We start from the raw sequence: 56,378 nt of genomic DNA on the forward strand, positions 1-56,378 counted from the left end.
CGTTCCGAAGGCGGACCCGAAGAAGCAGCTGCTCACCTTCCTGCGCGAGGAGCACCCGGGCGACGCGGGCATCGTGTACTGCCTCTCGCGCAACTCCGTCGAGAAGACGGCCGAGTTCCTCACCCGCAACGGCATCGAGGCGGTGCCGTACCACGCGGGCCTGGACGCGGGCACCCGCGCGGCGCACCAGTCGCGTTTCCTCCGGGAGGACGGCCTGGTGGTCGTCGCGACGATCGCCTTCGGCATGGGCATCGACAAGCCGGACGTCAGGTTCGTCGCCCATCTCGACCTGCCGAAGTCGGTCGAGGGCTACTACCAGGAGACGGGACGGGCGGGCCGGGACGGACTGCCGTCGACGGCATGGATGGCGTACGGGCTCAACGACGTCATACAGCAGCGCAAGCTGATCCAGTCCGGCGAGGGGGACGAGGCCTTCCGGCGGCGCGCCCAGGCACACCTGGACGCGATGCTCGCCCTGTGCGAGACGGCCCAGTGCCGCCGAGGCCAGCTCCTCGCCTACTTCGGCCAGGACCCCGACGCGGCGGGCTGCGGCAACTGCGACACCTGCCTGACCCCGCCGGAGACCTGGGACGGCACGATCGCGGCGCAGAAGGTGCTGTCGACGGTGGTGCGGCTGCAGCGGGAGCGGGGCCAGAAGTTCGGCGCGGTGCAGATCGTGGACATCCTGCTGGGCAGGCGCACGGCCAAGGTGATCCAGTTCGACCACGACCAGCTGTCCGTGTTCGGCATCGGCGAGGAGCTGACCGAGGGCGAATGGCGGGGCGTCATCCGGCAGTTGCTCGCCCAGGGACTCCTCGCGGTCGAGGGGGAGTACGGCACGCTGGTGCTGACGCAGGCCAGCGGAGCGGTGCTGCGGCGGGAGCGGGAGGTGCCGCTGCGCAAGGAGCCGAAGAAGCCGGTGACCTCGCGGTCGGCGTCCTCGGGCTCCGGTTCGGCGGGCTCCGGGCGGGGCGAGCGCAAGCCGAAGTCCGCCGCCGCCGAGCTGCCCGACGAGCTGCTCCCCGCGTTCGAGGCGCTGCGGGCCTGGCGCGCGGAGCAGGCCCGCGAGCAGGGCGTCCCGGCGTACGTCATCTTCCACGACGCCACGCTCCGGGAGATCGTCGCGGTGTGGCCCACGTCGGTGGCGCAGCTCGGCGGTGTCAGCGGCGTGGGCGAGAAGAAGCTGGCGACGTACGGGGAAGGGGTGCTCGGGGTGCTGGCGTCCCTGGGCGCATCGCCCGGCGAAGGCGCACCGCCGTCGAGCGCTGTGGCCCCGTCGAGCGCTGTGACCGCGTCGAGTGACGTGGCGCCGGAGGAGGACTGGGGCGAACCCGAGCCGGACGACTGGACGTAGGCCCGGAGGGAGGGCCTGACGGTCAGGGCCCGGCTCTGTCGGCCGTGGGCAGGGCGCCCTGGCGGACAGGCACGGGTGTCCAACTCCGGCGGCCGGTCAGGATGCGCTGACGGTCGGGGACGGGTGCCCGGCTCCGGCGGCCGGGCAGGACGGCTGGCCGGGGCACGAGACCCGGCTAGGACAGGGCCCTCAGCCCCGGTGCGAACGCGATCAGCAGCGGGACCAGGGGGACCAGCGCGGCCACCGTCGTCGTCAGGGCGCGGTGTCTGCGGCCCAGTCGTGGCGGGGGTTCCAGGAGCCGGTCGACCCGCTCGCCCAGCAGGCGGTGGCTGGAGGCGCAGGACAGGACGCCGCGGTGCTGGTTGAGCTCGATCAGGGCCAGCGCCGTGGTGAGGTGGCCGCAGCGGCGGGAGGCCGTGTCGTCGGCGGCCAGTTCGACCAGCCGGTGGGTCTGGTCGCAGAAGTGGGCGAACAGAGGGATGCGGGGGAAGCCGGTGGCCAGTGCGGTGGACAGGTGCAGCAGCCAGTCGTGTCGGGCGCGGGCGTGACCGCGCTCGTGGGTGAGGACGGCGTCGATCTGGTGGTCGGTGAGGCGCTGCAGGGCGCCGGTGGTGACGATCAGCTGGGGCGGGTTGCCCGGCATCCACCAGGCGTCCGGGTACTCGTCCTCCAGGACCAGGAGAGGGCCGCGGGCGGCGGGCAGGCCGACGGGGAGGTCGGGCGCGCGTTCCCTCAGGTGGGCGCGGGCCTGGGCGCGGCGTCGGCGGGCCTCGACCAGCTCACGGGCGAGCATCGCCGTCGTCCAGGCGGCACCGCAGGCCAGCAGGACGGTGAGCGCGGTCGCCCAGACCGGGGCCGACGAGAGGTCGTACGCCTCCGTCACCGCCGGCGGAGCCGGGGCGAACAGCTGGGCGCGGACGGTGCCGAAGACGGCGGCGGCGCCGAGGGCGAGGGCCGTCAGGCAGCACAGCAGGACGGTGGCGACCAGGCACTGCCACACCCAGAGTGCGACCACCGGTTCCCGTTCGGGCCACGCGGCCCGCGTCAGCGCACGCGGAATGGGGACGGCGGCCGTCACGGCGACAACGCTCAGCAGGAGCAGGCAGACGATCATCCACGGGCTCCGGATCCTGGTCGGAAGAAGGGCGGCTTCGGGTCGTGCGGTGCTGGGCGGCGGCCGTGCGCATCGGGCGACCGCGACGAGCGCGATCGGTGTGCCGGGCGCGAAGGTGCGCACCTCGCGGGAGTGCGTGACGCGCGCATGCACACCGCCCGACGCCAAGTATGACGGCGACGGGCGGTGCGAGTCAGGAGTCGGCGCACATCTCATGGACGCGGGAGCGGCTTTCGGCCCGACTCCGGCTGGATGCTCCGCCCGCCGGCCGCTCCCTCTGCGTGGCGTCCTTCACCCGGGCCGGCATCCGCCTCCGTCTCCTGGCGTCCTTCACCCGCCAGCTGCCGGACAGGCTCGGCCCGTCCCCCAGGAGACCTCCGCCCGTCAGCCGCCTCCTCCGCCGACGCCCGCCATCACCGCCCGGCTTCAGGCCCCGGCCTCACCCCGCCGGTACCACCCGTCCCGTCACCTGGCCCAGGCCCACCCGGAGGCCCGACGGGCCGGGGGCCCAGGCCGACAGGGTGACCACGTCGCCGTCCTCCAGGAACGTCCGCTTGCCGTCGGGCAGTTCGAGCGGGTCGCGGCCGTTCCAGGTCAGTTCCAGCAGGGAGCCGCGCTGGGACGGCTCGGGGCCGCTCACCGTGCCGGAGCCGTACAGGTCGCCGGTGCGCAGGGAGGCGCCGTTGACGGTCATGTGGGCAAGTTGCTGGGCGGCCGTCCAGTACATGGTGGAGAAGGGCGGCTCGGAGACCAGATGGCCGTTGATCTCCACGGAGATCCGCAGGTCGTAGCCGCCCCGCTCCTCCTCCGCGTCGTCCAGATACGGAAGTAGCGGGTGGGTCCGCTCCGGCGGTGCGACCCGGGCCTCCTCCAGGGCGTCCAGCGGGGTGATCCACGCAGACACCGACGTGGCGAAGGACTTGCCGAGGAACGGGCCGAGCGGGACGTACTCCCAGGCCTGGATGTCGCGCGCGGACCAGTCGTTGAGGAGGCAGAGGCCGAAGACGTGCTCCCGGAAGTCGCCCAGCGGCACCGGTGTGCCGAGCGGCGACGGCACTCCGACCACGAAACCGACCTCGGCCTCGATGTCCAGCCGGACGGACGGCCCGAAGACGGGCGCGGCGTCGGCGGGAGCCTTGCGCTGCCCTGCCGGGCGAACGACGTCCGTGCCGGAGACCACGACTGTGCCCGAGCGGCCGTGGTAGCCGATCGGCAGGTGCTTCCAGTTGGGGGTCAGTGAGTCGGCCGCGTCGGGGCGGAAGATCTGGCCGACGTTCCGGGCGTGGTTCTCGGAGGCGTAGAAGTCGACGTAGTCCGCCACCTCGAAGGGGAGGTGCAGGGTGACCGAGGACAGGGGGTGGAACAGCGGCCCGACGGTCTCCCGGTGCGACGGCACGGTCACCCACGCCGTCAGTGCCCGTCGGACGTCCGACCAGGCCGTGCGGCCGGCGGCCAGGAGCGGGTTCAGGGTGGGCCGCGCGAGGAGGGAGGCGTACGGGGAGCCGAGCGCGTGGGCCGCCGCGCCGGCGTCGAGGACGTGGTCGCCCAGCCGGACGCCCACCCTCCGCTCCGGTGAGCCGGGGAGGGAGAACACGCCGTACGGCAGGTTGTGCGGGCCGAAGGGGTCGCCCTCGGGGACATCGAAGGGGGGCATCGGGTGCTGCCTCGCTTTCGTGTGCGCCATGTGCTCCACGGGTCCGTGGGTGGGCCACACGTTACGTGGGCCACGCCCGTCCTGGGCAGAGCCGGAGGGGTCGGCGGGGCAGGGCGGGAGGGTTGGCGGGGCGGAGCGGGAGGAGTCGGCTGGGCCGAACCGAGGACGTGGCGGTGCGGGCAGTCGGCACGCGGGGCACCGCTTGCGCTCACGCACCGGAAGTTATCCACAGAACGGCACGCAATCTTGACGGAGCGGTGCGAACGGGGCGACTCTGGGCGGGTGCCGGAAGGCCTCGGGGAGGGGGCCCTTCCATGGCACACCAGGGGGACGGATGGCCAGTGGAGGGGCCGGCCGTGGCTCGGCGCGCCCGGGCTCGCAGCCGAAACGGCTGGAAGAGACCATGCGCGGCCGACTCAGCGGCCGGGAATGCCTGTATGTACCGTCGTGCCGGTTCGGGTTGTTCGTGGCGTTGCGCCACTGGTGCCCGCCCGGTGGCCGGGTGCTCATGTCGCCGGTCAACGACGACGTCATCTTCTTCGTCGTGCTCGCGGCCGGACTGAGGCCCGTGCAGGCGCCGTTGCATCCGCTCGACGCGTCCATCGACATCGATGCCGTGCCGGGCGAGGTGTGGAGCTCGCTGTCGGCCGTCCTGACCACGAACTTGTACGGGAACCCCGACCCGGCTCCCGAACTGCGGAAGAAATGCGACGAATTGGGGATTCCGCTGTTCGAGGACGGGGCGCACGCCGTCGGCAGCGAGGTGGGCGGCCGGCCGGTCGGGGCGTGGGGTGACGCCGCCGTCTTCAGCCTCTCCAAGCACGTCGGCGCCAAGGCCGGGGGCTTTCTCGCCCTCGCCGACCCGGGCCTGCGGGAGGCGGTGGGCCGGACCTGCGCGGAGCTGCTCCTTCCGCGCCGGGCATCGGCCGAACTCGCCTACGTGGTACGGCCGTACGCGGAGGGCGCCGTGCGGGGCCTCGGTCTGAGGGGTGCCGCCTGGGCCGCGATGCGGCGGCTGGGTCTGACGGAGCGCGAGGAGATCCGGATGCCGTTGCGCCCGCAGGAACTGGCCCGCGCGGGTCGGTCGGCACCGGGGCTCGACGCGCACGACCCGTGGGTCCGGGTCGACATGCACGACTACCGCCTGGCGCCCGGCCGGACGCGGCTGCGGCGCATCGGGCGCAAGCTGGAGCGGCTGGACGACGTGCTGGACGCCTGCCGGGCGGGGACGGACCTGCTGCTGTCCACGAAGTGGGCGAAACCGACCGGGGGTGCGCAGCCGCTGTTCCGGGTGCCGCTGTTCGTGGCGGACCGGGATGCGGCGATCGCGGCACTCGCACGGCGGGGCATCGTCGTCGGATACCTCTACGACCCGCCCCTGGACGACTACGCGGGCACGGACTTCACCGACCCGTCGCCCGCGCCCGAGGCGGCCCGCTGGTTCGCTCGGCACGCGCTGCCCGTCGATCCGCTGCGGGCCCGGGACGTCGTCGAGGTCCTGGAGCGGTCCGGGGCACAGCCGGTCGAGGCGCCGGGGGGACGGGCCCCGCGGGATCCGACCACGGGAGGGCTGGGGCCGACCCGTGGCTGAGGTCCAGGTGCACGAGCACGCCGAGGAGCGCGCCGCCGGCGGGCCGACGCCCGCCGACGGCGCGCCCGGCTCCGACTCCCTGTTCAAGAACGCCTATTTCCTGATGCTCAGCACCGGCGTCTCCGCCGTGCTCGGCCTCGGGTTCTGGTTGGTGGCCGCGCGCTACTACTCGGAGGACGCCGTCGGGCAGGGCTCCGCCGCGATCGCCGCGATGCGGCTGCTCGCCAGCATCACGGCCACGACGATGATCGGGGCCGTGGTCCGCTTCGTCCCCCGCGCGGGCCGGCAGACGGCGCGGCTGGTGTGGGGCACGTACGCGGCCAGTTCGCTGGTCGTCGCCCTGGCCGCCTTCGTCTTCCTGCTCACGCTCGACCAGTGGGGAGCGTCGTACGCGCCGCTCGGCACACCCGCCGCGGGCGCGGTGTTCGTCGCCGCGTGCGTGGCCTGGGCGCTGCTCACCCTCCAGGACGGGGTGCTCACCGGGCTGCGCAAGGCCGAGTGGGTGCCGGCCGGGAACGCGGTGTTCTCCGTCGGGAAGCTCGTCCTGCTCGTCGTCCTGGCCGGCGCGCTGCCCGTGCTCGGCATCTTCGTGTCCTGGGCCGTGGCGATCGCCTTCTCCACCCTGCCGCTGGGCTGGCTGATCTTCCGCAGGCTCATCCCGCGGCAGGCCGCCGCCGACCGTCATGTGCAGCCGCCCAAGGTCCGGGACATGGGCCGCTTCCTGGCCGGGGACTCGCTCGGCGCGCTGTTCAGCCTGGCGATGATCAACCTGCTGCCGGTGATGGTCGCGGTCCGCTTCAGCGCCGCCGAGAACGGCTACTTCTACGTGGCGTACACCGTCGGCGGCACGATGGAGTTCATGGCCATCAACATGGCCTCCTCCCTCACCGCGCACGCCTCGCACGATCCGCGGCAGCTCGCCGAGGGCGTCCGCGGGGCGCTGCGCCGCATGACGCTGCTGCTGGTGCCGGTCGTGCTGGTCCTGGTGCTGTTCGCGCCGCAGATCCTCGCCCCGTTCAGCCCGGACTACGCCGAGCACGGCTCCACGGTGCTGCGACTGCTCGCCCTCGGCGCCCTGCCGAGGGTCGTCGTGGAGCTCTACATCGGGGTGCTCCGCGTCCAGGGCCGCACCGGGGTGCTCGCCGCGCTCCAGGGCGCGATGTGCACGCTGGTGCTGGGCAGCGCGGCCGTGCTGTTCACCCCGGCTGGGATCGCGGGCGCGGGGTGGGCGGTGCTGCTCAGCATGTCGCTGGTCGCCGCCGTCTCCGTCGTCGGGCTGCGCTCGGCGCTGCGCCGCAGCGACCTGCCCGCGGACCGGCCCCCGGCCACGGCCTCCTACGGCACCCGCTGGGCCCGGCTGAACGCCACCGCCGGGTACGGCACGAGTGGGGCCCGTCGGGCGGCGTACGAGGAGAAGGACGCCGACGAGGACACGGTCACCCTGTTCATCGGCCGTCCCGGATACGAACGCGAGGCGCTGCAGGCGGACACGCTGGCACTGATCGTCCGGCCGCACCAGCCGGAGGCGCCGCTTCGGGACGGCGTGCCTGAGTCGGACGCGCCGTTGCGGGACGGCGTGCCTGAGTCGGACGCGCCGTTGCGGGACGGCGTGCCTGAGTCGGACGCGCCGTTGCGGGACGGCGTGCCTGAGTCGGACGCGCCGCTTCGGGAGGCCGTGCCTGAGTCGGAGGCGCCGTACCCGGATGCCGAGCAGGACCGGCGGGACGCCGAGCAGGACCGGGACGACGAGTCGGAGCCGGGCGCAGCACGCCCTTCGGGTGCGGTTCGACAGCAGGGCGGGTATCGGGAAGCCGACCGGCAGACGGGGACGTCCACCGTCCCGGACACCGTGGCGCCGTCACCGCCGTCCGGCACCCGCGCGGCCGCCCTGTCGTCCCTACCCAACGACGACACCGGCGAGCGGCGTCTCAGAGGTGCCCTATGGGCCCTGCTGGGACTGGCCACCGTGCTCTTCTGGGTGCCACTGCGCGACCTGCCCTGGCTCGGCGGCGCACCCGAAGCCGTGCTGACAGGTCGGCAGCTCCTGGAAGGGCTACCGATCACCACCCTCGCCGCAGGCGGGCTGCTGCTCGTCGTGTTCGTGGCCTCGGTGACGCTGTGCGCCCGGCAGGAGCCGTGGCTGCCCGGGGCCGCGCTGGCCGCCGCGCTGCTCGCCCTGTACGCCGCTCCCGTGGCGGTCGGCTGGGAACCACGGCCGGTCGACGGGGCGTTGTACGCCGAGACGGCCGCCTTCCTCGCCGACGTCATGGGACTCGACGGACCCGGACCGATGCTGGGATGGGTGCCGCTGGTCTGCCTGCCGCTGTGCCTCATACCTCTGGGTTCGCTGCTCGCGACGGTGCTCGCGACCACGGGCGGACGGCAGGTCTGGCCGGTGCGCTGGGGCGTTCTGTATCTCACCGCGGTGGGCTGCTGGGTGTGGCGGGAGGAGCTCGCGCCCCTCGCGCCGCCCCTGCTCGTCGTCCTGGTCATGCTCGCCCTGGTCCTGCCGTTGCGCCGCACCGGGGACGGGGCGCCGGCACGGTAGGCGACCGTCAGCGGGGCGGTACGGGCTGGTGGAAGTAACTGTTCTTCCCGGCCTCGCGGTAGCCCTCGAGCCCCGGGCCGTCGTTGACGGTCAGATCGCACACGGCCTGGTCGGAGGTCGGCCGGTTCCAGTGCACCAGCGCCTTCACCTCCGGGAGCTTCTTCACGGCGGCCGGGATCTCGGTGTACCAGTCACGCTGGCGCCGCGGATCATCGGGGTCGGGCGCGGTGGCGAACTCGGCGAGCATCACCGGCTTGTCGTCGGAGATGTTCGCGCGCAGCCACTCGTAGCTGGGTTGCTGGCTGCGCAGGAAGTCCTTCCAGTCGGTGGTGTCGTGGCACCGGTAGTAGTTGTACTGGTCCATGGCGATCCAGTCGACGTACGCGTCCCCGGGGTAGAGCGCCTTCATGTCCTCGGCGCTGCCGAGATAGCCGGAGACGGTCCACACCCACACCACGTTGTCGGCACCCAGTTCACGGAACCGGTCATGGAGATGGCGGTAGGCCGCCACGAACTCCTCGGGGGTGCCGGCGCCCTCCTTGATCCGGGCGTCGGTCTCCTGGTCGAAGGAGAGGAAGACCCGCTTCCCGTAGGCCTTGATGCGCCGGATCTGCGGGTCGAGGATCTCCTCGTCGTACCGGCCGGAGGCGATGTTCTTCCAGCCGAGCTGGGTCTCCGTCCAGCCCGCGTGGTGCGGCTCGGTCCAGACGGTGGACTCCCAGGCCAGCATGAGCAGCCGGTCCTCGCCGAGGTCCCGTTCGTCGGGCGTGAGCAGTTGCCCGTCGAGTTCGGAGCCCGACATGTCGTGGTAGTTGTACACGAGGTCGAGCCTGCGGCCGATCCGCTTCTCGAAGCCGAGCACGGCGTCCTTGAGGGAGCCGTTCGCGGCGTACGGCACATAGGCGCCCCACCAGGCGCCGCACGGTGGCACCAGGGTGTCGGTGGGGGCGCAGGGGCCTGTGGGCATCGCGCCGGAGGCCGCGTTGCCGGGTGTGGCGTCCCCGGACGAGTCCTGGTCCCGCGAGTTGCCGGCCCAGATGCCGAGCCCGGCGATCAGCGCGGCCACTGCCACCAGGACGACGGCCGTGTACGTGCGCCTCACGCGTCCCGTCTCCCTCATCCCGCGCCATCCGGACGACCTGCGCAGCCGGTGCGACCTCGTCACGTGCCACTACCTCCGGAAGGCCTGCGTTTGGCGCGTTCGGCCGCGCCGCGCCGCGCGGCGGGCAGCGGCAGTCCCGGCAGGGCCGCGGTGACCGTGGTGAAGACGGCGAGCGAGACGAGGAAGGCGGTCGTCGAGAAGCCCTCGACCAGGAAGAGCGAGGTGGCGGTGAGCACGCCGAGCGAGAGGCTGACGGGCGCGGCGAGCGCGACGGCCTCCAGCCGGGCACCGGGCGCCAGCCCGCCCGGCTGCGGATACAGCGCCGCGCAGCCCGGCCCGAACAGGACGAAGAGCAGCACCGGGATCCAGCGCAGCGGGGACGGTCCCGGCACGGCGGTGGCGGCCAGCGCGAGCCAGCCGGAAGCGGCGACGAGGATCCTCAGCTGCGTCGGGGTGACCCGGAAGCCCTTGGCCTCCTCGCTCTTCTCGATGTCCTCGGTACCCGCGGTGCTCATGGACCGACCCGACTCGCCGCCCTGACCAGCCTGGCCGGACTGGCCGGACCGACCCGACTCGCCGGCCTGACCGGACGCGCCGGCCTGACGTGACTGACCGGACAGACCTGACGGAACCGACTGATCTGGCTGGTCCGGCTGACCTGACTGCTCTGACTGACCTGCAACGTCACTTAGATCACCTTGTGGTCGTTCGTCGGGTGGCCGGGCGGTACTCCAGAACGACGCCGTACGGATGGCTTTCGACGGTCCGGAACAGCGGCGAGGCGGACAGCTTCGAACGCAGGGTCTCGAAGCCGCCGGCCGGCAGCAGGCCCTCTCCGGCGGTGTAGACGTCCTGGGTGCGGGTGAGGACGACGTACGCCCTGGTTCCCGGCGGGATCCCGTCGGCGAGGTAACCGGCCGGGTCCTTCAGCATCTTCTCGTTCTCGGGCAGCTCCTGTTCGGCGAAGAACCAGTGCTCGAGACGGTCGTAGCGGTGCAGCGCCTGCGGGAAGGAACCGCTGGTGGCGAGGATCAGCGAGCCGTCGGGGGCGTTGTCGAGGGCCCGGGTGACCAGCGCCGTCTCCTCGGGCGGCGTGTAGTACATCTTCTCCTTGCCGTAGTACGACGGCATGAAGCCGGCCAGCAGCACCAGCAGGACGGCCGGCAGGGCGACGGCGGCGGCCTTGCGCCGCAGGGCCTTGGCCCGGCTGCGGTGGGTGCCCTCGACGGCCGGCACCAGCGCGGCGGCGGCGAAGAAGGCCGCACCGGGCAGTCCGAAGAGGTAGACGCGGAAGAGCATTTCCCCGCCGTAGTCGTTGACGGCGAACAGCGGCACCGGAGCCGCCGAGACCAGCAGCAGCGGCAGCGCGCTGCGGGTGAGCCGGCGCCGCAGTACGACGGCGGCCCCGGCGAGTGCGGCGACGGCGAGCACCATCAGCACGTTGGCGGTGCCCGCGAGTTCGGGGCCGGGTCCGGTGAGCTGACCCGCGTACCCGGCGCGGGAGTTCTGCGTCAACTCGCCGAGGGAGTCCCTGAGGGTGGACAGCGTCTCGACGAACAGCGGCCGCCCCATCGTCAGGTCCCAGGTGAGCATCAGCAGCCCGGCGACGACCAGCAGCCCGTAGTTGCGGTAGCGGCGGGTGAGGTTGAGCGCGAGCAGGCAGATGCAGAGCATCACCGGGGTGAGCTGGTGCGTGGCGTTGACGGCCGCGATCAGCGGGGCGAGCATCACCACGCACACCGCGCGCTGCCTGTTTCCCGTGGGCGGCGGCACGGGAGCGGCGGCGGGGTCGCGGAAGGTACGGTCGCGCAGCCGTCCGGCGGAGCCGGGGCGTACGAAGTGCCGCAGCACCACCGCGATGACCGTCAGGTGCAGCAGGTACGCCAGCCCCTGCGGGGCGAAGTAGTCCTGGCCCACCCAGTTGGCGAGCTGGAAGATCCAGACGGCGGTCCACACCAGCCGCCAGTCGTGGCAGAAGGTGCGGTAGATCAGGACGAGCACCGGCATCATGAGCAGGCCGAGGACGATCGGCGCCCAGTTGGCGTACGCGGCGGCGCTCTCCACGCCGAAGGCGCGCACCAGGCCGGCGTTGAGCGTGAAGAAGCCGGGCCACTGGTCGTACGCGGACATGTTGCCCGACAGCGCCGCGTGCGGCCGCAGTTCGCCGTTGGCGAGCATCGTGTCGACGACGGCGTCGTGCTTGGAGGCCCACGGGTAGCGCACCGCGTCGTACAGCACCGCCGGTGGTGCCTTGAGCGCGAACAGCAGCGCGGCGCAGTGCGCGGCCGGCCACCACGGGGCGGTGCCCGCGCGCCGCAGACTGAGGACGAAGCCCGCGGTGAGGACCAGCAACGCGAGGTAGTAGGTGGCGGGGAGGCGGTCCAGCAGGCCGTAGTCGCCCATCTCCCGGAAACCGATGCGGGGCAGCGCGTACACCCACAGCCCGGCGGCGAGCAGCAGCGTCAGCAGGCCGGCGTCGGGCGGACGCAGCGGGATCCGCCAGGGGCTGCGGTCACCGCGGGTGGGCGGGCGCCCCGGTCCGGTCGCGAGCTCGGGGGTGGGCAGCACGCTGCTCTCAGCGGTCGGTACAGGCACATGTTGCTGCACGCTGAGACTCCCCTCCCCCGGGCCAAGTATAGGAATTACCTCTGCTTTTCACATCAAAATCGACAGAGTCGACGGAGCCGACGGAGCCGACGGAGCCGCATCTCCGGCTCACCCGGCGAAGACGGGGCCGTGGACGACGGCGCGGGCCCGGCGGTACCACCGCCAGCCGACCGTCTTCGGTCCGTCGCGGTACGGCGCGACCCGGGCGCCCTCGCCCGCCAGCCAGCCCTCGACGTCGGCGAGCGTGTGGCCGCGCCGCACGATGAGCCGGGCGATGCGGTAGCGCTCGTCCCGGTCGGAGCTGAGCGCGTGCCGTACGGCGGTCGCCGTCTCGTAGCCGGCCCGGGCCGCCATCGCCCTCACCCGCGGGCTGTTGTAGCCGTGCGGATAGGCGAGGTGGCGGACCGGGTGGCCGAGCGCGTCCTCCAACTCGGCTTTTGAGGCACGCAGTTCGTACGACAGGGCCTTGGCGGACAGGGTGTCCAGCTGGGCGTGGGTGACGGTGTGGCTGCCGATCTCCATGCCGTAACGTTCCAGCTCCGCCGCGCGGGCCAGCGTCATCATCGGGGCGGGCGGCAGCAGGCTGCGTCCGCCCGGGGCGATGGCTCCGGTGGTGAGGTAGGCGGTGGCGGGCAGCGCACGCTCGGCCAGGGCCTCGGCGGTGGGGCCGGGCAGATCCGCGAAGCCGTCGTCGAAGGTGAGCAGCACGGGCCGGGGCGGCAGGGGCGCACGGCCGGCGAGATGATCGGCTATGGCACTGATCGTGACCGGTGTGCGTCCGCTGCCGACGACGGCGTCGAGGTGCGCGGCGAACTGGATCGGCGTCACCGTGAACTCCGCGATCCAGGGCGGCGGATCGTCCATCACGGCGTGGTACAGGAACACGGGGATGGCGGGGGCGACGGCGGACGGTGAGGGCACGCTGGCGGGGGCCTGCCGGTCCTCCGGGCTGCGGCCGTCGGCCGCATTCTCCCGGCCTTCCCGGCCCTCCCGGCCTCTGCCGGTCTCCGGTCCTTCCGGGTGCCCTCGCGTCGACGTCTTCATCTCGACCCCCGGGAAGCGGCACCGCGCAGGGCGCGTCGGGCCCGGAGATAGCCCACCGGTCCGTACACCATTCCCCTGCGCTGGAGCCGCGACAGTCGGCGCGGCCACGGGTGGGTCCGGGTGTCGTGCCCGCCCGGCGCGCCGCCACCGTCCGTCTCCCGTACGGCGGTCAGCGCGCGGGCGTGAGCGAGGCCGCGCGGCAGCCTGGCGAGGAACGCGGGCAGCAGGGCGGGGCGGTTGACCAGGATTGCGGTGAGGTAGGCGGTCAGGCCGGCGCCGTAGCCGTACGCCTGGGCCTCCAGGTCCCGCCAGGTCTCCCGGTGGTGGTGCCACACCAGCGCCGACGGCGTGTAGCGCAGCCGGTGGCCGTCGGACAGGACGCGGACGAAGCCGTAGAGGTCGTCGCCGCCCCGGGCGGGCGTTCCCGCGCCGGTGGCCGGGTCGAAACCGCCGACGGAACGCAGCACGTCCGTACGGAAGGCCATGTTCGCGCCGGAGCCGAACCGGCCCGCCGTGAAGGGGAACAGCGGCTCGTCGGGCGGCGGGTCCTTGGGGTCGTACGTCCGTGGGGTGAAGCCCTTCGCGAAACCGCCGTGGCTCTCCAGCAGCACCTGGGCCGGGGTGCGCAGCCGTGCGGGCAGGATCAGCCCGGTTGTGCAGCCGAGACCGGGGTCGGTCGCGAACGGCGCGGTGAGTTCGGTGAGCCAGCGCGGGTCGGCGACGACGTCGTCGTCGGTGAAGGCGACGACCTCGCCCCGGGCGGTCGCCAGCCCCGTGTTGTGCGCGACGGCGAGTCCGGGTACCGGTTCGCACACGTACCGCACGCGCTCGCCGTACTTCCGCTCGACCAGCTCCCGCGTCTCGCCCGTCACGGGCGCGTTGTCGACGACCACGGTCTCGAAGCGCGGGTGGTCCTGCGCGAGAAGCGAGTCCAGCGCACGGGCGAGCCGGTCGGCACGCTCACGGGTGGCGACCACGACGGTGGTGTACGGGGGCTTGTGGGCAGGTGCGGCAGAGGGTTCTCCGGGATTCCCCCCGCCCCCTCCCGCCGGCCGCTCGCCGCCGGCCCCTCCCGAGGCCACGCCCACAGCCCTCGCCGCTCCGGGCGTTCCCGCCACTCCGAACGTCCCCGCAGCTCCCGCGGCCTCCGCCCCTCCCGTCGCTCCCCGCATCCCCGCGGCCCCCGCAACCGCCGCTCCCGCCCCGCCCCCGGGCAGCTCGTGCGCGAGTGCTGTCAGCGCGGTCTTCGGGTCCGTGCCTTCCGGTATGTGCCCCAGCAGGGTGCCGATCGGGCGCCCGCTTTTCCTCACCAGCACGAACGCCTCGCCGTGCGTCAAGGGCGGGCTGCCTGGGCCGGGGCCGACGGTGCCGGTGCCGATGTCCAGCTCGGCGACCTGCACCGGTCTGATGCCGAGGAACCGCCGTATCTCCTCCTGCGCCCGCGTGATGCGAGACATGTCCCCTCCCCCTTGTTCACGACGTTCAGACGCTCAGACGTTCACAAGTTCACGATGTTCACGACCTGCGCAGCCGTGCCGCGCCCCTCAAAGTCCGCGCGGCCAGCGACGCGAGGTGCGGCCGGCCGCGGACGAAGCTGTGCGCGCGGCGCGCGGGCTCGCGGCTCAGCCAGTGCAGCGCGGCGCCCACCCCCGGACGCGTCGCCGCCCCCTCGTACACCGGAAGTTCGCCCGTCCTCAGCGCGTCCTTGTACTCGGCCGCGCCCCGGCCCATGTCGAGCGTGCCGATGCCCTCGGCCGCCGCCGCCTCGGCCATCCGCAGGTGCAGCACCAGCCCCGGCGAGTACTTCGCGAACTCCGGGTCGTAGGCCGGGAACCAGCAGGCCAGCACCGAGGCCGAACGCAGCCCGAAGTGCGCGGCGACGGGACGGTCGGCGGCGTACAGCACGGAGAGCGTGCCGGTGCACTCCGGTGTCCGCGTCCCGGCGAGCCGGGCCACGAGCCGGGTGATCCACTCCTGCGCGAACCGGTCCCGGCGGCCGGTCCGGCGGTACTGCGCCGACTTCCACTCCATGAGCGTGCGCAGCGCGGCCGGGTCGCGTTCGTCGAACACGAACCGCGGCTCGCCGACCTGGCGGCCCATCCGCCGCTCCTTGGCGAGCGTGGTCTTCAGGAACTTCGGCGACTGGGCGCGCAGCACGGACTCGTAGGTCTCGTAGCCCTTCTCCACGTCGATGACGTAGGTGGCGTGCTCCTCGGCCGCGTACGGCACGAACAGCAGCTGCTCGGCCTCCAGGTTGTCGAAGGCGTAGCTCGACACCGAGCAGGCCCGCAGGAGCGCCCCGGTGTCCGGGCGCAGGCCCGGGCGCAGCACCGCGCCCTGGCAGTCCGACACCCCGAGCCCGATCGCCCGGCCCTGCCCCAACGGGCCCCGCTCGTACGGCAGGAAGCCGACCGGCTCCAGTCCCTCGTACAGCACGGCGACCCGGGCCTGTGGGCGTACGCGGCCCACGGCTTCGGTGAACTCCGGTTCCATGAACGGGTTGCGCGGCGCCTCGGAAGCGGCGCGCAGTTCGCGCCAGCGCTCCCTTTCCCCCTCGCCGAGCTCCTCGGGCCCCAGCACGCGAATGCGGCCACTGCGTCCACTGCTCAACCTGACCCCCCGATCAAGTCCCCCCTGGACACATGGAAGGTACCGCCCGAGACCGCCCCGACGGTAGGTAGCGGAGCATGTTGTTGCCAAGTGGTGCAGAGACCTTCAACCGGCCGGTAACCGGCTATGCCGGAAACCGCCCCTCCCGGGAGCGGCCTGGGGAGCGAGGCGGGCGATGAGTCGTACCGCCGCGTTGTCCGTATTCTCTGATCATGGCCGCTCCCACCGCGTATTCACTCATCGCCACCGACCTGGACGGAACGCTGCTGCGCGGCGACGACACCCTCTCCGACCGGTCCCTGGCCGCGCTCGCGAGGGTGGCGGACGCCGGTGCCCGGCACCTCGTGGTCACAGGACGCCCCGCGCCGCGCGTGCGGCCGCTCCTGGACGACCTCGGCTGCGAGGGGCTCGCGGTGTGCGGGCAGGGCGCGCAGGTGTACGACGCCGGCGCGAACCGTCTGCTGTGGTCCGTCACCCTGGACCGGGAGCTGGCCGAGACCGCGCTGGAGAAGATCGAGGCCGAGGTGGGGCAGGTGTACGCGGCGGTCGACCAGGACGGGGTCGACGGGCTCACCCTCATCGAGCCCGGCTATCTGATGCCGCACCCGACGCTGCCCGCGCTGCGCGTGGAGCGGCGCGTGGACCTGTGGTGCGCGCCCATCAGCAAGGTGCTGCTGCGCCACCCCCACCTGTCCGACGACGAGTTGGCGGCGACGGCGCGTTCGGTGGTCGGGTCCCTGGCGACGGTCACCATGTCGGGGCCGGGCACCGTCGAGCTCCAGCCGTGCGGCGTCACCAAGGCGACCGGTCTGGCGCTGGCCGCCGAACACCTGGGGCTGAGCCCGGAGCGGACCATCGCCTTCGGTGACATGCCCAACGACATCCCCCTGTTCGACTGGGCCGCCCACGGCGTCGCCATGGCCAACGCCCACCCCGAACTCAAGGCGGTCGCCGACGAGATCACCCTGTCGAACGAGGACGACGGCATCGCCGTCGTCCTCGAGCGACTGTTCCCCGACGCGCGGGGCCGGTGAGGCGTGCGGCCCGGGGGCGCGGCCTAGTAGGGGCCGTTGACGTTGTCGATCGATCCGTACCGCTGGGCCGCGTAGTTGCAGGCGGCCGTGATGTTGGCGACCGGGTCGTACGGGTCCCAGGACGTGCCCTCCACGTGGTACGCCTGGAAGGTCGGGTCGATCACCTGCAGCAGGCCCTTGGACGGGGTGCCGGCGGCGGCGTTGGAGTCCCAGTTGTTGATGGCCAGGGGGTTGCCGGACGACTCGCGCATGATGTTGCGGTAGATGCCGTCGTAGGTTCCCGGAATTCCCTTTTGCGCCATGATGTCCAGCGCTTCACGGATCCAGCCGTCGAGGTTGTCGGCGTAGGTCTTCACCGAGGCCGTGGTGGCCTGGGCGACGGATCCGGCGGCCTGCGTGGCGGACTTGGCGGGCTTGGCGGCGACGGCCGGCTTGGCGGTGTCCGCCTTGGTGCCGGCGTTCGCCTCGGCCGTCCTGACCTTCAGTTCGAGGCCCGGGTGGATGACCCTCGGGTCGTCGCCGACGGCCTTGCGGTTGTCCTTGTAGAGCTGACGCCATCCGCCGTTCACGTCGTACTCGTCGGCGATCCGGTAGAGCGTGTCGCCCTTCACCACGGTGTAGGTGAGGGACTTGGGCGCCTTGGCCGCCTGGGGCGCGGACTGCGCGGCGGCGGGCGCGGTCTGGGCCGGCTGGACGGCGTGCGCGGCGGTGGCGCCCAGCAGGGGGAGCGCGAGGGCCACGCCGCCGGTGCCGGCGGCCAGGACACCTCGGGTGAGCGGATTGATTCTGACGCGGCGGTGCTTACCTCGTCCGAGCATGGTGATGTTCCTCTCCGACGCCTGCGAGGTGAGCTGTCGGGTTCGGGCGGGAGGTGCCCGGCCGCGGGCGCGGCTTCACCCCGAGCCGTACCGGCGCGACGCACCGGTACGGCGACTTACCTGGGTCCCCCGCTCCTGCCGTGCGTGAGTGAAGTGGTCGTCGGTGGCACGGGCGGCGGCAGGATTCGGCGTCCGCCCGGCAGGCCCGGAACGTATGCGAGAGCACATGCCGGGAACAAGTGCCGATGTCACAGCTCAAGCTGGTTGATCTTGCTGTGGGGGATTTGGGGTGCTTGATCCTTTGCGGTCGCCACGTTCAACTGGCGTGTCCGCGAAGGTGAAACGGCGGTGTGCCGTGTGATGACGCGCGTGAGGCGTGAGTGACTTACTTCACTGCGCGCGAGCCCGGAGGGCATTCTCCATCTACTGGAATTCGCTTGCCATTTGCGGCAAATCGGGCGGGGTGAGTGGAGATGCGTGCGCGGTGAGAGGGGGTTCGCGGCACCGGCCCGGGACGTGGTGCGATACTTACTGGAAAGTCGATAAATGTCTGTTCTTATCGACTGATCAAAAACATAACGGGCGTGATCCGATACCGCCCGTCCTGTAACAGTGGGCGCTGGCGGTGATCGAAACGTGACCGGATACGCTGACTTGAGTGATGGCAGCGACCTATCGACAAACCGTGTAACCGCCAGTAGACACCAGCAGACAGGAGACCCCTCGTGACCGTCGTCGGGCCGTTCGGGCTGAGCGTGCGGGACCAGGCTCTGGAAGCCGATGTCCAGGCCGGATTGGCGGCTGTCGAGGAAGGGCTGCTCGAAGCCACCAAGAGCGAGGTGCCCTTCATCACGGAGGCCGCCCAGCATCTGGTGCGGGCCGGTGGCAAGCGCTTCCGGCCGCTGCTCGTGATGCTCGCCGCGCGGTTCGGTGATCCGTACGCGCCCGGCATCGTGCCCTCGGCGGTGGTCGTGGAGCTGACCCACCTGGCCACGCTCTACCACGACGACGTGATGGACGAGGCGGCCGTACGCCGCGGGGTGCCCAGCGCGAACACCCGCTGGGGCAACTCCGTCGCGGTGCTCACCGGCGACTTCCTCTTCGCGCGGGCCTCGCAGATCCTGGCCGACCTGGGGCCGGAGGCGGTGCGGGTGCAGGCCGTGGCCTTCGAGCGGCTGGTCACGGGCCAGATCCTGGAGACGGCGGGGCCGCAGGACGGGCGTGACCCGGTCGACCACTACCTGGACGTGCTGGGCGGCAAGACCGGCTCGCTGGTGGCGGTGTCGTGCCGGTTCGGCGCGATGATGTCCGGCGCCGACGAGACGGTCGTGGACGTGCTCACCCAGTACGGCGAGCGGCTCGGCGTCGCCTTCCAGCTGGCGGACGACGTCCTGGACATCGCCTCCGACTCCCACGAGTCCGGCAAGACGCCGGGCACGGACCTCAGGGAGGGCATCGCGACCCTCCCGGTGCTGCGGCTGCGGGAGCGGGCGGCCCGGCTGGGGCTGGCCGAGGACGTCGCGCTGTGCGAGCTGCTGGACTCCGACCTCACCGACGACGAGCGCCACGCCGAGGCCCTTCGCCGGCTGCGGGCCCACCCGGCCCTGGACCAGGCGCGCCGGGACACCGTGCGGTACGCGGAGGAGGCCCGGGCCGCACTGGCTCCCCTGCGCGACGGCGCGGCGAAGGCGGCCCTGATGGAACTGTGCGACGCGGTGGTGCACCGCGCGGGATAGCCCCCGCCCGGTCGCCGTGCCCGTGACGGGGCCTTCGGCGTCGCTCCGCCGTCCGTCGACCTGGCGGCGTCGTCCGCACGACCCCTACGGGTCGGGGGAGGCGCCGCCGCGCCATGTCATACCGCAGCAGTACACGGAGTTGAGTCCGGGGGCTGACGAATCCGGTCGGCCGATTTGGTCAGATGGAAACCACGGACATCACCACAACTCACCGATTCGGGTGAGAATGGCGGCTCGACGGAGAACCGGTGCGGGGACGCGAGGCATCGACGGAAAGCCGCCGCCGACAACGGAGGTAGGGCACACATGGCACCGTACGCATCCGACGACAACACGACCGCCGGGGAGGCCGACGACCCGCGAGGGGGCCGGCGCAAGGCCGCGCGGTACGTGGTCCCGGTGGCGGTGATGGGGGTGGCGGCCGCGACGATCGGGCTCGTCCCCGCGCTCGCCGACTCCGGCGACCCCGACCTGCCCGAGATCACCGCCGAGCAGCTCATAGAGAAGATCGCCGAGTCGGACGTGCAGCAGCTGTCCGGCACGGTGAAGATCACCACGGATCTCGGCCTGCCGGACCTCGGCGGCCTGGAGAGCGGCCTGATGTCCGGCGCGGCCCGGCACGGCGACGACGGGGGCTCCTCCGCCGACCCGTCGGCCAAGCTCATGGAACTCGCCTCCGGCACGCACACCCTGCGCGTCGCGGCCGACGGCCCCGACCGGCAGAAGCTGTCGCTGCTGGAGAACGCCGCCGAGTACAGCGTGATCCACAACGGCAAGGACGTATGGGGCTACGACAGCGCGTCCAACGAGGTCTACCACGGCACGGCCGCCGGCAGTGGAGCGCACGAGAGGCGGCAGCCTCCGGCCACCCCCGAGGACTTCGCCGAGCAGGCCCTGAAGGCGGTCGACGGCACCACGTCCGTGACCGTCGACGGCACCGCGCAGGTCGCCGGCCGGGACGCCTACAAGCTGGTCATCAAGCCGAAGCAGTCGGGTTCCACGGTCGGTGCGATCAGCGTGGCGGTCGACGCGAGGACCGGCATGCCGCTGAAGTTCACCCTGACCCCGGCGAGCGGCGGCGCCGCCGTCGTCGACGCGGGCTTCACCCAGGTCAGCTTCGCCAAGCCGGCCGCGTCGACCTTCGACTTCACCCCGCCCAAGGGCGCGAAGGTCACCGAGGACGACGAGCTCGACCACTCCGCCAAGGCCCCGGAGCACGCCCCGAGGTCCAAGGGCGACCTCGCCGGGGAGCTCGGCGGTCTCGACGGCCTGAAGACCATCGGCGAGGGCTGGAACACCATCGCCACCTTCGGCACCGGCGGCGAGGGCCTGCCCACCGCCGAGGCCGGCGGCGACCTCGGCGGTTTCCTGAACTCGCTCGGCGACAAGGCCAGCGGCAAGTTCGGCTCGGGCACGGTCTTCAGCACCCGCCTGGTCAACGCCCTGATCACGGACGACGGCAAGGTCTACGTGGGCGCCGTCACCAAGGACGCGCTCGTGAAGGCGGCCGACGCCGGGAAGTAACACCGAACGCACGCCGACGAATCGAGGAAGCCGATGGGCGAACCGGCCACCGCGGAGCCGGACCCGGCGGGCGCCGGAGACGGCGTCATCGCCACCCGTGCGCTCACCAAGCGCTTCCGCGGCGGACAGCTCGCCGTGGACGGCCTGGACCTGACCGTCCCGGCGGGCAGCGTCTTCGGCTTCCTCGGCCCGAACGGCTCCGGCAAGACCACCACCATCCGCATGCTGATGGGGCTCATCGAACCGACCTCCGGCACGGCGCGCGTGCTCGGGCAGCCCATGCCCCGGGCCGCGCGCTCCGTGCTGCCGCACGTCGGCGCCCTCATCGAGGGACCGGCCCTGTACGGCTTCCTCTCCGGTGGCGACAACCTCATGCGGTACGACGCCGCCGACCCGACCGCCGATCCGCGCACCCGGCGTGCCCGTGTCACGGCGGCGCTGGACCGGGTGGGCCTGACGGCCGCCGCGGGCAAGAAGACCAAGGCGTACTCGCTGGGCATGAAGCAGCGCCTCGGTCTGGCGGCGGCCCTGCTCCAGCCGCGCAGACTCCTCGTGCTCGACGAGCCGACCAACGGCCTGGACCCGCAGGGCATGCGGGAGATCCGCACCCTCGTCCGGGAGCTGGCCTCCGACGGCACCACCGTGTTCCTCTCCTCCCACCTGCTCGACGAGATCGAGCAGGTCTGCACGCACGCGGCGGTGATGGCGCGCGGCCGGCTGATCACCCAGGGCGCGGTCGCCGACCTGGCCGCCGGGACGCGCGGCCGGCTGGTGGTGACCACGCCGGACGCGGGGGACGCGGCGCGGGTGCTGAAGGAGCAGGGAACCGGTGACATCGTCGTCGGCGACGACCGGGTGACCGGCGAGCCGCCGGACCGCGATCTCGCCGAGGTGAACGCCGCGCTGGTGTCGGCGGGCGTCCGGGTGCGGGGCTTCACCGTCGAACGGGCCTCCCTGGAGGACGCCTTCGTGGCGCTGACGGGGGAGGGCTTCGATGTCGCGGGCTGACGCTCCGGAGGCCGTACGGCGGCCGAGTCCGCTGTGGACCCTCGGCCTGCTGCGCAGCGAACTGCTCACCACCTTCCGGCGCTGGCGCACGCTCGCGCTGCTGGGCGTCCTGGCCGCCGTACCGGTGCTGGTCGGCATCGCCGTGAAGATCGAGACGGGCGACGGCTCGTCGGCCGGCGGTGGAGGCGGCGCGGGACCGGCGTTCATCTCGCAGATCACCAACAACGGCCTGTTCCTCGTCTTCACCGCGCTCGCCGCCACGCTGCCGTTCTTCCTGCCCATGGCGGTCGGCGTCGTCGCGGGCGACGCCATCGCCGGCGAGGCGAACGCCGGAACGCTCCGCTACCTGCTGGTCGCCCCCGCCGGCCGCAGCCGCCTGCTGCTCACGAAGTACGCGACCGTCCTCGCCTTCTGTCTCGTCGCCACCCTCGTGGTCGCCGTGACGGCGCTGACGGTCGGGGCGCTGCTGTTCCCGCTCGGCGACCTGACGACCATCTCCGGCACGCGGATCGGCTTCGCCGAGGGCCTGGGCCGGGCCCTGCTGATCGCCCTGGTGGTGGCCGCGTCACTCATCGGCGTGGCGGCGCTCGGCCTGTTCGTCTCGACACTGACCAACAGCGGCATCGCGGCGATGGCGACGACCGTCGGCCTGCTGATCACCGTCCAGATCCTCGACCAGATCCCCCAGCTGGACGCCCTCCACCCGTACTTCTTCTCGCACTACTGGCTGTCCTTCGCCGACCTCATGCGGGAGCCCGTCTACTGGGACGACCTCCTGAGGAACCTCGGTCTCCAGGCCCTGTACGCGGCGGTGTTCGGTTCGGCGGCCTGGGCGCGGTTCACGGCGAAGGACATCACGGCCTGAGCCTCAGACCTCATACGGGAAGCGGGCGAGCGGCGCCTCCTGCGCGAAGAAGGTCTTGGCGCGGCTGAGCGCCTCGTCGTCCCGCAGGACGTCACCCGGCTTGCTGCCGTTGCCGAGCAGCACCCCGCCGAACCGCATCCCCAGGTAGGCGGCCGAGTTGTTGAGCGTGCCGACCAGCGGGTCGGCGACCTCCTGCTCGGGGTGCGCGAGCGCGGCGACGCCCCACAGGGTGCGCCCGGCCATGGCCGCCTTGAAGTCGAGGCCGGGGGTGCGCAGCCAGCCCGACCAGTAGTCGAGGTAGCGCTTGGTGAGGCTGGAGACCGAGTACCAGTACAGCGGCGAGGCGATCACGATGTCGGTCGCCGCGAGCGTGGCGTCGAGCAGCAGGGCCACGTTGCCCTCCCGTGGGCGGACGTGGTCGCTGTCGTGCCGCAGGTCCTCGAAGTCGGGCAGCGGATGGTCGGCGAGGTCGATCCACCGCTGCTCCACGTCGGCGGGCAGTTGCTCGGCGGCCCGGCGGGCCAGCAGTTCGGTGTTGCCCTCGCGGCGGGCGCTGCCCAGGACGAACAGGAAACGACGGCTCATGGCGGACCCCCAGAAAAGTCGGCGTACATCAATAACGCGCACCTGCATCATATGCGCATGCATTGAATTGTCCAGTGGGAATCCGGTGCGCGTGCCGCAACCTCCCGGGCGACGGCCAGCAGCAGGTCCTCCCGCCCGCGGGGTGCGACCAGTTGGAGCCCGGCCGGGCAGCCGTCGGTGCCGAGTGCGGCCGGGATGCTCACTGCCGGGTGGCCGCTCAGGTTGAAGGCCCAGGTGAGCGCGGTGGAGTAGCGGTCGCCGGGACCGTCGTGGCCGTGCGGTGGGATGGGGGCCGTCGGCGTCAGCAGCAGCTCCGCGCCGGCGAACAGCCGGGCCAGCCGCCGGTCGTTCGCCGCCCGGACCCGGCGGCCCTCGTGGGCGGCGGCCGGGTCGGTGCCGGACGCGCGCAGGGCCAGCCAGGCGGGCGCGGGGTCGGCCAGCCGCAGCGGAGTCCGGGGCCGGACCAGCCGTACGACACCGGCCCGCGCGAGCCGCTCGGCCGCCGCCCGGGCGAGCGCGACGGGTTCCGGGTCGGGCTCGGCGAAGCCGAGTCCGGCTGACCAGACGGCGCTGACGGGGAGGGACGCGGAGACCGGCAGGGACGCGTCGGCGGGCCGGGACGCGGAGACCGGTCCCTCCGCCACCGGCTGCTCCCGGGAGACCGCCCGCCACCAGGCCGCCGCGTCCGACGCCGAGCGGGCCAGCACCCCGGGTGCCGTGAGGCCCGTGCGGTCGCCCGACGGCAGCCGGCCGTTGGTGACCTTCAGGCCGACGACCCCGCACCACGCCGCCGGGATCCGCACCGAACCGGCCCCGTCGCTCCCGGTCGCCAGTGGCACCAGCCCGGCCGCCACCGCGGCGGCGGACCCGGCCGAGGAACCTCCCGGCGTACGGTCCGCCCGCCACGGGTTGACCGTAAGGCCGTGCGCCCCGAGCCCCCAGGTCTGCCAGGCGGTTCCCGGCCCGGGCACGGAAGTGGCGCCCACGGCGACACACCCGGCCGCGAGCAACGGAGCCGCCCCACGCAGCCCGTGACGCCCCTTCACGCCGATCGGCACCCCGGCCAGCGGCAGCCGCTCGCCCGCGCCGACACGGGCGTCGACCTCGCCCGCCCGCCGCAGCGCCGCCTCGCCCCACACCTCGGCGAACGCGCACAGCGACACATCGACCCGCTCGATCCGGTCCAGGGCCGCCGCGACGACGTCGACGGCCCGCAGTGCCCGGGACCGCACGGCCGCGGCGATCTCCTCCGCGGACAGGGACGCCGCCGGGCTCGCCGCCGTCAGCGCGCCGCTCCCGCCCCCGTCAGCCGGGCCAGTGCCGCCGTCTCACGGGGCGTGCGTCCGCCGAGGTCACCCAGGCGCCAGGCCGGCACCCACGGCACGCGATAGAGGTCGACGGCCGACTCCAGCGGCCGGATCCGGTGGGCGAGCGGGCGCGGCAGCCGTCCGGGCGCGTCCGCGACGAGGACCACGGCCTCCAGGTTCAGATGAGAGGGGGCCTCCCCGCGCCGGAAGACCTCCACGGCCCGGCCCGCGGCCTCCAGGCCGGCCGCGTGCGTCCGGGCGACCAGCAGCACCGACGCCGGATCGGCCGGGCCCGGCCAGGACCGGCCGCAGTCCTGACCGCCGTAGACGGCGGCGAGCGTGGACACGCCCGCGCCGCCGTGCGTGCCCACCCAGGAGAAACGCCGTGCCGTGGCCGAGGCGTGGGCGGGCTCCGGCGGCCCCGGTTCCGGTGCGGCCACCGGCCCGCGGATCCAGATCTCCGGTCCCTGTCGCATGCTTGTCCGCATGCCTCCTCTTCTGCTCGTCATCCCGATCTTCATGCCGCCGGGCGGGGCTCGCCGGGCGCCCCGGCCCTTGGGACGAGCCTGTGACACCTCGGTGACGTGAGAACCGCGAGTGAGCGGACAGACTCGACGACAGGTGCACGACGTCGAGAGAGGGGACGATGTCCCGACTCAGCCGCGCGATGAAGCGGGAACAGAAGCAGGCCGCGGACGCGGCGACCCCTGCGCCAGCGCCGATCGACGTCAGAGTCCCCGAGGCCGGAGCGGGTGCGGGCGGCGCGTCGGTCGGCGGCGTGCCGGTGGTCGCGGAGCCCGGCCAGGAGATCCAGCAGGCCGTCCTGAACCGCCTGCACCGCATCGCCCTGGCCACCGGTCACCCCGTCCACGCCACGGTCCACGACGAGCGCATCGGCTACGTCGTGCCGCTCCTGGTCGCCCCGGACGGCTCCAGCCGTTTCACGGCCGACCCCGTTGCGACGGAGCCGGACTGTTCCACGGAGCCGGGCTGCTCCGGGCCGGTTACCGAAGAGCCCGTGGAGGACACGGTGCGGCATGACGTGCCCACCCAAGTGCTGCGCCCGGCGCGGGAGCCCGTGCGGGACGCCGCTCCGACGTTCCCGTTCCGGCCGGTGCCCGAGTCGGGGACGGCCGCGGGGCCCGTACCCGCGTTCGAGCCGCTCGCCGCGCCCGATCCGGTGCGGGACACGCCGCCGGGCACGGTGGCGCCCCCGACGGGGGAGTTCGGCCCGCCGCCGATCATGGACACGCCTCCCGCCCCCGGAACCGTACCGTCCATGGCGCCGCAAGCCGTCCCCGAACCGGAACCGCCTCGCGCACCGCAGGCCACCCGCGAGCCGACGCGGTCCCACCAAGTCCGGGCCCCCCGTGGACTCGTCCCGGACCTGGGGCCCGGCCCCGACCTCGATCCCGACCCCGGGCCCGCCCCCGCCCGGGGCTTCGACGCCGTGGCGGAAGCCGTTCTCGGTGACGAACCCCTGACCGCTCCCGGGCAGCCGCCCGCGCTCCTCGCCGAGCCGGTCGGGCGGATCAACGAGGCCGTGAAGGCGGGGCGGATCGAGACGGCGACGCGGCTGGCGCAGGACACCGTGGCACAGGCGTCGGCGACGCTGGGCCCGGAGCACCCCGCGATGCTCGGGCTACGCGAACTCGACGCCTACGTCGCGTACTTGGCGGGCGACCCGGTGCGCGCCTTCCGGGTCTCCCTCGACCTGGCCCTGATCCACCGCCGCGGGGGCGACGCGGAGGCCGCGTACGGCAACGTGTGGAGCGCGGCCACCGCCTGGCGCGCGGTGCGCGACCCCTTGCTGGGGCTGGAACTCGGCGGCGAGCTCATCGGTCTGTGGACCGAGCTCGCCGCCGAGGAGGGTCCGGCCGCCGACGAACCGGAGGAACTGGAGTCCGCCCGCGCCCGCATGGGCCGCCTCACCGCCCGCGCCCGCGACCGGCGGAGCTGATCGGAGCGCGCGCGGATCCATGTGGGCGGAGGCATCTGGGCGGCGTCGTGCGGGCGGAGCCGTGTGGAGCTACTCGGACAGTTCCCACACCGCGTACGCGAGGGCGTCGCTGTTGCGGTCCAGGGCCGTGTCGTCGATGTTGGCGGTCGTGTCGCAGGACGAGTGGTAGCAGCGGTCGAAGGCCTGGCCCGCCCTACCGCCCCACTTCGCGGCCTGGGCGGCGGTCTTGGTCCGGCTCGCGCCGGTGAAGAGCCCGCCCACCGGCACGCCCGCGCTCTTGAACGGGGCGTGGTCGGAGCGGCCGTCGCCCTCCGTCTCGATCTCCGTGGGCACGCCGATGCCGGTGAAGTAGTCCTTGAAGGTCTTCTCGATGGCCGGGTCGTCGTCGTACACGAAGTAGCCGGGGTTGGGTGAGCCGATCATGTCGAAGTTCAGGTAGCCGCTGATCCGCGAACGGTTCGCTGCGGAGAGGCTGTTGATGTAGTGACGGGAGCCGACCAGCCCCAGTTCCTCCGCGCCCCACCAGGCGAACCGCAGGTGCTTGGTGGGCTTGTACTGGGCCCGGGCGACGGCCAGCGCGGTCTCCAGGACGGCGGCCGAGCCGGACCCGTTGTCGTTGATGCCGGGCCCGGAGGAGACGCTGTCGAGGTGTGAGCCCGCCATGACGACCTGGTTGGTGTCGCCGCCGGGCCAGTCGGCGATCAGGTTGTAGCCGGTGCGGCCGGAGGCGGTGAACTGCTGGACGGTCGTGGTGAATCCGGCCGCGTCCAGCTTGGCCTTCACGTAGTCGAGGGAGGCGCGGTAACCGGCCCGGCCGTGCGCGCGGTTGCCGCCGTTGGCGGTGGCGATGGACTGCAGCTGCGTCAGATGCGCCTTGACGCCGGCCACCGGTATGTCGGGCGCGGCGGCGGCACCCTGGGCAGTGGGCGAGGCACCGGCGACGGATCCGCCGGTGACCAGCATGGCGGCGGCGACGACACCTGCCGCCGCCGCGCGCCCGGAAACGGAGAGCTTCATGTGGGGGCTCCGAATTCCTTGGGGAAGCCCGTGGGGTCACCACGGGCAGCCCACAGTGAATGGGGTGCCTGGATGGTGAAGCTGTGACTGACTCTCCGTCAAGAGCGGTATCAGGTCAGGCGTCGTGCCCTGTCCGTGCGTGCATGCCGGGTGCTTCGCCGGTCCCTAGTGCACGCAGAACTCGTTCCCCTCCGGGTCCGTCATCACGATCCACTCCCCGCCCGGCTCCTTCACCCGCCGCAGCACGCTCGCCCCGAGCTTCTCCAGCCGGGCCACCTCGTCCTCCCGCTGCCCCTCGGCCGTGTGCAGGTCGAGGTGGAGCCGGTTCTTGACCGTCTTCGCCTCCGGTACGCGCTGGAACAGCAGCCGCCGCCCCAGTCCGGCGCCGCTCTCCTCCTGCACCGGGTCGTCGGGGTGCCGTACGGCCATCAGGTCGCGCCAGGCGGGCCGGCCGTGGAACTCGACCGTCAGGTCGGCGGACACGGCACCGAAGCCGAGCAGTTTCTCGATGAGCGCGCTGTTGTCCTCGACTTCGTAGCGCAGCGCGGCGGCCCAGAAGTCGGCCTGCGCGTGCGGGTCGCCCGCGTCGACGACGAGTTTCCAGTGCAGGGGTGCGGGGGTGGTCTCCGTCATGTAACCACTTATACTGGTTACGTGAGTGAGCGGGCAACGGAAACGCCGGAACGGCTCCCCGGACTGACACTCGTCTCGTACGAGGGGAAGCCCTTCCGTTTCGATCCGGGCGCACTGTGCCTGGAGTTGGTGGTGACGGGCGGACCGGGGGCCTTCGCCCGCTACGAGATGCTGGACGAACCCGCCGACCTGGTGGCCTGGGCGGAGCGCAGCCGGCTGCCGGCCGGCCTGGACCTGGCCGTGACCGGAGACGAGGTGGAGCAGGCCCGCGCTCTTCGTGACGCCCTCGTCCTGCTCGCCGCCGACCGCGCCCACGGCCGCCCGCTGCCGCCGCGCCACCTGGCCGTCGTCAACGCGGCCGCCGCGCGGCCCCCGCTCGTGCCCCGCGTCGAGCCGGACGGCACCCGTCACTGGGCCCCGGGCGCCACGGGCACCCAGTTGCTGTCGACCGTCGCCCGCGACGCGATCGACCTGTTCACCGGCCCGTACGCCGACCGCGTCCGCGAGTGCGGGGCGCACGACTGCTACCTGCTCTTCGTCGACACCTCACGGCCGGGCCGCCGCCGCTGGTGCGCGATGGAACACTGCGGCAACCGCGAGAAGGTCCGGGCGCACCGGGCCCGTACCTCCGCCACCGGCAAGCGCCGGGCGACGCCCGGATAGACCAGCGGTCCGGCTCTAGGGGGCGTGCGCCTCCGCGCTCTCCGCCTCCCGCGCGTCGTACGCCGCCCGGGCCGCCGCGATCTCCTGCTGGTGCTCCTCGGTCCACGTCACCAGCGACTGGATCGTCGCGTGCAGCGTCCGGCCCAGCGAGGTCAGTTCGTACTCCACGCGCGGCGGCACCACCGGATGCACGGTCCGCCGCACCAGCCCGTCGCGCTCCAGCTGGCGCAGTGTGACCGTCAGCATGCGCTGGCTGATGCCGTCGATCTCGCGGCGCAGCTCGGTGAAGCGCAGTCGCCGGTTGTCCAGCAGCGCGATGACGAGCAGCGACCACTTGTCGGCGATCCGGTCCAGGATCTGCCGGACCTGGCAGTCCTCCCGGACGTCCCACTGGAAGGGGTCGGCGTCGCCGTGGTCCACGGTGCCCGCGCAGTTACTCGGTGACTTCGAAGTGCCCTCTTCCATACCTGTCGATGCTGCCGCAGGCTGGACCCGGTTACAAGAGGGAACCGACCTCCGGTCGCGTAACCGCCCCTCAGCCGCGTAACCGCCCCCTGTCTTCGTATCCGAGGAGTGTTCTCATGGCCACCCGTGCCTGGGCGCTGCTGCTCGTCCTGTGCGGAACGATCTTCCTGGAGGGCATCGACGTCGCCATGATGGCGGTGGCGATCCCCACCATCCGCTCCGACCTGGGGCTCGCCACGGACACCGCGGCGTGGGTGATGAGCGCCTACGTCCTCGGCTACGCCGGGTTCACCCTGCTCGGCGGCCGGGCCGCCGACCTGCTCGGCCGGCGCCGGATGTTCCTGTCGTGGCTGACCGTCTTCTTCGTCTTCTCCGGCCTCGGCGGCTTGGCGACCGAGGGCTGGACGCTCGTCGTGGCCCGTTTCGTCACCGGTGTCGCCGCCGCCTTCATGACCCCGGCCGCGCTCTCCCTGATCACGACGTCGTACGAGGAGGGTCCCCGGCGTGACAAGGCGCTGCTGGTCTTCGCCGGTACCGCGGCGGGCGGCTTCTCGCTCGGCCTCGTGACCGGCGGTCTGCTCACCCAGCTCGGCTGGCGCTGGGTGTTCTTCGCCCCCGTGGTGCTGGCCGGTGCCCTGCTGCTCGCGGCACTGCGGCTCGTACCGGCCCAGCAGGATGTGCCCGCCGGCCGCCGCGGCTTCGACCTGCCCGGTGCCCTGACCGTGGCCGGCGCGATGCTGCTGGCCGCCTACACCGTCGTACGACTGGAGCACGGGCTGCGGGACTGGCCGACGACCGTGGCGGTGGGACTCGCGGCGCTGCTGTTGTTCGGCGCCTTCGTGGCGATCGAGCGCCGCAGCGCGGACCCGCTGGTCCGCCTCGGCATCCTGCGGCAGGGCTCCGTGGTACGGGCCGACCTCGGGGTGCTGCTCTTCCTCGGCGCCTTCTTCGGCTTCCAGTTCGTGACCACCCTGTACCTGCAGGAGCTGCGCGGGTGGTCGTCCCTGCAGACCGCGATCGCCCTGGTCGTCATGGGCTGCGACGCGGTCCTCGCACCGACCCTGACCCCGCGGCTGGTCGCCCGCTACGGCACCGCCCGCGTCATCGTCGGCGGCTTCCTGCTGGCGATCGTCTCCTACGGGCTGTTCCTGCCGGTCGGCATGGACTGGTCGTACGCGCTCATGCTGCCGACGCTGTTCCTGGCCGGGGTCGCCTTCGCGCTCGCCTACGGGCCGCTGACGATCGCCGCGACCGACGGGGTCGCCGCGTCGGAGCAGGGCCTTGCGGGCGGGCTGCTGAACACCGCCGGCCAGTTCGGCTCGGCCCTGGGCATCTCCGCGGTGACCGCCGTCTACGGCCTGGCGTCGGCCGGGTCGGGCTCGGGCCCGGAGGCCACGCTCTCCGCCTTCCGCACGGCGCTCACGGTGCCCGTCGTCATGGTGGTGCTGGGCGCGCTGATCGCGCTCTTCGGCCTGCGCGCGGAGCGCCAGGCGTCCAGGGTGAGCAGCGTCAGCGCCAGCCACACCAGCGCGAAGCCGGCCCAGCGCTCCGGCGGCATGGCCTCGTCGAAGTAGAGGACGCCGAGCAGGAACTGGAAGACCGGGGTCATGTACTGCAGCAGGCCGATGGTGGACAGGGGCACGCGGATCGCGGCCGCGCCGAAGCAGACCAGCGGGAGCGCGGTGACGATGCCGGCCGCGGCGAGCAGCGCCGCATGCCCCGGCCCCTCGCTGGCGAAGGTCGATCCGCCCCGCGCGCTCAGCCACAGCAGGTAGGCGAGCGCGGGCAGGAACTGGATGGCCGTCTCCGCGGCCAGCGACTCCACGCCGCCGAGGTTCACCTTCTTCTTCACCAGTCCGTAGGCGGCGAACGAGAAGGCCAGGCAGAGGGAGATCCACGGCGGCTGCCCGTAGCCGACGGTCAGTACCAGTACGGCGGCGAAGCCGATCCCGACCGCCGCCCACTGCACGCGCCGCAGCCGCTCCTTCAGCAACAGCACGCCCAGCGCGATGGTGACCAGCGGGTTGATGAAGTAGCCCAGCGAGGCCTCGACCACGTGCCCGCTGTTCACCGCCCAGATGTACAGGCCCCAGTTGACGGTGATGACCGCCGCGGCGATCGCGATCAGCCCGAGCTTGCGCGGCTGTCGCAGCAGCTCACGGACCCAGGCCCAGCGCCGTACGACGAGCAGCGCCGCGCCCACGAAGACCAGCGACCACACCATCCGGTGGGCCAGGATCTCCACCGCGCCTGCGGGCTTCAGCAGCGGCCAGAACAGGGGCACCAGGCCCCACATCCCGTAGGCCGCGAAGCCGTTCAGCAGTCCTATGCGCCGCTCACCTCTCGGCTTGCCGGTCACGGGCCCTCCTCCGCACATGTGGTACGCGTGCTCGACGGTAACGCCGAGCACCCCCGTCTGTCATGTCCGTATCGCTATACGGTCATGACAGACGGGGGTGTGGCGCTCACGGGCCGCGCTCAGCTTGCGCTCAGGGCCCGCAGGGGGGAGGTCAGCCCTTGAGCGCGGCGGCGACGGCCTCGGACAGTGGCGTGGTCGGGCGGCCGATCAGACGGTTCAGGTCGCCGGTGGAGACGGCCAGCTCGCCCTTCTCGATGGAGGCGTCCACCCCGGCGAAGACCGCGGCCAGCGGCTCGGGCAGCCCGGCGCCGGCCAGGATGCCGGTGAGCACCTCGGGCGTGACGGCGTTGTAGGTGATCTCCTTGCCGGTCTGCCGGCTCAGCTCGGCGGCGTACTCGGCGAAGCTCCACGCGGTGTCGCCGCCCAGCTCGTACGTCGTGTTCTCGTGTCCCTCGCCGGTCAGCACGGCGACGGCGGCAGCCGCGTAGTCGGCCCGGGAGGCGGTGGAGATGCGGCCCTCGCCGGCGGCGGCGACGACCGCGTTGTGCTCCAGTACCGGGGCGAGGTTCTCGGTGTAGTTCTCGTGGTACCAGCCGTTGCGCAGCAGCGCGTACGGCAGGCCGGAGGCGAAGATCGCCTCCTCCGTGCCGCGGTGGTCGTCGGCGAGGGCGGCGGTCAGGCTGCCGGGGGCGCTGGTGTAGGCGAGCAGGGCGACACCGGCCGCCTTCGCGGCGTCGATGACGACCTCGTGCTGCCGCACACGGCCCTTGTCGAACTCGTTGCCGGAGATCAGCAGCACCTTGTCGCCGGCCGAGAACAGGGTGTCGAACGTCTCGGGAGCGTTGTAGTCGGCGAGCGCGATCCGCACGCCGCGGTCCGCGAAGTCCGCGGCCTTCTCCGCGGTGCGCGCGACCGCGGTGATCTGGTCGGCCGGAACCTTCTCCAGCAGCTGCTCCACGACGTGACCGCCGAGCTTTCCGGTGGCGCCGGTAACGATGATGCTCATGATCAGAACTCTCCTGGTGGGGTGCGTCTCGCGCGTCTTGCACTAACCCTAGAGGGAGCGCTAACTCAGGGAAAGTACCCACTTTGAAGTAAGGTACTGGCATGACAGTAAGTGACTTGAGCTGGGACGGTGAGGAGATGTGCCCCCACCGTCTCGTCCTGGAGCACGTCACCAGCCGCTGGGGCGTGCTCGTGCTGATCCAGCTCCTGGAGCGTCCGCACCGCTTCAGCGAGCTGCGCCGGGCGATCGGCCGGGTCAGCGAGAAGATGCTCACGCAGACGCTCCAGACCCTGGAACGCGACGGACTGGTCCACCGCGACGCCAAGCCCGTCATCCCGCCGCGTGTCGACTACTCCCTCACCGAGCTGGGCCGCGAGGCCGCCGAACAGGTGCGGGCGCTGGCGCTGTGGACCACGGCGCGGATGGACGACGTGGAGCGCGCCCGCCAGGCGTACGACGAGGCCCGGGCCGCTTCCTAGCGGCCCGGGCCTCGGTCGCCCCTGCGGTGCCGGGGTGCTCGGGTGCTCAGCCGACGACCGTCCAGGTGTCGCCGCCGGCCAACAGCGCGGCGAGGTCGCCCTTGCCGCGCTGCTCGATCGCGGTGTCCAGCTGGTCGGCCATCTGCGTGTCGTAGACGGGCCGGTCGACGGAGCGGAAGACACCGACCGGGGTGTGGTGCAGGGTGTCCGGGTCCGCCAGGCGCGACAGGGCGAAGGCCGTGGTCGGGGACGCGGAGTGCGCGTCGTGGACCAGCACCTGGTCCTCGTTCTCCGGCGTCACCGTGACCACCTTCAGGTCACCGGTCAGCTGGTCCCGTACGACGCCCTTGGACAGGTCGTGGCCGAAGCGGATCGGCTTGCCGTGCTCCAGGCGGATCACGGCCTCCTCGGCCTGCTGCCTGTCCTTGAGGACGTCGAAGGCGCCGTCGTTGAAGATGTTGCAGTTCTGGTAGATCTCGATCAGCGCCGTGCCCGGGTGGGCCGCGGCCTGGCGCAGCACCTCCGTCAGGTGCTTGCGGTCGGAGTCCACCGTCCGCGCCACGAAGGACGCCTCCGCGCCGATCGCCAGCGACACCGGGTTGAACGGCGCGTCCAGCGAGCCCATCGGCGTCGACTTGGTGATCTTGCCGACCTCGGAGGTCGGGGAGTACTGGCCCTTGGTGAGACCGTAGATCCGGTTGTTGAACAGCAGGATCTTCAGGTTCACATTGCGGCGCAGCGCGTGGATGAGGTGGTTGCCGCCGATGGACAGCGCGTCGCCGTCACCCGTGACGACCCACACCGACAGATCGCGGCGCGAACTGGCCAGGCCCGTGGCGATGGCCGGCGCACGGCCGTGGATGGAGTGCATCCCGTAGGTGTTCATGTAGTACGGGAAGCGGGAGGAGCAGCCGATGCCCGAGACGAAGACGATGTTCTCCTTCGCCAGGCCGAGCTCCGGCATGAACCCCTGCACCGCGGCGAGGATCGCGTAGTCACCGCAGCCGGGGCACCAGCGCACTTCCTGGTCGGACTTGAAGTCCTTCATGGACTGCCGTCCCTCGGCCTTGGGGACGAGGGAGAGCGCCTCGATCGTGCCCGTGCCTTCCGTGGACGTCTCAGCCATCGATGGCCTCCTTGAGCGCCTTGGCGAGCTGCTCCGCCTTGAACGGCATGCCGTTGACCTGGGTGTACGACTGGGCGTCGACCAGGTACTTCGCCCGGACCAGGGTGGCGAGCTGACCGAGGTTCATCTCGGGGATCACCACCTTGTCGTAACGCTTGAGCACCGCGCCCAGATTCCGCGGGAACGGGTTGACGTGCCGCAGGTGCGCCTGCGCGATCGACTCCCCGGCCGCCCGCAGCCGGCGCACGGCGGCGGTGATCGGCCCGTACGTCGATCCCCAGCCCATCACGAGGGTCCCCGCCCCGTGCGGGTCGTCGACCTCCAGCTCCGGTACGTCGATGCCGTCGATCTTCGCCTGCCGGGTGCGGACCATGAAGTCGTGGTTGGCGGGGGCGTAGGAGATGTTGCCCGTGCCGTCCTCCTTCTCGATCCCGCCGATCCGGTGCTCCAGACCCGGCGTGCCCGGGATCGCCCAGGGCCGGGCCAGGGTGTGCGGGTCGCGCTTGTACGGCCAGAACACCTCGGTACCGTCGTCCAGGGCGTGGTTGGGGCCCTGGGCGAACTGCACCCGGAGATCCGGCAGCTCGTCCAGCTCCGGGATGCGCCACGGCTCCGAGCCGTTGGCGAGGTAGCCGTCGGAGAGCAGGAACACCGGGGTGCGGTAGGTCAGCGCGATCCGGGCCGCCTCCAGCGCGGCCTCGAAGCAGTCCGCCGGGGTGCGGGGCGCGATCACGGGCACCGGCGCCTCGCCGTTGCGGCCGAACATCGCCTGCAACAGATCGGCCTGCTCGGTCTTGGTGGGCAGACCGGTCGAGGGCCCGCCGCGCTGGATGTCCACGATCAGCAGCGGCAGCTCCAGCGAGACGGCGAGACCGATGGTCTCCGACTTCAGCGCCACGCCGGGCCCGCTCGTCGTCGTCACCGCCAGCGAGCCGCCGAAGGCGGCCCCCAGCGCCGCGCCGATGCCGGCGATCTCGTCCTCGGCCTGGAAGGTGCGTACACCGAAGTTCTTGTGCTTGCTCAGCTCGTGCAGGATGTCGCTGGCCGGGGTGATCGGGTACGAGCCCAGGAACAGTGGCAGGTCCGCCTGCTGCGAGGCGGCGATCAGCCCGTACGCCAGGGCGAGGTTGCCGGAGATGTTGCGGTACACGCCGGGCGGGAACGCCTTGGCGGCCGGGGCGACCTCGTAGGAGACCGCGAAGTCCTCGGTGGTCTCGCCGAAGTTCCACCCGGCACGGAACGCCGCGATGTTCGCCGCCGCGATGTCCGGCTTCTTGGCGAACTTCGCCGTCAGGAACTTCTCCGTGCCCTCGGTGGGCCGGTGGTACATCCAGGACAGCAGCCCGAGCGCGAACATGTTCTTGCTGCGCTCGGCCTCCTTGCGGGTGAGGTCGAACTCCTTCAGTGCCTCCACGGTGAGCGTGGTCAGCGGCACCGGGTGGAGGTTGTAGCCGTCGAGGGACCCGTCCTCCAGCGGGTTGGTTTCGTACCCGACCTTCTGCATCGCCCGCTTGGTGAACTCGTCCGTGTTGACGATGATCTCCGCGCCGCGCGGCAGGTCGCCGATGTTCGCCTTCAGCGCGGCCGGGTTCATCGCCACCAGCACGTTCGGCGCGTCGCCCGGGGTGAGGATGTCGTGGTCGGCGAAGTGCAGCTGGAAGGACGACACGCCCGGCAGGGTGCCGGCGGGCGCGCGGATCTCGGCCGGGAAGTTCGGCAGCGTCGACAGGTCGTTGCCGAAGGACGCGGTCTCCGAGGTGAAGCGGTCACCGGTGAGCTGCATGCCGTCACCCGAGTCGCCCGCGAACCTGATGATCACTCGGTCGAGGCGGCGGACGTCCTTCGCCCCGGCCGCTTTGCGCTGTTCACCCGCGACTGCTTCGTCGGCCTGCTCCGCTGGGCTGCTGACCTGGCTGGTCACTGAACTGGACCTCCCTCGAGGCGGCTGTCCGGGAGCGGCCTTCCCACAGGTCCTCCCAAGACCAACCCTACGTCCGTAAGGATCGCCTTCCTTGGATCATTCGCATACTGGACATGACTTTGAGACGGTTCGGCACCCTGAGCTGTCATATGTCCGCCCCCCGGCGTTCGGCTTGAAGACGCTCCCCGTCCGTCGTCCGGTTCTCCGCCCCCGGCATCCGGCCGGCGGGCCGGGGTCCGGCATTCCGTACGACCGGGACGGTCAGGAGTTGAGGTAGGTGAGGACGGCCAGCACCCGCCGGTGGTCGCCCTCGCTCGGGGACAGCCCGAGCTTCAGGAAGATGTTGCTGACGTGCTTCTCGACGGCTCCGTCGCTCACCACGAGCTGCTTGGCGATCGCCGAGTTCGTCCGCCCCTCGGCCATGAGCCCCAGGACCTCCCGTTCCCGCGGGGTGAGTCCCGCGAGCACGTCCTGCTTGCGGCTGCGCCCCAGCAGCTGCGCGACCACCTCCGGGTCGAGAGCCGTACCGCCCTCGGCCACGCGCACCACCGCGTCGACGAACTCACGTACTTCGGCTACCCGGTCCTTGAGCAGATAGCCGACGCCCCGGCTCGACCCCGCCAGCAGTTCGGTGGCGTACCGCTCCTCCACGTACTGCGACAGCACCAGCACCCCCAGCCCGGGGTGTGCCTTGCGCAGCTGCACCGCGGCCCGCACCCCTTCGTCGGTGTGCGTCGGCGGCATCCGTACGTCGGCCACGACCACGTCCGGCAGCTCGCCCTGCGCGTCCAGCTCCGTGATGGTCTTGATCAACGCCTCGCCGTCGCCGACCCCGGCGACGACCTCGTGCCCGCGGTCGGTCAGCAGCCGGGTCAGGCCCTCCCGGAGCAGCACCGAATCCTCGGCGATGACCACGCGCACCCTGTCCTCCACGATCCTCGGCCCCCCACACCCCGGCTCCGCCCGTACGACTGGTCCAGCATTCCAGCATTGACGGGTGGATGCGGGCTGGGCGACGTGAATAGGGGCGGGCCAGGGGGCGAGGGGGTGGGTTTCGGTCGGGGAATGGCTTGTTGTCGATCAGGGGGCGGGGGTGGGGTGCCGGTGGCAGTGCGGGTGGGGGGGCCGGTTCCGGTCTGGGGCCGGTGACGGTGGGTTCCGGTGGGAGGTCGGTGGGGGTGAGTTCCGGCGGGGGTGGGGGGAGTGGCTCAGCCGCCCCACCATCGGCGTCCCCTTCGGCGGATGCTCAACTCACCCGCTCGGATCGCCACGGCAGTTCCGCCGTCACCCGGGTCGGGCCACCGGCCGGCGAGTCCACGACCAGGATCCCGTCCACCGCGCCCAGCCGCTCCGCCAGTCCCGCCAGCCCTGAGCCCTCGGAGACGTCGGCCCCGCCCACGCCGTTGTCCACGACCTGCAGCATCAGCCGGTTCTCCACCCGCCACACCTCGACGCCCGCCCAAGTGGCACGCGAGTGCTTGCTGATGTTCTGCAGCAGCTCCGACACCGTGAAGTAGGCGATCCCCTCGATCGCCGGCGCCGGCCGCTCCGCGAGGTCCACCTCCACCCGCACCGGCACGGTGCACCGCGAGGCCACCGCCGACAGCGCCGCGTCCAGGCCGCGGTCGGTCAGCACGGCCGGGTGGATGCCCCGGGCCAGGTCCCGCAGCTCCCGCAGGGCCGTCTTCACCTCGCCGTGGGCCTCGTCGACCATCCGCACAGCCGCCTGCGGATCCTCCCGCAGCTTCTCCTTCGCCAGGCCCAGGTCCATCGCCAGCGCCACAAGCCGGGCCTGCGCCCCGTCGTGCAGGTCCCGCTCGATGCGCCGCAGGTCGGCCGCCGCCGTGTCGACGACCACCCCCCGGTCCGACTCCAGCTCCACCACCCGCGTCGCCAGCCGCGACGGCCCGAGCAGCCCGTGCACCAGCAACCGGTCCACCATCGTCAGCGCCCGCACGATCCACGGCGTGGCGATCGTGAACAGCAGCCCGACCAGCGCGGTCACCGTGACCTCGAAGGGGTTGTCCAGGTAGATCCGGTGGGTCTCGTCGCCGTACAACTGTAAGCCGTCCTGCCCGGCGTACATGGGGAACACCCAGCACCACAGCGGGTAGGTCAGCAGCGCCCAGCCGAGCACCCAGGCGTTCACCACGACGACGAAGGAGAACGTCGCCCACGGCAGGAACAGCAGCGCGTACAGCACGGCCCGCCACGAGGTGCCGTTCTTCAGCACGGCCCCCATCCACGCCATCGCGCCCTGCTTCCCCACCCGCAGCGGCTCGGGATCGGCCACCTCCAGGCCCAGCAGCGCCCGCGCCCGCACCCGCTCCAGCGCCCCGAACCCCCGGCATCCGGCGAGCGCCGCCGCCAGCACGGGGACGCCGAGGAACGTCACCAGCAGGCCCGCCCCCAGCGACACCATCGTGACCGCGTACGCGAAGAGCAGGATGCTGATCGGCAGGCTCAGCAGCACATGACCGAGCTCGCGCCAGGTGCGCGCCTCGACCGGTGCCCGCAGCGCGGCCGGCAGACGGTGCCGCCGCTCCCCGCTGCTCCCGGCGCTCCCGGGGTGCCCGGGCCGTATGCCGAGCCCGTAACCCTGTCCGTACTCCGTGGTCATCGGCGTCGTCCTTCTCCTCGTCCTGCGGCTGTCCCGTCGGACCTCCACCCTGCTCCGCCGCAGGTCGGCGGACCATGCGGCCCGTCGGCCTCTTGGACGGGGGGTTTTCCCCACCCTCTTCCGCTCCGGCGGGGCGTCCTCCGAGCGCTGCGGAACTCGGTCGAGTCGCCGCCCGTGGCCGAACGGGCGGCCCTTCGCGGGCCGCCGAGCCGCCCCGCTTACCGCTCACGTCGTCGGCCGCTCACGCGCTGCCCGACCGTGTGGCTGACGGGGCGCGTGGCTGACGGTGCGCGTCGCCGACCGTTCGTCGCCGACCGCCCGGGCGGGGCCGCTGGGGCGGGGCCGCTCCGGCAGAGCCCGCTCGGGTTGGGTGCTCCGGCAGAGGGCGTTCGGGCCGAGAAGGCGGGCGCTCCAGCAGAGGGCGCTCGAGCAGAGGGCGCTCGCGCGGGCCGGATGAGACGGGGCCGACCCGGGTCAGTGGCCCCTCCGGCCGCTGCCGCCGGAGGCGTCCGCGCGGTCGCGCCACGGCAGTTCCGCCGTGATGGTCGTCGGGCCGCCCTCCGGTGACTCCAGGACGAACAGGCCGTCGACGGCGTCCAGCCGGTCGGCGAGGCCCTTCATGCCCGTGCCGCCGTCGAGGCTGGCGCCTCCGCGGCCGTTGTCCCACACCTGTATGAGCAACCGGTCGTCCGTCCGCCACACGTCCACCGAGGCCGCCTTCGCCCCGCTGTGCTTGCTGATGTTCTGCAGCAGCTCCGAGACGGTGAAGTAGGCGATGCCCTCGATGGCCGCGGCCGGCCGGGCCGCCAGGTCCACCGTCACCTTCACCGGGACCGTGCAGCGCGAGGCCACCGACGACAGCGCCGCGTCAAGGCCGCGGTCGGTCAGCACGGCGGGGTGGATGCCGCGGGCCAGGTCCCGCAGTTCCTGCAGCGCCAGTTTCACCTCGCCGTGCGCCTCGTCGACCATCGCCGCGGCCGCGTCCGGGTCCTCCAGGAGCTTCTCCTTGGCCAGGCCCAGCCCCATGGCCAGGTTGACCAGGCGGGCCTGCGCCCCGTCGTGCAGGTCGCGCTCGATGCGCCGCAGGTCGGCGGCGGCCGTGTCGACCACCACGCCCCGGTCGGACTCCAGCTCCGCGATGCGGCGCTCCAACTCGTCGGAGGGCGACAGCAGCCCCCGCACCATCGCCCGGTCGGCGTTGGCCAGGCCCCGAGCGACGAACGGCAGCACCGGCCACAGCACGAACAGCGAGACCAGCGTGATGGCGAAGGTGAGGACGCCCCAGGGCAGCCGTATGAACTCGTACAGCACCGCACGCCAGCCGACCGGGTCCTTCACCGCCGTCCACAGCTGCTGGAAGAACCCGTCGCCACCGCGCATCGGCAGCTGGCTCGGCTCCTCCACCCGCACCCCGAGCAGCGCCCTGGCCCTCGCCCGCTCCATCCTGCCCAGCTGCCGCGCGCCCATCAGCCCGGCCGCCAGCAGCGGGAACCCGATCACGGTGACGGTCAGCCAGAAGCCGGTGAACAGCACCGTCACGACGTAGGTGAACCCGAGCAGCGCCACCGGAAGGTTCGCCAGCAGGTGCGCGATCTCCTTCCAGGTGTGCCGGTCGTAGGCGAAACGGGGCGGCGGCGGGCGTTCGCCGGACTCGGCCGTCGTCGGACCGGTGGCTGAGCCGGTCGTCGAGCGCCTGTCTGAGTCCGTCGTCGGACCGGTGGCTGAGCCCGTCGCCGAGCGCGAGGCTGTGCCGGTCGTCGAGCCCCTGGCTGGGCCAGTGATCGAGCCCGTGGTCATGCCCGTCGCCGAGCCCGCCGATGCGCCCGCCGATGCGCCCGTGGACGTGCCCGTGGACGTGCCGGTGGAGGCGCCGGCGGGCGCGCCTGTGGCCGTGCGGCTGGACGGGCCGGCGGACGCCCCTGCGGACAGGCCCGCGGACGGATAGCGTTCGGTCATACGCGTAAGCGTGCCCGGCGCCGGACGGCCGCGCCATGAGGTGAACCGCCACGATCCCCTGGGGTAAACCCCACCCCCGCATGCACCACGGTGACGGGCTGCTTACCGTGCCTTTATCAGGGCCTAGACTCCCGTTGCGTACAGATCGTCGAACAAGCGGCGTTCACGAGGGTCGCAGAGTCAGGGAGCGAGGGGACGGACGTGCCGGAACCGACCGTCGTCGATACGACCGTCGTCGCGGCGGACCACGCGGCCGCGGCGGACTACTTCGAGTCCTACTCGGTCGTCGGACTGCTCGCCGTCATCGGCGTGCTGTTCGTCGCCGTCGCCTTCGGGGCCGGACGCCTGCTGCGGCCCGTGGTCCCCACGCCCGAGAAGCTCCTGACGTACGAGTGCGGCGTCGACCCGGTCGGCGAGGGCTGGGCCCACACCCAGGTCCGCTACTACGTCTACGCGTTCCTGTACGTGATCTTCGCCGTCGACTCGATCTTCCTGTTCCCCTGGGCCACCGTCTTCGCCGATCCCGGCTACGGCGCGACGACCCTCGTGGAGATGTTCATCTTCCTCGGCTTCCTGGCCGTGGGCCTGCTCTACGCCTACAAGAAGGGCGTCCTGGCATGGACGTGACCCCCACCCCCGTGTCGCTCCCCGAGCCGAAGCGGCTGGGCGCGCTCGCCCGCCTGGCCCCCGAGCCGATGAAGGTGATCCTGAACTGGGGGCGCCGCTACTCGCTCTGGGTCTTCAACTTCGGGCTCGCCTGCTGCGCGATCGAGTTCATCGCCGCGTCGATGGCCCGCCACGACTTCATCCGCCTCGGTGTCATCCCGTTCGCGCCGGGCCCGCGCCAGGCCGACCTGATGGTGGTCTCCGGCACGGTGACGGACAAGATGGCCCCTGCCGTCAAACGCCTGTACGAGCAGATGCCCGAGCCAAAGTACGTCATCTCCTTCGGTGCGTGCAGCAACTGCGGCGGCCCGTACTGGGACTCCTACTCCGTCACCAAGGGCGTCGACCAGATCATCCCGGTGGACGTGTACGTACCCGGCTGCCCGCCCCGCCCCGAAGCGCTGCTCCAGGGCATCCTCAAGCTCCAGGAGAAGATCGCGCGCGAGTCGCTGGGGGAGCGGTACGGCTCCGAGGCGCCCCGCCCCTCGGCGGCGGCCCTGCAGAGCGGCCTGGTGCAGCCGCCGGCCACGGCCACGGCCCCGGGGACAGCCACGTCCTCCGGGACGGCCACTGCTTCGGGGGAGGACCGATGAGCGGTGCCGGCTGGCTGCCCGCCGACGTCGAGGAGCTGTTCGGCACGGAGGCCACGGCCGAGGAGTCGTACGAGGTCCTCACCGTCGACGTACCGCCGGCCGCCTGGATCTCCGCCCTGGAGACCGCGCGCGACCGGCTGGGCTGCACCTACTTCGACTGGCTGAGCGCGGTCGACGAACCCGGCACGGGTTTCCGCGTCGCCGCCCACCTCGCCGCCCTGTCCCCGTCCCCGGTACGACGGCTGCTGCTGCGCACGACCGTTCCGCACGAGGCACCCGTGCTGGCGAGCGCGGTCGGCGTGTACGCGGGCGCGGCCTGGCACGAGCGCGAGACGCACGAGATGTTCGGCGTGCTCTTCGAGGGCCACCCCGCACTGGAGCACCTCCTCCTCCCCGACGGCTTCGAGGGTCACCCCCTGCGCAAGGACTTCGTCCTGGCGGCCCGGGTGGCGAAGGCCTGGCCGGGCGCGAAGGAACCGGGAGAGTCGGAACACGGCGGCCCCAAGCGCCGCCAGATGCTGCCTCCGGGCGTCCCCGACCCGAACGAGTGGGGCCCGCTCAAGGGCCAGCTGCCGCCCGCCCCGGCCCGCCCGGCCCGTGGCGCGGCCCGCGCGGCAGGCGAACGCCCGGCCCGCGTGGCCGCGGCACGCGCGGCGGGCGTGCCCCCCGTACGCCGCACGCGCACGGCGGCCGAGGGCTCGGCGAGCCAGGCCGCAGCGCCGGTCGGTGGAACGGAACCGGGGGCACAGGGTGCTCCTGAGACGCCGACCACCGGTCCGCGCCGTGCCCGTACGGCGGCGGAAGGCTCGGCCGGCCAGGCGGCCACCGGCCCCGAAGCCCCGACCGGCGGTGCCGCGTCCCCTCCGGCGTCCGGCGAACGGAACGCCCCGCGTCGCGCCCGAAGCGCGAGCGAGGGCTCGGCGAGCCAGCGACCTGGCGCGTCGGCGGCGGCACCGACCGAGCGGCCGACGGCGGAGGAACCGGCGGCCGACAGCCGGGAGGAAGGTGCCCCGTCGCCCCGTCGCGCCCCGGACGTGAGGGCAGTTTCGAACGCCGCGAACACCCCGGAGACCCAGCCGGAGGAAACCCCGCAGGCCCGGGAAACTCCGAACGCCCCGGAAACCCCGGAGACTGCGGAGTCCACACCTTCCACGGACGAAGACGCCGGACCCGCACGCCCACAGGACCGGGCCGCCAAGGCCCCCACGGCGCCGAGGAGCCCGGACGCGCCCTGGCACCACGCCCGCCCGGCCTACGACGAACCGAAACCCCAGCCGTCACCCGAGGCCGCACCGCTGCCTGCCCCCGAGGCGCCCGAGGCGCCCGAGCCTGTGAACGGTGCCGACGGTGACCACGGTGCGGACGGCGCATCGAACACGGACGCATCGAACACGGGCACCACCCCTGAGCCCGGGAGCCTCGAGCACCCCGAGCAACCCGAGAACCCCGAAGACACCCAAGGAGGCCAGCGGTGAACGACGTACTCGACGTCACGCTGCGTCTTCTGGCCGTCTTCGTCGTCTTCCTCACCTTCCCGCTGATCATCGGCCAGACCGAGCACAAGGTCATGGCCCACATGCAGGGCCGCCTCGGCCCGATGTACGCCGGCGGTTTCCACGGCTGGGCACAGCTCATCGCCGACGGCGTGAAGTTCGCGCAGAAGGAGGACGTCGTCCCGGCGGGCGCGGACCGCCGCATCTTCCAGCTCGCGCCGGCCGTCGCCCTCCTGCCGTACCTGCTCGTCCTGCTCGCCATCCCCATCGGCCCCGGGGAGGGTGCCGTCGGTCAGGTTGTGGACGCGGGCGTCTTCTTCGTCCTGGCCGTCATGGGCGTCGGCGTCCTCGGCTCGCTCATGGCCGGCTGGGCCTCCGCCAACAAGTTCTCCCTCCTCGGCGGTCTGCGCACCGCCGCCCAGCTCCTCGCCTACGAACTGCCGATGCTGCTGACGGCCGCCTCCGTCGCGATGGCGGCCGGCACCGTCTCCCTCCCCGGCATCCTCGACGCCTTCGAGTGGTGGTGGCTGCCCTGGCAGATCGTCGGCGCGATCGTGTTCTTCGTGGCGGGCCTCGCGGAGTTGCAGCGCCCGCCGTTCGACATGCCGGTCGCCGACTCGGAGATCATCTTCGGCGCGTACACCGAGTACACGGGCCTGCGTTTCGCCCTGTTCCTCCTCGCCGAGTACGCCGGGATCGTCGTCCTGTGCGGCCTGACCACCGTCCTGTTCCTGGGCGGCTGGCACGGCCCCTGGGGCGCCGACGGCCTCGGCTGGGTGTGGACCCTGCTGAAGACCGCCCTCCTCGCCTTCCTCGTGATCTGGCTGCGTGTCACCTACCCCCGCCTGCGCGAGGACCAGCTCCAGAAACTCTCCTGGACCCTCCTCGTTCCCCTCTCCCTCGCCCAGATCGCCCTCACCGGCGTCGTCAAGGTGGTGATCGAGTAACCATGGCCGCCTCGCTCCCGCCCTCCCGGCCCCGCATCCCCGGCAGTGGCCTCGCCAAGGGCCTGGCCGTCACCCTGCGCACGATGACGAGGAAGACCGTCACCGAGCAGTACCCGGACGTCCAGCCCGACCTGCCGCCGCGCACCCGTGGCGTCATCGGTCTGTTCGAGGAGAACTGCACGGTCTGCATGCTGTGCGCCCGCGAGTGCCCCGACTGGTGCATCTACATCGACTCGCACAAGGAGACGATCCCGGCGGCGACCCCCGGTGGCCGCGAACGCAGCCGCAACGTCCTCGACCGCTTCGCCATCGACTTCTCCCTGTGCATGTACTGCGGTATCTGCATCGAGGTCTGTCCTTTCGACGCGCTGTTCTGGTCCCCGGAGTTCGAGTACGCCGAGACCGACATCCGTGAGCTCACCCACGAACGTGACAAGCTCCGCGAGTGGATGTGGACCGTCCCGGCCCCGCCGGCCCTGGACCCCGGCGCGGAGGAGCCCAAGGAACTCGCCACCGCCCGCAAGGCCGCCGAGAAGCTGGCGGCGCAGCGGCAGGCCGAAACCGCCGACACCCCGGGCGCTGCCGGGACCGCCGAACCCGGCGGCGCCGGAACGGGTGGGGTTGCCGGAACCGGCGGGGCTGCCGGAACCGGCGGGGCCGCCGCGGCGGCACGCACCACGGCCGCGCCGTCGACACCCGCGCCCGGCACGGAGCCCCACGCCGACGAGCAGGCCCGCGCGGCCGAGGGACCCACCCGCCCGATGGGCGACTCCAAGCAGCAGACGGACCAGCCGAAGCTGGATAAGCAGCAGCCGGACCAGCCGAAGCCCGGGCAGGAGGGCCGGGAATGAGCCTCGCAGCGACCACCGGCCGCCTCGCCGCGGACACCACCGCCACGGCCGCCGAGACCCACGGATTCCTCTCCCCGACCGGCGTCGAGATCGCCTTCCTCCTCGTCGGCCTGGTCACCTTCGGTGCCGCGATCGTCACCGTCACCACCAAGCAGCTGGTGCACGCCGCCCTGTGGCTGGTGGTGACGCTCGGCGGTCTGGCCGTCGAGTACCTCCTGCTCACGGCCGAGTTCATCGCCTGGGTGCAGGTCCTCATCTACGTCGGTTCCGTCGTCGTCCTCCTCCTGTTCGGTCTGATGCTCACCCGGGCCCCGATCGGCCGCTCGCCGGACGCCGACTCCGGCAACCGCTGGGCCGCGCTCACCGTGGCCGTCGCCGCCGCGGCCGCTCTGGTCTGGGTCGTCGTGGACGCCTTCCGTACGACCTGGATCGACCTGGACGGCCCCGCCGCCGGATCCACCCGGGTGACCGGCGAGTCCCTCTTCCAGAACTGGGTCCTTCCCTTCGAGGCCCTCTCCGTCCTCCTCCTCGCCGCCCTGGTCGGCGCGATCGTCCTGTCCCGCAAGGCGAAGGCGGGGGATCAGGCAGCCGCAGACAAGGAAGGCGCCCGCTGATGCACCTCGCCTATCCCGCCGTGCTCTCCGCCCTCCTGTTCTGCACGGGCCTGTACGGCGTCCTCGCCCGCCGCAACGCGATCCTGGTCCTGATGTCGGTCGAGCTGATGCTCAACGCCGTCAACCTCAACCTCGTCGCGTTCGACGTCTGGCTCAGCAGGACCGCCGAGGAGACCCTGCACTCCGGTCAGGCCCTGACCCTGTTCACCATCGCCATCGCCGCCGCCGAGATCGGCATCGGCCTGGCGATCGTCCTCGCCGTCCACCGCAACCGCGGCACCTCGGACATCGACAAGCTCCGCGACACCGCCGAGCTGCACGACACCGACCACCCCGACAGCGACACCCCCGCGACCGAGGCGGCTGCCGAGAAGGCTGAGGCCACCGCGTGACCACGACCACCCTCGCCGCCCTCGTCCCCCTCCTTCCGTTCCTCGGCGCCGCCGCAGGCCTTCTCCTGGGCCGCACCGCGCCCGGCTTCGTCCGGCCGCTCGCCGTCCTGCCGACCCTCACCTCCCTGGTGCTGGCCGCGCTGGTCGCCGTGCGCCAGGGCGGCGACCGGGCCGTCGACGCCGCCACCGAGCTCACGCCCACCGGCTCGGTCCCGATCGAGCTCGCCCTGCACATCGACGGCTTCGCCGCCCTCACCGCCGTCCTGGTCGGTGTCGTCGCCACCTGCGTGCAGATCTACTCGACGGGCTACCTGCGCGACGACCCGCGCTACCCGTCGTACGCCGCTCTCGTCTCCCTGTTCACCTCCGCGATGCTCCTGGTCGTCTACTCCGGCGACCTGATCGTGCTGCTGGTCGGCTGGGAAGTCATGGGCATCTGCTCGTACTTCCTGGTCGGCCACTACTGGGAGACCCCGGAGGCCCGCGCCGCCTCGCTCAAGGCCTTCCTGGTCACCAAGCTCGGCGACGTCCCCTTCCTCATCGGTCTGTTCGCCCTCGCCACCGACGCCGGCTCGTTCCGCATCACACGGGTCCTCGGCGCCGTCGCGAGCGGCGGACTCGACCATCCGACGCTGATCGCCCTGCTGCTCCTGGCGGGCGTGGCCGGCAAGTCGGCGCAGTTCCCGCTGCACACGTGGCTCCCCGACGCGATGGCGGGCCCGACGCCCGTCTCCGCGCTGATCCACGCAGCGACGATGGTCGCCGCCGGTGTCTACTTCATCGCCCGTCTCCTCCCGCTGTTCGAGGCCTCGCGGGCCGCGATGGTGGTCCTGGCCGTCATGGCCGCCGTCACGATGGTCGGCTCGGCGCTCGTCGCGCTCGCCCAGGACGACATCAAGCGGGTCCTCGCCTACTCGACGATCGGCCAGCTCGGCTACATGAGCGGCGCCCTCGCTGTCGGCGACCGCGGAGCCGCCGTCTTCCACCTCCTGTCCCACGGCGCCTTCAAGGCGCTGCTGTTCCTCGCGGCCGGTGTGATCATCCACGCCGCCGGCACCAACTCTTTGGCCGCCATGTCCCGCATGCGGAACCTGCGCGACCGCGTCCCCGACGCCTACTGGACGATGACCGTGGCGCTCCTCGCGCTCGCGGCGATCCCGCCGTTCAGCGGCTTCTTCTCGAAGGAAGCGGTCCTCGGCGTCGCCGAGCACGTCGTCACCGGCGACACCGAGCACGCGCCCGCCGCGGCGGGCTGGACCGTGCTCCTCGCCGGACTGCTCACGGCCCTGCTCACCGCCGCCTACGCCACGCGCCTGTGGCTGCTGGCCTTCCGCGGCCGGGGCGCCGAGGCCCCCGACCACGGCCGGCAGCCGCTGACCATGACCGCGGTGCTGTGGGTGCTCGCCGTGCCCTCCCTCGCCCTGGGCGGGTTCGCGTTCCGCGTGCTGCCCGACTGGTTCGACGGCCGCGACCTGAGCCCGACCCTCACCACCTCCGTGCTCGGCACGGGCGTGGCCCTGGTCGGCGGCATCGTCACCTACGCCGCCTGGCGGCACACCACCGCGCTCGCCGCCCGCGTCCCGCTGGGAGCCGTCGCGGCCCACCCCGAGGGCGACGCCGCCCAGGTCGAGGCCGAGGCCATCGCCAGTCACAAGCCCGCCTACGGCACCGTGGCCGCCGCACCCGACCCGTCCGATCCCGGGCGGCTGCTGCTCGGCCCGCTGCACCGTCACGCGGCCCTGGGCTTCCACCTGGACGCCGTGTACGCGGCCCTCTTCGTCCGCCCGGTCCAGGCCGGAGCGAGCCTCGTCCGGTTCCTCGACCGCGAGGTCGTCGAGACCTACGTACGTGGCGCGGGCGCCCTGCCACGGTGGCTCGGCACCGCCGTGCGGCGCGCCCAGACCGGCAATGTGCAGACCTATGTGAGCGCGCTGCTCGCCGGCGCCGTCGTCCTGGCGGTCGCCGCCGTCCTCGTCGCCACGGGAGCGTGAGCAGACGTGATCGATATCAACGAGTCCGTGATGCAGTTCCTTCTGGCGTTCGTCGTCGTCGGCCCGCTCCTCGGCGCCGCCGCCGCTCTCCTGCCGGCCCCGCCCGGGCTGAAGGGGAAGTCACCCGAGCAGGCCGTGCTCCGGCACGGCGTCACCGTCACCGGCGCGGTCCTCGTCGCCGCGCTCGTCCTCGCGCTCGGCTTCGACCACGACCACCCGTCGAAGATGCAGGCCAGCACCGACATCAGCTGGATCCCCGCACTCGATGTGCGGATCCACCTCGGCATCGACGGCATCTCCCTCCCCCTCCTGGTCCTGACCGCGCTGCTGACGTTCCTGAGCGCGCTCTACTCGTACTTCAACATGCCTGCGGGCCCGAGCCCGAAGGCCTTCGTCGCCCTGCTCCTCGTCCTGGAGTCCGGCACCCTCGCGACCTTCGCCGTCCTCGACCTGCTGCTGTTCTTCCTCGCCTTCGAGATGGTCCTCATCCCGATGTACTTCCTCATCGCCCGCTGGGGCGGCGAGGGCCGGAGCCAGGCCGCGTGGCGGTTCATCCTCTACACGCTGCTCGGCTCCGTGGTCATGCTGCTCGGCCTGCTCCTGATCGGAATCAAGGCGGGCACGTTCGACATGGTGGCACTCGGCACTGACAACGGCCGGTCGCTGACCACATCCGTGCAGGTCATCGCGGTTCTGGCGATCGGGATCGGGCTCGCGGTCAAGACGCCGATGTGGCCGCTGCACAGCTGGCTGCCCGACGCTCACACCGCCGCGCCGACGGTCGGCTCGGTCCTGCTGGCCGGCGTGCTGCTGAAGATGGGAACGTACGGATTCGTCCGGATCCTGCTCCCGGTCGCGCCGGACGGCTTCCGCACCTTCGCGCCCTACCTCGCCGCCCTCGCCGTCGTCGGGATCATCTATGGATCACTGGCCTGCCTGGCCCTCGCCAAGCAGGGCGCGAAGGGCGACCTCAAGCGGCTGATCGCCTACTCCTCCGTCGGCCACATGGGCTTCGTCCTGCTCGGCATCGCGACGATGACCCCGACCGGCGTGAACGGCGCGCTGTTCGCCAACATCGCCCACGGCCTCATCACCGGCCTGCTCTTCTTCCTGGTCGGCGCCCTGAAGGACCGCACCGGCACCACCGACCTCGACACCCTCGCCGAGGAGACCGGCGCCGCCCTGTACGGCAAGGCCCCACGCCTGGGCGGGCTGCTGGCCTTCGCCGCGGTCGCCTCGCTCGGCCTGCCCGGGCTGGCCGGGTTCTGGGGCGAGATGCTGGCGTTGTTCGGCGCGTTCGACCCTGCCGCCGGCCTCAGCCGCCCCGCCTTCCTCACCTTCATGGCGATCGGCGCGTTCGGCACGCTGCTGACGGCCGCGTACCTGCTCGTCGTGGTCCGCCGCGTCTGCATGGGCGCACAGCCCCAGGACGCCCCGAAACTCACCGACGTACGCGGCTACGAGTTCGCGGCCTGGACCCCGCTCGTCGTCCTCACCGTCGTCGCCGGACTGTGGCCCAAAGCCCTCCTCGGCCTCACCGACCCGGCCGTGCAGCAGCTCCTCGCAGGAGGCACCCGATGAGCTCCCTGGCCCAGCCCCTGGCCGCATCGCTGGTCCAGTCCGTCGACTGGCTCGCCATCGCGCCGCCCACCCTCGCGGCGGTCGTCGGACTCGGCGTCCTCGTCGCCGACCTGTTCGTCGCCGAGCGCACCAAGGCGCTGCTCGGGTGGCTGTCGGTCGCCGGCCTCGCCGCCTCCCTGCTCCTGCTGCTGCCGCTCCTCGACGGCGACCGCAGCACCTTCTGCCTGACCGGCGACCCCGGCGTCTGCAGCTACACCGCGGACCGCTTCGCGCTCGTCATCCAGTTCCTGGTGCTCGGCGGCGCGCTCCTCGCCGCCCTGCTGTCGGTCACCGCCCTGAAGGACGCGCGCGGGGGACTGCCCGAGGGCGAGTTCTGGTTCCTGCTGCTGTCGTCCGCGGCCGGCGCCGCCCTCCTGCCCGCCTCCCGCGACCTGGCGACCCTCATCGTCGCCCTGGAGGTGGCGTCCCTGCCCGCCTTCGCCCTGGTGGGCCTGCGCCACGGCGACCGGCGCTCCTCCGAAGCGGCACTGAAGTTCTTCCTGTCCTCGGTCACCGCGACCGCGGTCAGCCTCATGGGCATCAGCTTCGTGTACGCCTCCACCGGCACCCTGTACCTCACCCAGGTCGCCGACCGGATCCAGAACGTCGACGGCCAGCTCCACACTGTCGCCCAGACGGGCGTCGTCCTCACCCTCGTCGGCTTCGCCTTCAAGACGGCCGCCGTGCCGTTCCACTTCTGGGTGCCCGACACCTACGTCGGCGCGCCGCTGCCGGTCGCCGCCTACCTGTCGGTCGTCGGCAAGGCCGTCGGATTCACGGGCCTCATCCTGGTCACGGTGATCGCCCTCCCGTCGTACGCGGACGTCTGGGGCCCGGCACTGGCCGCGCTGGCCGCGCTCACCATGACCGTCGGCAACGTCGGCGCGCTGCGCCAGCAGGCCACGCGCGCGTACAGCGCGGTCCGGCTGCTCGCCTGGTCGTCCGTCGGCCAGGCCGGCTACCTCCTGGTGCCGATCGCCGCCGCCGCCTACTCCGAGGACGCCGAGCAGTCGATCGGCTCCACCGTGGCCTACGCCCTGATGTACGGCGCCGTGAACCTCGGCGCCTTCGCGGTGGCCGCGCTCCTGGGCCGTGCCAAGCCCCTCAACCGCGTCTCCGACTACCGAGGCCTGTACGCGTCCAGCCCGCTGAGCGCGCTGCTCCTGGCGTTCTTCCTGCTCTGCCTCGCCGGGCTGCCGCCAGGCATCATCGGCCTCTTCGCCAAGGTCACCGTGTTCGGCGCGGCCGTAGACGCGGGCCTCGGCTGGCTCGCCGTGGTCATGGCGGTCAACGTCGTCATCGCGCTGTTCTACTACCTCCAGTGGACGGCCCTGCTGTTCCGCGCCCCGGAAGGCGAGCCCGAGCAGCACCGCGTCCCCGCCCCCCTCACCGCCGCGATCGCCCTGACCGGCGTCCTCGGCATCGCCCTGTCCGGAGCACCCCAGCTGGTCCTGCGCTTCACCGACACCGGGCTCTTCTGACCACTCCTCCGGCCAGCCGTCGCTTTCCCCCACGCACGCGTGGGGCACCCGGCCCCCACGCGCGCGTGCCGCCTGCCGTCGCCGTCACCCGGACGGTCCACGCGTGCCGCCGTACCCACCAGGGAACCAGCGCTTCTCGCCTGGCGTTGACCAGTACGGGAGGGTCCACTGGACGTGACACCACGACACCAGTGGGCACCGCAGACCAGCAAGAAGGGGCTCCCCTGCCGCACCACTTGGAGGGCGTACCGTGCACCGCCGGCACAACGGGCTCAGGACCGCAGTACTCCTCGGGGGACTGTCCGCCCTCATCATCGTCATCGGCAGCTTCTTCGGCCGTGCGGGGCTCGTCGTCGCCGTCCTGATCGCGCTGGGCACGAACGCGTACGCGTACTGGAACAGCGACAAGCTGGCGCTTCGCGCCATGCGCGCCCGCCCGGTCAGCGAGTTCGAGGCGCCGGGGCTCTACCGCATGGTCCGCGAGCTCTCCACGCAGGCCCGCCAGCCCATGCCGCGCCTGTACATCTCCCCGACGGACGCCCCCAACGCCTTCGCCACGGGCCGCAACCCCCGCAACGCCGCCGTGTGCTGCACCGACGGCATCCTGCGCCTCCTGGACGAGCGCGAGCTGCGCGGCGTCATCGGCCACGAGCTCAGTCACGTCTACAACCGCGACATCCTCATCTCGTCCGTCGCCGGCGCCCTCGCCTCCGTGATCATGTTCCTGGTCAACTTCGCCTGGCTGATCCCCATCGGCCGCTCCGACGACGATGACGGACCAGGCCTCCTCGGCATGCTGCTGATCATGATCCTGGGTCCGCTCGCCGCCACCCTCATCCAACTGGCCATCAGCCGCTCCAGAGAGTTCGAGGCCGACGCCTCCGGAGCCCACCTCACCGGCGATCCGCTCGCCCTCGCCAGCGCCCTGCGCAAGCTCGAACTCGGCACCAAGCAGCTCCCGCTGCCCCCCGAGCCCCGTATCGAGACCGCGAGCCACATGATGATCGCGAACCCGTTCCGCCCGGGCCAGGGCTTCTCGAAGATGTTCTCCACCCACCCGCCGATGGCGGACCGTATCGCCCGGCTCGAAAAGATGGCAGGTCACCAGCAGTGAAGACCATCCTGAACCTCATATGGCTCGTCCTGAGCGGCTTCTGGCTGTTCCTCGCCTACCTGCTCGCCGGCGTGCTGCTGTGCATCACGATCATCGGCATCCCGTTCGGGATCGCGGCCTTCCGTATCGGCATCTACGCCCTGTGGCCCTTCGGGTACACCACGGTCGAACGCCGTGACGCGGGCGCGCCCTCCTGCATCGGGAACGTCCTGTGGCTGATCCTCGCCGGCTGGTGGCTGGCCCTCGGCCACATCGTCACCGGCATCGCGCTGTGCGTCACGATCATCGGCATTCCGCTCGGCATCGCCAACTTCAAGCTGATCCCGGTCTCCCTGCTCCCGCTGGGCCGCGACATCGTGCGCACGGACGAGCCGTTCGAAAAGCGCTGGTGAGACCGGCCGCGGTCGGTCCACAGCCGCGGAGTTGTCCACAGGTCGGCCCGCTTGTCAGCGGCGGCCCGCATGATGAACGCATGACCGAGACCGCGCGGTTGCCGACACGAACGGCGACCAGACCACAACACCGGCCCGCGAGGCTGGACTTCTCGCCTGAAGTCCGTCGCAGGGTCGGACACCGCCGGAACAAGCAGCAGGAGCAGCGGACTCACGCCGACCTCCGGATACGCACGGCGCCGGCACAGCCGTCCTGACCGTTCCGGACAGGCCAGGTCGGCCCCTCCCCGCATTCAGGCAGCAACGGGGCCACCGCGGCGAGGTGGCGTGCAGCAGCCTTCGCCAAGGCGACCGCGCCACTGCCCCTCGGGGCAATACACCTAGAGGCTCACGCGCCCCGCCCGGCCGTCCACCGCCGCACGCCGTACGCCACGACACCCACCGCCAGCACGGCCGCGCCCACAACCACCGAAACGCTCGGCAGCGAGAACGCCAGCACCACGCAGCCGAGCAGCCCCACCGCCGGCACCACCCGGGCCACCACAGCCGCGTCCAGCGTCCAGGCGGAGGCGTTGGCCACCGCGTAGTACGCCAGCACACCGAAGGAGGAGAACCCGATCGCGCCCCGGACGTCCACCGTGGCGGCCAGGACCGCGACCACCGCACCCACGGCCAGCTCCGCCCGGTGCGGCACCTGGAATCGCGGATGCACGGCGGCCAGCGCCCCTGGCAGATGCCGGTCCCGGGCCATGGCCAGCGTCGTCCGCGACACACCCAGGATCAGAGCCAGCAGCGAACCGAGCGCGGCCACGGCGGCGCCCACCCGCACCACCGGCGCCAGCCCCGGCACCCCGGCCGCCCGCACGGCGTCCGCCAGCGGAGCGACCGCGTCACCGAGACCGCCCGAGCCCAGCACGGAAAGGACAGCCACCGCCACACACGCGTACACCGCCAGCGTGATGCCCAGAGCCAGCGGGATCGCGCGCGGGATGGTGCGCGCCGGATCCCGCACCTCCTCACCGAGAGTCGCGATACGCGCGTACCCCGCGAACGCGAAGAACAGCAGACCGGCCGCCTGCAGGATCCCGCCCGCACCGCCCGAGGCGCCGATGTCCAGGCGTCCGGCCTCGGACTGGCCCGACCCCAGACACACCACCACCACGGAAGCGAGGACAGCCAGGACCACCGCCACGATCGCCCGCGTCAGCCAAACGGACTTCTGGACGCCGCCGTAATTGACCGCGGTCAGCGCCACCACGGCCGCGACCGCCACGGCGTGCGCCTGTTCCGGCCAGACGTACGCGCCCACGGTGAGCGCCATCGCCGCGCACGACGCCGTCTTCCCGACCACGAACGACCATCCGGCGAGGTAGCCCCAGAACTCACCGAGCCGCTCACGTCCGTACACGTACGTGCCGCCCGAGGCCGGATACAGGGCGGCCAGGCGCGCCGACGACGTGGCGTTGCAGTACGCCACCACGGCGGCGACCGCGAGACCGAGCAACAGTCCCGACCCGGCGGCGTGCGCCGCGGGCGCCAGGGCGGCGAAGATGCCGGCCCCCACCATCGAGCCGAGGCCGATCACCACCGCGTCGCCCACCCCGAGGGTGCGCCGCAGTTCGGAAGCGGGTCCTGTCATGGACCGCACCCTACTGATCGGCGCAACCGCCGGGTGCATGCGGTACGTCCTCCAACCCAGGACGGCGTGAACGCGTGCGGCAGGACCGACGCACGCGGGAACGCGCACCGCACGGCGCACGAGCGACGGTTCGCCGGGAGCGACCACAGCCCGGAGCGAGCCGGAGCGGTTCGGCACGGCGTGAAAGGACAGGTTCACGGCATGACGATCATCAGCTGGATCATCCTCGGACTGCTGGCCGGAGCCATCGCCAAGTTCCTGTTGCCTGGCCGCGACCCGGGCGGCCTGGTCGGCACGACCCTGATCGGCGTCGCGGGGGCGTTCGTCGGCGGCTGGATATCGGCCCGTTGGCTGGACCATCCGATCACCAAGGGCTTCTACGACGGCGCCACCTGGGCCGCGGCGATCGGTGGCTCGCTGGTGCTCCTGATCGCCTACCGTCTCCTGTTCGGCCACTCGCGCGACTGATCGCGCCCCAGGACCGCGGCCAGCAGGCGAGAAGGGTGGGCACCAGCGGGTGCCCACCCTTCCTCGTCCCGGGTCCGACGGCGCGTCAGCCGACCTCAGCGACTCACCGGTAGTTCACGAACTGCATCGCGAAGTCGAAGTCCTTGCCCCTCAACAGGGCGATGACGGCCTGCAGGTCGTCGCGGCTCTTGGAACTGACCCGCAGCTCGTCACCCTGAACCTGGGCCTTCACGCCCTTCGGGCCCTCGTCGCGGATGATCTTCGCCACCTTCTTGGCGTTCTCCTGGGAGATGCCCTCCTGGATCGTCGCGAAGATCTTGTACTCCTTGCCGGAGAGCTGGGGCTCGCCCGCGTCCAGAGCCTTCAGCGAGATACCGCGCTTGATCAGCTTGGACTGGAAGACGTCGAGGACAGCCTTCACCCGGTCCTCGGAGTTGGCCTCCATCAGGATCTTTTCGCCGGACCACGAGATGGAGGCACCCACGCCCTTGAAGTCGTAGCGCTGCGAGATCTCCTTGGCGGCCTGGTTGAGGGCGTTGTCGACCTCCTGCCGCTCGACCTTCGAGACGATGTCGAAACTGGAGTCGGCCATGTCCTGTGGCTCCTTGTATCGGGGTGCGAATCGGGGTGCGTTCCGGGTGCGTACCGGCGTACGCGGGCGGCCGCCGGGCCCGGCAGGGTCCCGGGCCGCATCCGGACAAGCCTAGCCACCCCCCCCGCCCTCCGGTCGCCGATCAATCGGGTGGCGAAGCACCCCTCCACATCGGGTATTGTTTACGTCGTTGCCACGGAGCACCGCCGAAAGGCGGTTCGAACGGCAGCAACCCCGGCGGTGTGCCCGAGCGGCCAAAGGGAGCAGACTGTAAATCTGCCGGCTCAGCCTTCCCAGGTTCGAATCCTGGCGCCGCCACACTTGAGGATACCCCCTCTGATCTGCGGAGACGCAGAGCGGAGGGGGTCTCTTCGTATGCGGGGAAGGGAGCGGCGCGGTGACGTGGCTCACGCTCCCGTCGAGCCTCCGGCACCCCGTCCAACTGCTCCAGCAGGCTGTCGAGAATCACGCCGCCACGAGCCAGGCGGTACGGGCACCGAGGCCGGGGGCACACTGGCCCCATGTCGTCCCGTCGCAGACCCTGCCCCGAGTGCCGCCGCGAGATCGCCGTAGTCGCCGGGCGGTACGCGCGTCACGACCCGCCCGGCGCTCGGGAGAACGGCGATCTGACCTCCTGCCCCGGATCGCGTCGGCACGCTCAAGTCGGCGGCGTGCAGCCGTCGTTGGACGGGTACGTCGTCCCCGAGTTCCCGGGACAGCTTCCCCTGTTCTAGGCCCCACCCCTGGGCCGGGTCTTGCGCCTGTGCCGGGTCTCGTCCCTGTAACCAGGAGTGGGTCTCGCCCCCGCAACCAGGAGGT

Annotated in this window: 48 protein-coding genes, 1 tRNA gene, 2 pseudogenes and 1 riboswitch (1 of these 52 running past the window's edge); of the genes and pseudogenes, 27 read left to right on the forward strand and 24 right to left on the reverse strand. The window is 72.2% G+C overall.

Annotated elements, in window-relative coordinates; genetic code table 11:
- Positions 1-1,354 (forward strand): annotated as a pseudogene (gene recQ / locus ACFPZJ_RS31195) (DNA helicase RecQ); it begins 662 nt to the left of the window's first position.
- A 175-nt stretch (positions 1,355-1,529) separates the two neighbouring features.
- On the opposite strand, the gene ACFPZJ_RS31200 reads toward recQ, so the two are convergent.
- Positions 1,530-2,468, reverse strand: coding sequence for a M56 family metallopeptidase (locus ACFPZJ_RS31200; RefSeq protein ID WP_381028629.1), 939 nt, complete (start codon positions 2,466-2,468; stop codon positions 1,530-1,532).
- 439 nt (positions 2,469-2,907) lie between these two features.
- Positions 2,908-4,122 (reverse strand): fumarylacetoacetase, encoded by a 1,215-nt coding sequence (gene fahA / locus ACFPZJ_RS31205; protein ID WP_381028631.1) that lies wholly within the window; start codon positions 4,120-4,122, stop codon positions 2,908-2,910.
- A gap of 334 nt (positions 4,123-4,456) precedes the next feature.
- Between fahA and ACFPZJ_RS31210 the strand changes: the two genes are divergently transcribed.
- The gene (locus ACFPZJ_RS31210) at positions 4,457-5,713 is read left to right on the forward strand and encodes a DegT/DnrJ/EryC1/StrS family aminotransferase (RefSeq protein ID WP_381028634.1); all 1,257 of its coding nucleotides are present in this window, start codon (positions 4,457-4,459) and stop codon (positions 5,711-5,713) included.
- Complete coding sequence (locus tag ACFPZJ_RS31215; protein WP_381028637.1) at positions 5,706-8,261, forward strand: lipopolysaccharide biosynthesis protein; 2,556 nt, start codon at positions 5,706-5,708, stop codon at positions 8,259-8,261. The genes ACFPZJ_RS31210 and ACFPZJ_RS31215 overlap by 8 nt, the downstream gene beginning before the upstream one ends.
- Before the next feature lie 7 nt (positions 8,262-8,268).
- Here the strand turns inward: ACFPZJ_RS31215 and ACFPZJ_RS31220 are convergent, their stop codons facing one another.
- From ACFPZJ_RS31220 to ACFPZJ_RS31245, 6 genes are all read right to left on the reverse strand, one after another.
- Complete coding sequence (locus ACFPZJ_RS31220; RefSeq protein WP_381028990.1) at positions 8,269-9,381, reverse strand: glycoside hydrolase family 26 protein; 1,113 nt, start codon at positions 9,379-9,381, stop codon at positions 8,269-8,271.
- Positions 9,382-9,422: 41 nt separating this feature from the next.
- The gene (locus ACFPZJ_RS31225; RefSeq protein ID WP_381028640.1) at positions 9,423-9,878 is read right to left on the reverse strand and encodes a hypothetical protein; all 456 of its coding nucleotides are present in this window, start codon (positions 9,876-9,878) and stop codon (positions 9,423-9,425) included.
- A 178-nt stretch (positions 9,879-10,056) separates the two neighbouring features.
- On the reverse strand, positions 10,057-11,958 hold the full coding sequence (locus ACFPZJ_RS31230; protein ID WP_381028642.1) for a hypothetical protein: 1,902 nt from the start codon (positions 11,956-11,958) through the stop codon (positions 10,057-10,059).
- A 120-nt stretch (positions 11,959-12,078) separates the two neighbouring features.
- Positions 12,079-12,834, reverse strand: a complete 756-nt coding sequence (locus ACFPZJ_RS31235) for a polysaccharide deacetylase family protein (RefSeq protein WP_381028993.1) — start codon at positions 12,832-12,834, stop codon at positions 12,079-12,081.
- 176 nt (positions 12,835-13,010) lie between these two features.
- Positions 13,011-14,471 (reverse strand): glycosyltransferase family 2 protein, encoded by a 1,461-nt coding sequence (locus tag ACFPZJ_RS31240; protein WP_381028644.1) that lies wholly within the window; start codon positions 14,469-14,471, stop codon positions 13,011-13,013.
- Positions 14,472-14,529: 58 nt separating this feature from the next.
- Positions 14,530-15,594 carry a GNAT family N-acetyltransferase gene (locus ACFPZJ_RS31245; protein WP_381028996.1) on the reverse strand — a complete coding sequence of 355 codons (1,065 nt, stop codon included), beginning with the start codon at positions 15,592-15,594 and terminating at the stop codon, positions 14,530-14,532.
- Positions 15,595-15,836: 242 nt separating this feature from the next.
- On the opposite strand from ACFPZJ_RS31245, the gene ACFPZJ_RS31250 reads away from it, so the two are divergent.
- Positions 15,837-16,658: an HAD family hydrolase gene (locus tag ACFPZJ_RS31250; RefSeq protein WP_381028646.1), complete on the forward strand. Its 822-nt coding sequence runs from the start codon at positions 15,837-15,839 to the stop codon at positions 16,656-16,658.
- 23 nt (positions 16,659-16,681) lie between these two features.
- On the opposite strand, the gene ACFPZJ_RS31255 is transcribed toward ACFPZJ_RS31250, so the two are convergent.
- Positions 16,682-17,476, reverse strand: a complete 795-nt coding sequence (locus ACFPZJ_RS31255; RefSeq protein WP_381028648.1) for a transglycosylase SLT domain-containing protein — start codon at positions 17,474-17,476, stop codon at positions 16,682-16,684.
- Positions 17,477-17,479: 3 nt separating this feature from the next.
- A riboswitch (cyclic di-AMP (ydaO/yuaA leader) is annotated at positions 17,480-17,637 on the reverse strand.
- Between the two features lie 564 nt (positions 17,638-18,201).
- On the opposite strand from ACFPZJ_RS31255, the gene ACFPZJ_RS31260 reads away from it, so the two are divergent.
- From ACFPZJ_RS31260 to ACFPZJ_RS31275, 4 genes are all read left to right on the forward strand, one after another.
- Positions 18,202-19,212 carry a polyprenyl synthetase family protein gene (locus tag ACFPZJ_RS31260; protein WP_381028650.1) on the forward strand — a complete coding sequence of 337 codons (1,011 nt, stop codon included), beginning with the start codon at positions 18,202-18,204 and terminating at the stop codon, positions 19,210-19,212.
- A gap of 306 nt (positions 19,213-19,518) precedes the next feature.
- Positions 19,519-20,736 (forward strand): LolA family protein, encoded by a 1,218-nt coding sequence (locus tag ACFPZJ_RS31265; RefSeq protein WP_381028653.1) that lies wholly within the window; start codon positions 19,519-19,521, stop codon positions 20,734-20,736.
- 33 nt (positions 20,737-20,769) lie between these two features.
- Positions 20,770-21,744 (forward strand): ABC transporter ATP-binding protein, encoded by a 975-nt coding sequence (locus ACFPZJ_RS31270; RefSeq protein WP_381028656.1) that lies wholly within the window; start codon positions 20,770-20,772, stop codon positions 21,742-21,744.
- Entirely contained in the window at positions 21,731-22,609 is an 879-nt protein-coding gene (locus ACFPZJ_RS31275; protein ID WP_381028659.1) for an ABC transporter permease, read from the forward strand. Before ACFPZJ_RS31270 ends, ACFPZJ_RS31275 begins: the two co-directional genes overlap by 14 nt.
- Before the next feature lie 3 nt (positions 22,610-22,612).
- Here ACFPZJ_RS31275 and ACFPZJ_RS31280 read toward each other — a convergent pair whose 3' ends face one another.
- Genes ACFPZJ_RS31280 through ACFPZJ_RS31290 form a run of 3 tightly spaced genes read right to left on the reverse strand, consistent with a single transcriptional unit; the run spans position 22,613 to position 24,977 of the window.
- Complete coding sequence (locus tag ACFPZJ_RS31280; RefSeq protein WP_381028661.1) at positions 22,613-23,194, reverse strand: flavodoxin family protein; 582 nt, start codon at positions 23,192-23,194, stop codon at positions 22,613-22,615.
- Positions 23,195-23,241: 47 nt separating this feature from the next.
- A complete protein-coding gene (locus ACFPZJ_RS31285) occupies positions 23,242-24,426 on the reverse strand; it encodes an amidase family protein (RefSeq protein ID WP_381028664.1) in 1,185 nt (394 codons plus the stop codon).
- A 50-nt stretch (positions 24,427-24,476) separates the two neighbouring features.
- Positions 24,477-24,977 carry a DUF6668 family protein gene (locus ACFPZJ_RS31290; protein WP_381028667.1) on the reverse strand — a complete coding sequence of 167 codons (501 nt, stop codon included), beginning with the start codon at positions 24,975-24,977 and terminating at the stop codon, positions 24,477-24,479.
- Between the two features lie 170 nt (positions 24,978-25,147).
- On the opposite strand from ACFPZJ_RS31290, the gene ACFPZJ_RS31295 reads away from it, so the two are divergent.
- Positions 25,148-26,461 (forward strand): tetratricopeptide repeat protein, encoded by a 1,314-nt coding sequence (locus tag ACFPZJ_RS31295; protein WP_381028669.1) that lies wholly within the window; start codon positions 25,148-25,150, stop codon positions 26,459-26,461.
- Between the two features lie 69 nt (positions 26,462-26,530).
- Here the strand turns inward: ACFPZJ_RS31295 and ACFPZJ_RS31300 are convergent, their stop codons facing one another.
- Positions 26,531-27,478 (reverse strand): M28 family metallopeptidase, encoded by a 948-nt coding sequence (locus ACFPZJ_RS31300; RefSeq protein WP_381028672.1) that lies wholly within the window; start codon positions 27,476-27,478, stop codon positions 26,531-26,533.
- 165 nt (positions 27,479-27,643) lie between these two features.
- A complete protein-coding gene (locus ACFPZJ_RS31305; RefSeq protein ID WP_381028675.1) occupies positions 27,644-28,111 on the reverse strand; it encodes a VOC family protein in 468 nt (155 codons plus the stop codon).
- 21 nt (positions 28,112-28,132) lie between these two features.
- Between ACFPZJ_RS31305 and ACFPZJ_RS31310 the strand changes: the two genes are divergently transcribed.
- Positions 28,133-28,774 (forward strand): CGNR zinc finger domain-containing protein, encoded by a 642-nt coding sequence (locus ACFPZJ_RS31310; protein WP_381028677.1) that lies wholly within the window; start codon positions 28,133-28,135, stop codon positions 28,772-28,774.
- A 15-nt stretch (positions 28,775-28,789) separates the two neighbouring features.
- Here the strand turns inward: ACFPZJ_RS31310 and ACFPZJ_RS31315 are convergent, their stop codons facing one another.
- Positions 28,790-29,239: a winged helix-turn-helix transcriptional regulator gene (locus tag ACFPZJ_RS31315; RefSeq protein WP_381028680.1), complete on the reverse strand. Its 450-nt coding sequence runs from the start codon at positions 29,237-29,239 to the stop codon at positions 28,790-28,792.
- A gap of 116 nt (positions 29,240-29,355) precedes the next feature.
- Here ACFPZJ_RS31315 and ACFPZJ_RS31320 point away from each other — a divergent pair.
- Positions 29,356-30,558: pseudogene (locus tag ACFPZJ_RS31320) on the forward strand (MFS transporter); the annotation flags it as partial.
- Between the two features lie 32 nt (positions 30,559-30,590).
- On the opposite strand, the gene rarD reads toward ACFPZJ_RS31320, so the two are convergent.
- Together rarD and ACFPZJ_RS31330 are read right to left on the reverse strand one after the other, a co-directional pair.
- The gene (gene rarD, locus ACFPZJ_RS31325) at positions 30,591-31,535 is read right to left on the reverse strand and encodes an EamA family transporter RarD (protein WP_381028998.1); all 945 of its coding nucleotides are present in this window, start codon (positions 31,533-31,535) and stop codon (positions 30,591-30,593) included.
- Positions 31,536-31,749: 214 nt separating this feature from the next.
- Entirely contained in the window at positions 31,750-32,604 is an 855-nt protein-coding gene (locus ACFPZJ_RS31330) for an SDR family oxidoreductase (RefSeq protein ID WP_381028683.1), read from the reverse strand.
- A 101-nt stretch (positions 32,605-32,705) separates the two neighbouring features.
- Here ACFPZJ_RS31330 and ACFPZJ_RS31335 point away from each other — a divergent pair, with 101 nt between their 5' ends.
- The gene (locus ACFPZJ_RS31335) at positions 32,706-33,083 is read left to right on the forward strand and encodes a winged helix-turn-helix transcriptional regulator (RefSeq protein WP_381028685.1); all 378 of its coding nucleotides are present in this window, start codon (positions 32,706-32,708) and stop codon (positions 33,081-33,083) included.
- Between the two features lie 46 nt (positions 33,084-33,129).
- Here the strand turns inward: ACFPZJ_RS31335 and ACFPZJ_RS31340 are convergent, their stop codons facing one another.
- The 5 genes from ACFPZJ_RS31340 to ACFPZJ_RS31360 all read right to left on the reverse strand — a co-directional run bounded on the left by ACFPZJ_RS31340 (position 33,130) and on the right by ACFPZJ_RS31360 (position 40,706).
- The gene (locus ACFPZJ_RS31340) at positions 33,130-34,209 is read right to left on the reverse strand and encodes a 2-oxoacid:ferredoxin oxidoreductase subunit beta (protein WP_381028688.1); all 1,080 of its coding nucleotides are present in this window, start codon (positions 34,207-34,209) and stop codon (positions 33,130-33,132) included.
- Entirely contained in the window at positions 34,202-36,130 is a 1,929-nt protein-coding gene (locus ACFPZJ_RS31345; RefSeq protein WP_381028690.1) for a 2-oxoacid:acceptor oxidoreductase subunit alpha, read from the reverse strand. Before ACFPZJ_RS31345 ends, ACFPZJ_RS31340 begins: the two co-directional genes overlap by 8 nt.
- Before the next feature lie 261 nt (positions 36,131-36,391).
- Positions 36,392-37,051, reverse strand: coding sequence for a LuxR C-terminal-related transcriptional regulator (locus ACFPZJ_RS31350; RefSeq protein WP_381029000.1), 660 nt, complete (start codon positions 37,049-37,051; stop codon positions 36,392-36,394).
- Positions 37,052-37,376: 325 nt separating this feature from the next.
- Positions 37,377-38,750 (reverse strand): sensor histidine kinase, encoded by a 1,374-nt coding sequence (locus ACFPZJ_RS31355; RefSeq protein ID WP_381028693.1) that lies wholly within the window; start codon positions 38,748-38,750, stop codon positions 37,377-37,379.
- A 474-nt stretch (positions 38,751-39,224) separates the two neighbouring features.
- Complete coding sequence (locus ACFPZJ_RS31360; protein ID WP_381028696.1) at positions 39,225-40,706, reverse strand: sensor histidine kinase; 1,482 nt, start codon at positions 40,704-40,706, stop codon at positions 39,225-39,227.
- A 201-nt stretch (positions 40,707-40,907) separates the two neighbouring features.
- Between ACFPZJ_RS31360 and ACFPZJ_RS31365 the strand changes: the two genes are divergently transcribed.
- From ACFPZJ_RS31365 to ACFPZJ_RS31420, 12 genes are all read left to right on the forward strand, one after another.
- Complete coding sequence (locus ACFPZJ_RS31365; RefSeq protein WP_381028698.1) at positions 40,908-41,333, forward strand: NADH-quinone oxidoreductase subunit A; 426 nt, start codon at positions 40,908-40,910, stop codon at positions 41,331-41,333.
- Positions 41,324-41,965: an NADH-quinone oxidoreductase subunit B gene (locus ACFPZJ_RS31370; RefSeq protein WP_381028700.1), complete on the forward strand. Its 642-nt coding sequence runs from the start codon at positions 41,324-41,326 to the stop codon at positions 41,963-41,965. Before ACFPZJ_RS31365 ends, ACFPZJ_RS31370 begins: the two co-directional genes overlap by 10 nt.
- Positions 41,962-43,440 carry an NADH-quinone oxidoreductase subunit C gene (locus tag ACFPZJ_RS31375; RefSeq protein WP_381028702.1) on the forward strand — a complete coding sequence of 493 codons (1,479 nt, stop codon included), beginning with the start codon at positions 41,962-41,964 and terminating at the stop codon, positions 43,438-43,440. Before ACFPZJ_RS31370 ends, ACFPZJ_RS31375 begins: the two co-directional genes overlap by 4 nt.
- Positions 43,437-44,405, forward strand: a complete 969-nt coding sequence (locus tag ACFPZJ_RS31380) for a complex I subunit 1/NuoH family protein (protein WP_381028704.1) — start codon at positions 43,437-43,439, stop codon at positions 44,403-44,405. The genes ACFPZJ_RS31375 and ACFPZJ_RS31380 overlap by 4 nt, the downstream gene beginning before the upstream one ends.
- 2 nt (positions 44,406-44,407) lie before the next feature.
- On the forward strand, positions 44,408-45,256 hold the full coding sequence (locus ACFPZJ_RS31385) for a NuoI/complex I 23 kDa subunit family protein (protein WP_381028707.1): 849 nt from the start codon (positions 44,408-44,410) through the stop codon (positions 45,254-45,256).
- Positions 45,253-45,870: an NADH-quinone oxidoreductase subunit J family protein gene (locus ACFPZJ_RS31390; protein ID WP_381028709.1), complete on the forward strand. Its 618-nt coding sequence runs from the start codon at positions 45,253-45,255 to the stop codon at positions 45,868-45,870. Before ACFPZJ_RS31385 ends, ACFPZJ_RS31390 begins: the two co-directional genes overlap by 4 nt.
- On the forward strand, positions 45,870-46,262 hold the full coding sequence (gene nuoK, locus ACFPZJ_RS31395) for an NADH-quinone oxidoreductase subunit NuoK (protein ID WP_381028712.1): 393 nt from the start codon (positions 45,870-45,872) through the stop codon (positions 46,260-46,262). The genes ACFPZJ_RS31390 and nuoK overlap by 1 nt, the downstream gene beginning before the upstream one ends.
- On the forward strand, positions 46,259-48,253 hold the full coding sequence (locus ACFPZJ_RS31400; RefSeq protein WP_381028715.1) for an NADH-quinone oxidoreductase subunit 5 family protein: 1,995 nt from the start codon (positions 46,259-46,261) through the stop codon (positions 48,251-48,253). The genes nuoK and ACFPZJ_RS31400 overlap by 4 nt, the downstream gene beginning before the upstream one ends.
- Positions 48,254-48,259: 6 nt before the next feature.
- Positions 48,260-49,834: an NADH-quinone oxidoreductase subunit M gene (locus ACFPZJ_RS31405; protein WP_381028717.1), complete on the forward strand. Its 1,575-nt coding sequence runs from the start codon at positions 48,260-48,262 to the stop codon at positions 49,832-49,834.
- Positions 49,831-51,354, forward strand: coding sequence for an NADH-quinone oxidoreductase subunit N (locus tag ACFPZJ_RS31410; RefSeq protein WP_381028719.1), 1,524 nt, complete (start codon positions 49,831-49,833; stop codon positions 51,352-51,354). Before ACFPZJ_RS31405 ends, ACFPZJ_RS31410 begins: the two co-directional genes overlap by 4 nt.
- Before the next feature lie 250 nt (positions 51,355-51,604).
- Positions 51,605-52,468, forward strand: a complete 864-nt coding sequence (htpX, locus tag ACFPZJ_RS31415; protein WP_381028722.1) for a zinc metalloprotease HtpX — start codon at positions 51,605-51,607, stop codon at positions 52,466-52,468.
- Positions 52,465-52,860 (forward strand): YccF domain-containing protein, encoded by a 396-nt coding sequence (locus tag ACFPZJ_RS31420; RefSeq protein ID WP_381028725.1) that lies wholly within the window; start codon positions 52,465-52,467, stop codon positions 52,858-52,860. Before htpX ends, ACFPZJ_RS31420 begins: the two co-directional genes overlap by 4 nt.
- A gap of 388 nt (positions 52,861-53,248) precedes the next feature.
- Here the strand turns inward: ACFPZJ_RS31420 and ACFPZJ_RS31425 are convergent, their stop codons facing one another.
- On the reverse strand, positions 53,249-54,499 hold the full coding sequence (locus tag ACFPZJ_RS31425; RefSeq protein WP_381028727.1) for an APC family permease: 1,251 nt from the start codon (positions 54,497-54,499) through the stop codon (positions 53,249-53,251).
- Positions 54,500-54,700: 201 nt separating this feature from the next.
- Here ACFPZJ_RS31425 and ACFPZJ_RS31430 point away from each other — a divergent pair, with 201 nt between their 5' ends.
- Positions 54,701-54,967 (forward strand): GlsB/YeaQ/YmgE family stress response membrane protein, encoded by a 267-nt coding sequence (locus tag ACFPZJ_RS31430; protein ID WP_381028729.1) that lies wholly within the window; start codon positions 54,701-54,703, stop codon positions 54,965-54,967.
- A gap of 103 nt (positions 54,968-55,070) precedes the next feature.
- On the opposite strand, the gene ACFPZJ_RS31435 is transcribed toward ACFPZJ_RS31430, so the two are convergent.
- Positions 55,071-55,559, reverse strand: coding sequence for a YajQ family cyclic di-GMP-binding protein (locus ACFPZJ_RS31435; RefSeq protein WP_381028732.1), 489 nt, complete (start codon positions 55,557-55,559; stop codon positions 55,071-55,073).
- Between the two features lie 236 nt (positions 55,560-55,795).
- On the opposite strand from ACFPZJ_RS31435, the gene ACFPZJ_RS31440 reads away from it, so the two are divergent.
- Positions 55,796-55,877, forward strand: a tRNA-Tyr gene (locus tag ACFPZJ_RS31440).
- A gap of 203 nt (positions 55,878-56,080) precedes the next feature.
- Entirely contained in the window at positions 56,081-56,293 is a 213-nt protein-coding gene (locus ACFPZJ_RS31445) for a hypothetical protein (RefSeq protein ID WP_381028735.1), read from the forward strand.
- Positions 56,294-56,378: the final 85 nt, after the last annotated feature.

Source organism: Streptomyces bullii, from assembly GCF_042657145.1.
GTDB lineage: Bacteria > Actinomycetota > Actinomycetes > Streptomycetales > Streptomycetaceae > Streptomyces > Streptomyces bullii.

Bases quoted from the DNA above. Each gene is read 5' to 3' on its own strand.
- ACFPZJ_RS31200 (WP_381028629.1), bottom strand. From the start codon at position 2,468: ATGATCGTCTGCCTGCTCCTGCTGAGCGTTGTCGCCGTGACGGCCGCC.
- fahA (WP_381028631.1), bottom strand. From the start codon at position 4,122: ATGCCCCCCTTCGATGTCCCCGAGGGCGACCCCTTCGGCCCGCACAAC.
- ACFPZJ_RS31210 (WP_381028634.1), top strand. From the start codon at position 4,457: ATGGCCAGTGGAGGGGCCGGCCGTGGCTCGGCGCGCCCGGGCTCGCAG.
- ACFPZJ_RS31220 (WP_381028990.1), bottom strand. From the start codon at position 9,381: ATGAGGGAGACGGGACGCGTGAGGCGCACGTACACGGCCGTCGTCCTG.
- ACFPZJ_RS31225 (WP_381028640.1), bottom strand. From the start codon at position 9,878: ATGAGCACCGCGGGTACCGAGGACATCGAGAAGAGCGAGGAGGCCAAG.
- ACFPZJ_RS31235 (WP_381028993.1), bottom strand. From the start codon at position 12,834: ATGGACGATCCGCCGCCCTGGATCGCGGAGTTCACGGTGACGCCGATC.
- ACFPZJ_RS31240 (WP_381028644.1), bottom strand. From the start codon at position 14,471: ATGTCTCGCATCACGCGGGCGCAGGAGGAGATACGGCGGTTCCTCGGC.
- ACFPZJ_RS31250 (WP_381028646.1), top strand. From the start codon at position 15,837: ATGGCCGCTCCCACCGCGTATTCACTCATCGCCACCGACCTGGACGGA.
- ACFPZJ_RS31255 (WP_381028648.1), bottom strand. From the start codon at position 17,476: ATGCTCGGACGAGGTAAGCACCGCCGCGTCAGAATCAATCCGCTCACC.
- ACFPZJ_RS31265 (WP_381028653.1), top strand. From the start codon at position 19,519: ATGGCACCGTACGCATCCGACGACAACACGACCGCCGGGGAGGCCGAC.
- ACFPZJ_RS31270 (WP_381028656.1), top strand. From the start codon at position 20,770: ATGGGCGAACCGGCCACCGCGGAGCCGGACCCGGCGGGCGCCGGAGAC.
- ACFPZJ_RS31275 (WP_381028659.1), top strand. From the start codon at position 21,731: ATGTCGCGGGCTGACGCTCCGGAGGCCGTACGGCGGCCGAGTCCGCTG.
- ACFPZJ_RS31280 (WP_381028661.1), bottom strand. From the start codon at position 23,194: ATGAGCCGTCGTTTCCTGTTCGTCCTGGGCAGCGCCCGCCGCGAGGGC.
- ACFPZJ_RS31290 (WP_381028667.1), bottom strand. From the start codon at position 24,977: ATGCGACAGGGACCGGAGATCTGGATCCGCGGGCCGGTGGCCGCACCG.
- ACFPZJ_RS31295 (WP_381028669.1), top strand. From the start codon at position 25,148: ATGTCCCGACTCAGCCGCGCGATGAAGCGGGAACAGAAGCAGGCCGCG.
- ACFPZJ_RS31300 (WP_381028672.1), bottom strand. From the start codon at position 27,478: ATGAAGCTCTCCGTTTCCGGGCGCGCGGCGGCGGCAGGTGTCGTCGCC.
- ACFPZJ_RS31305 (WP_381028675.1), bottom strand. From the start codon at position 28,111: ATGACGGAGACCACCCCCGCACCCCTGCACTGGAAACTCGTCGTCGAC.
- ACFPZJ_RS31315 (WP_381028680.1), bottom strand. From the start codon at position 29,239: ATGGAAGAGGGCACTTCGAAGTCACCGAGTAACTGCGCGGGCACCGTG.
- rarD (WP_381028998.1), bottom strand. From the start codon at position 31,535: ATGTGGGGCCTGGTGCCCCTGTTCTGGCCGCTGCTGAAGCCCGCAGGC.
- ACFPZJ_RS31330 (WP_381028683.1), bottom strand. From the start codon at position 32,604: ATGAGCATCATCGTTACCGGCGCCACCGGAAAGCTCGGCGGTCACGTC.
- ACFPZJ_RS31335 (WP_381028685.1), top strand. From the start codon at position 32,706: ATGACAGTAAGTGACTTGAGCTGGGACGGTGAGGAGATGTGCCCCCAC.
- ACFPZJ_RS31340 (WP_381028688.1), bottom strand. From the start codon at position 34,209: ATGGCTGAGACGTCCACGGAAGGCACGGGCACGATCGAGGCGCTCTCC.
- ACFPZJ_RS31355 (WP_381028693.1), bottom strand. From the start codon at position 38,750: ATGACCACGGAGTACGGACAGGGTTACGGGCTCGGCATACGGCCCGGG.
- ACFPZJ_RS31360 (WP_381028696.1), bottom strand. From the start codon at position 40,706: ATGACCGAACGCTATCCGTCCGCGGGCCTGTCCGCAGGGGCGTCCGCC.
- ACFPZJ_RS31370 (WP_381028700.1), top strand. From the start codon at position 41,324: ATGGACGTGACCCCCACCCCCGTGTCGCTCCCCGAGCCGAAGCGGCTG.
- ACFPZJ_RS31375 (WP_381028702.1), top strand. From the start codon at position 41,962: ATGAGCGGTGCCGGCTGGCTGCCCGCCGACGTCGAGGAGCTGTTCGGC.
- ACFPZJ_RS31385 (WP_381028707.1), top strand. From the start codon at position 44,408: ATGGCCGCCTCGCTCCCGCCCTCCCGGCCCCGCATCCCCGGCAGTGGC.
- ACFPZJ_RS31390 (WP_381028709.1), top strand. From the start codon at position 45,253: ATGAGCCTCGCAGCGACCACCGGCCGCCTCGCCGCGGACACCACCGCC.
- nuoK (WP_381028712.1), top strand. From the start codon at position 45,870: ATGCACCTCGCCTATCCCGCCGTGCTCTCCGCCCTCCTGTTCTGCACG.
- ACFPZJ_RS31410 (WP_381028719.1), top strand. From the start codon at position 49,831: ATGAGCTCCCTGGCCCAGCCCCTGGCCGCATCGCTGGTCCAGTCCGTC.
- ACFPZJ_RS31425 (WP_381028727.1), bottom strand. From the start codon at position 54,499: ATGACAGGACCCGCTTCCGAACTGCGGCGCACCCTCGGGGTGGGCGAC.
- ACFPZJ_RS31430 (WP_381028729.1), top strand. From the start codon at position 54,701: ATGACGATCATCAGCTGGATCATCCTCGGACTGCTGGCCGGAGCCATC.
- ACFPZJ_RS31435 (WP_381028732.1), bottom strand. From the start codon at position 55,559: ATGGCCGACTCCAGTTTCGACATCGTCTCGAAGGTCGAGCGGCAGGAG.
- ACFPZJ_RS31445 (WP_381028735.1), top strand. From the start codon at position 56,081: ATGTCGTCCCGTCGCAGACCCTGCCCCGAGTGCCGCCGCGAGATCGCC.